Origin of the sequence: Escherichia sp. 94.0001 (genome assembly GCF_013369155.2) — a bacterium.
GTDB classification, from domain to species: Bacteria; Pseudomonadota; Gammaproteobacteria; order Enterobacterales; family Enterobacteriaceae; genus Escherichia; species Escherichia coli_F.
The window spans coordinates 1-56485 of record NZ_JABWMS020000009.1 but is presented as its reverse complement, the minus strand read 5'-3'; the positions used below and the strand labels follow the sequence as shown (position 1 = coordinate 56485).

Annotated in this window: 59 protein-coding genes and 1 tRNA gene (1 of these 60 cut by a window edge); 38 read left to right on the top strand and 22 right to left on the bottom strand. The window is 53.0% G+C overall.

Annotation, left to right across the window (positions count from 1 at the left end; all coding sequences use genetic code 11):
* From cysD to rpoS, 12 genes are all read left to right on the top strand, one after another.
* Positions 1–896: the 3' portion of a sulfate adenylyltransferase subunit CysD gene (gene cysD / locus HEN33_RS07120; protein ID WP_000372392.1), read on the top strand. The gene continues 13 nt to the left of window position 1, outside the view; the window shows 896 of its 909 coding nt (coding positions 14–909); its start codon lies off the left edge, out of view; its stop codon occupies positions 894–896.
* Between the two features lies 1 nt (position 897).
* The gene (gene cysN, locus HEN33_RS07115) at positions 898–2325 is read left to right on the top strand and encodes a sulfate adenylyltransferase subunit CysN (protein ID WP_176262893.1); all 1428 of its coding nucleotides are present in this window, start codon (positions 898–900) and stop codon (positions 2323–2325) included.
* A complete protein-coding gene (gene cysC / locus HEN33_RS07110) occupies positions 2325–2930 on the top strand; it encodes an adenylyl-sulfate kinase (protein WP_001173673.1) in 606 nt (201 codons plus the stop codon). Before cysN ends, cysC begins: the two co-directional genes overlap by 1 nt.
* Positions 2931–2979: 49 nt before the next feature.
* Positions 2980–3303, top strand: a complete 324-nt coding sequence (locus HEN33_RS07105) for a DUF3561 family protein (protein ID WP_001246104.1) — start codon at positions 2980–2982, stop codon at positions 3301–3303.
* 193 nt (positions 3304–3496) lie between these two features.
* The gene (gene ftsB, locus HEN33_RS07100) at positions 3497–3808 is read left to right on the top strand and encodes a cell division protein FtsB (protein WP_000517477.1); all 312 of its coding nucleotides are present in this window, start codon (positions 3497–3499) and stop codon (positions 3806–3808) included.
* A gap of 18 nt (positions 3809–3826) precedes the next feature.
* Positions 3827–4537 (top strand): 2-C-methyl-D-erythritol 4-phosphate cytidylyltransferase, encoded by a 711-nt coding sequence (gene ispD, locus HEN33_RS07095; protein WP_032185000.1) that lies wholly within the window; start codon positions 3827–3829, stop codon positions 4535–4537.
* Complete coding sequence (ispF, locus tag HEN33_RS07090; RefSeq protein ID WP_001219242.1) at positions 4537–5016, top strand: 2-C-methyl-D-erythritol 2,4-cyclodiphosphate synthase; 480 nt, start codon at positions 4537–4539, stop codon at positions 5014–5016. Before ispD ends, ispF begins: the two co-directional genes overlap by 1 nt.
* Entirely contained in the window at positions 5013–6062 is a 1050-nt protein-coding gene (gene truD / locus HEN33_RS07085) for a tRNA pseudouridine(13) synthase TruD (RefSeq protein WP_032184999.1), read from the top strand. The genes ispF and truD overlap by 4 nt, the downstream gene beginning before the upstream one ends.
* Entirely contained in the window at positions 6043–6804 is a 762-nt protein-coding gene (gene surE / locus HEN33_RS07080; RefSeq protein WP_001295182.1) for a 5'/3'-nucleotidase SurE, read from the top strand. Before truD ends, surE begins: the two co-directional genes overlap by 20 nt.
* Positions 6798–7424 carry a protein-L-isoaspartate O-methyltransferase gene (gene pcm, locus HEN33_RS07075; protein ID WP_000254708.1) on the top strand — a complete coding sequence of 209 codons (627 nt, stop codon included), beginning with the start codon at positions 6798–6800 and terminating at the stop codon, positions 7422–7424. The genes surE and pcm overlap by 7 nt, the downstream gene beginning before the upstream one ends.
* A 184-nt stretch (positions 7425–7608) precedes the next feature.
* Entirely contained in the window at positions 7609–8703 is a 1095-nt protein-coding gene (gene nlpD / locus HEN33_RS07070) for a murein hydrolase activator NlpD (RefSeq protein ID WP_311396150.1), read from the top strand.
* Between the two features lie 62 nt (positions 8704–8765).
* A complete protein-coding gene (gene rpoS / locus HEN33_RS07065; protein WP_000081550.1) occupies positions 8766–9758 on the top strand; it encodes an RNA polymerase sigma factor RpoS in 993 nt (330 codons plus the stop codon).
* 58 nt (positions 9759–9816) lie between these two features.
* Here the strand turns inward: rpoS and HEN33_RS07060 are convergent, their stop codons facing one another.
* Both HEN33_RS07060 and HEN33_RS07055 read right to left on the bottom strand, forming a co-directional pair.
* Complete coding sequence (locus HEN33_RS07060; RefSeq protein ID WP_157945111.1) at positions 9817–10566, bottom strand: hypothetical protein; 750 nt, start codon at positions 10564–10566, stop codon at positions 9817–9819.
* 260 nt (positions 10567–10826) lie between these two features.
* On the bottom strand, positions 10827–11231 hold the full coding sequence (locus HEN33_RS07055) for a MarR family winged helix-turn-helix transcriptional regulator (RefSeq protein ID WP_105278412.1): 405 nt from the start codon (positions 11229–11231) through the stop codon (positions 10827–10829).
* A gap of 146 nt (positions 11232–11377) precedes the next feature.
* Between HEN33_RS07055 and HEN33_RS07050 the strand changes: the two genes are divergently transcribed.
* The 3 genes from HEN33_RS07050 to HEN33_RS07040 are packed head-to-tail and all read left to right on the top strand — an operon-like array spanning position 11378 to position 13645.
* Entirely contained in the window at positions 11378–11971 is a 594-nt protein-coding gene (locus HEN33_RS07050) for a non-oxidative hydroxyarylic acid decarboxylases subunit B (RefSeq protein ID WP_176262892.1), read from the top strand.
* The gene (locus tag HEN33_RS07045) at positions 11971–13398 is read left to right on the top strand and encodes a non-oxidative hydroxyarylic acid decarboxylases subunit C (RefSeq protein WP_176262891.1); all 1428 of its coding nucleotides are present in this window, start codon (positions 11971–11973) and stop codon (positions 13396–13398) included. The genes HEN33_RS07050 and HEN33_RS07045 overlap by 1 nt, the downstream gene beginning before the upstream one ends.
* Positions 13399–13408: 10 nt before the next feature.
* Positions 13409–13645 carry a non-oxidative hydroxyarylic acid decarboxylases subunit D gene (locus HEN33_RS07040; protein ID WP_176262890.1) on the top strand — a complete coding sequence of 79 codons (237 nt, stop codon included), beginning with the start codon at positions 13409–13411 and terminating at the stop codon, positions 13643–13645.
* 41 nt (positions 13646–13686) lie between these two features.
* On the opposite strand, the gene pphB is transcribed toward HEN33_RS07040, so the two are convergent.
* A complete protein-coding gene (gene pphB, locus HEN33_RS07035) occupies positions 13687–14343 on the bottom strand; it encodes a protein-serine/threonine phosphatase (protein WP_115738172.1) in 657 nt (218 codons plus the stop codon).
* Between the two features lie 92 nt (positions 14344–14435).
* Here pphB and HEN33_RS07030 point away from each other — a divergent pair, with 92 nt between their 5' ends.
* Positions 14436–14969: a hypothetical protein gene (locus HEN33_RS07030; RefSeq protein ID WP_176262668.1), complete on the top strand. Its 534-nt coding sequence runs from the start codon at positions 14436–14438 to the stop codon at positions 14967–14969.
* Positions 14970–15010: 41 nt separating this feature from the next.
* On the opposite strand, the gene mutS is transcribed toward HEN33_RS07030, so the two are convergent.
* Positions 15011–17572 (bottom strand): DNA mismatch repair protein MutS, encoded by a 2562-nt coding sequence (gene mutS, locus HEN33_RS07025; RefSeq protein ID WP_176262667.1) that lies wholly within the window; start codon positions 17570–17572, stop codon positions 15011–15013.
* Positions 17573–17647: 75 nt separating this feature from the next.
* On the opposite strand from mutS, the gene HEN33_RS07020 reads away from it, so the two are divergent.
* Both HEN33_RS07020 and HEN33_RS07015 read left to right on the top strand, forming a co-directional pair.
* Complete coding sequence (locus HEN33_RS07020) at positions 17648–17782, top strand: hypothetical protein (RefSeq protein WP_000611938.1); 135 nt, start codon at positions 17648–17650, stop codon at positions 17780–17782.
* A gap of 76 nt (positions 17783–17858) precedes the next feature.
* On the top strand, positions 17859–18212 hold the full coding sequence (locus tag HEN33_RS07015) for a nitrous oxide-stimulated promoter family protein (RefSeq protein ID WP_000015483.1): 354 nt from the start codon (positions 17859–17861) through the stop codon (positions 18210–18212).
* A gap of 38 nt (positions 18213–18250) precedes the next feature.
* Here HEN33_RS07015 and flhA read toward each other — a convergent pair whose 3' ends face one another.
* The 6 genes from flhA to hypA all read right to left on the bottom strand — a co-directional run bounded on the left by flhA (position 18251) and on the right by hypA (position 24020).
* Positions 18251–20329 (bottom strand): formate hydrogenlyase transcriptional activator FlhA, encoded by a 2079-nt coding sequence (flhA, locus tag HEN33_RS07010; protein ID WP_032184993.1) that lies wholly within the window; start codon positions 20327–20329, stop codon positions 18251–18253.
* A gap of 73 nt (positions 20330–20402) precedes the next feature.
* A complete protein-coding gene (hypE, locus tag HEN33_RS07005; RefSeq protein ID WP_001059968.1) occupies positions 20403–21413 on the bottom strand; it encodes a hydrogenase maturation carbamoyl dehydratase HypE in 1011 nt (336 codons plus the stop codon).
* On the bottom strand, positions 21410–22531 hold the full coding sequence (gene hypD, locus HEN33_RS07000; RefSeq protein WP_001212982.1) for a hydrogenase formation protein HypD: 1122 nt from the start codon (positions 22529–22531) through the stop codon (positions 21410–21412). The genes hypE and hypD overlap by 4 nt, the downstream gene beginning before the upstream one ends.
* Positions 22531–22803, bottom strand: a complete 273-nt coding sequence (hypC, locus tag HEN33_RS06995) for a hydrogenase 3 maturation protein HypC (protein ID WP_000334881.1) — start codon at positions 22801–22803, stop codon at positions 22531–22533. The genes hypD and hypC overlap by 1 nt, the downstream gene beginning before the upstream one ends.
* Positions 22794–23666, bottom strand: a complete 873-nt coding sequence (hypB, locus tag HEN33_RS06990; RefSeq protein WP_057109887.1) for a hydrogenase nickel incorporation protein HypB — start codon at positions 23664–23666, stop codon at positions 22794–22796. Before hypB ends, hypC begins: the two co-directional genes overlap by 10 nt.
* 3 nt (positions 23667–23669) lie before the next feature.
* A complete protein-coding gene (gene hypA, locus HEN33_RS06985; RefSeq protein ID WP_001299100.1) occupies positions 23670–24020 on the bottom strand; it encodes a hydrogenase maturation nickel metallochaperone HypA in 351 nt (116 codons plus the stop codon).
* 211 nt (positions 24021–24231) lie between these two features.
* Here hypA and hycA point away from each other — a divergent pair, with 211 nt between their 5' ends.
* The 9 genes from hycA (at position 24232) to hycI (ending at position 32094) form a co-directional block, all read left to right on the top strand.
* Positions 24232–24693 (top strand): formate hydrogenlyase regulator HycA, encoded by a 462-nt coding sequence (hycA, locus tag HEN33_RS06980; protein ID WP_000158081.1) that lies wholly within the window; start codon positions 24232–24234, stop codon positions 24691–24693.
* A gap of 124 nt (positions 24694–24817) precedes the next feature.
* The gene (gene hycB / locus HEN33_RS06975) at positions 24818–25429 is read left to right on the top strand and encodes a formate hydrogenlyase subunit HycB (RefSeq protein ID WP_001079186.1); all 612 of its coding nucleotides are present in this window, start codon (positions 24818–24820) and stop codon (positions 25427–25429) included.
* The gene (hycC, locus tag HEN33_RS06970) at positions 25426–27252 is read left to right on the top strand and encodes a formate hydrogenlyase subunit 3 (RefSeq protein ID WP_001274427.1); all 1827 of its coding nucleotides are present in this window, start codon (positions 25426–25428) and stop codon (positions 27250–27252) included. The genes hycB and hycC overlap by 4 nt, the downstream gene beginning before the upstream one ends.
* Positions 27253–27254: 2 nt before the next feature.
* Positions 27255–28178 carry a formate hydrogenlyase subunit HycD gene (gene hycD, locus HEN33_RS06965; RefSeq protein WP_000115224.1) on the top strand — a complete coding sequence of 308 codons (924 nt, stop codon included), beginning with the start codon at positions 27255–27257 and terminating at the stop codon, positions 28176–28178.
* Between the two features lie 17 nt (positions 28179–28195).
* On the top strand, positions 28196–29905 hold the full coding sequence (gene hycE, locus HEN33_RS06960; RefSeq protein ID WP_001288122.1) for a formate hydrogenlyase subunit HycE: 1710 nt from the start codon (positions 28196–28198) through the stop codon (positions 29903–29905).
* Between the two features lie 9 nt (positions 29906–29914).
* A complete protein-coding gene (gene hycF / locus HEN33_RS06955; RefSeq protein ID WP_000493785.1) occupies positions 29915–30457 on the top strand; it encodes a formate hydrogenlyase subunit HycF in 543 nt (180 codons plus the stop codon).
* Entirely contained in the window at positions 30457–31224 is a 768-nt protein-coding gene (hycG, locus tag HEN33_RS06950) for a formate hydrogenlyase subunit HycG (RefSeq protein ID WP_000067390.1), read from the top strand. The genes hycF and hycG overlap by 1 nt, the downstream gene beginning before the upstream one ends.
* On the top strand, positions 31221–31631 hold the full coding sequence (hycH, locus tag HEN33_RS06945; RefSeq protein ID WP_104920129.1) for a formate hydrogenlyase assembly protein HycH: 411 nt from the start codon (positions 31221–31223) through the stop codon (positions 31629–31631). The genes hycG and hycH overlap by 4 nt, the downstream gene beginning before the upstream one ends.
* Positions 31624–32094 carry a hydrogenase maturation peptidase HycI gene (gene hycI, locus HEN33_RS06940; RefSeq protein WP_000132961.1) on the top strand — a complete coding sequence of 157 codons (471 nt, stop codon included), beginning with the start codon at positions 31624–31626 and terminating at the stop codon, positions 32092–32094. Before hycH ends, hycI begins: the two co-directional genes overlap by 8 nt.
* 158 nt (positions 32095–32252) lie before the next feature.
* On the opposite strand, the gene ascB is transcribed toward hycI, so the two are convergent.
* Together ascB and ascF are read right to left on the bottom strand one after the other, a co-directional pair.
* On the bottom strand, positions 32253–33677 hold the full coding sequence (gene ascB, locus HEN33_RS06935; RefSeq protein WP_176262666.1) for a 6-phospho-beta-glucosidase AscB: 1425 nt from the start codon (positions 33675–33677) through the stop codon (positions 32253–32255).
* An 8-nt stretch (positions 33678–33685) separates the two neighbouring features.
* On the bottom strand, positions 33686–35143 hold the full coding sequence (gene ascF, locus HEN33_RS06930; protein ID WP_176262665.1) for a PTS cellobiose/arbutin/salicin transporter subunit IIBC: 1458 nt from the start codon (positions 35141–35143) through the stop codon (positions 33686–33688).
* Positions 35144–35402: 259 nt separating this feature from the next.
* On the opposite strand from ascF, the gene ascG reads away from it, so the two are divergent.
* The 3 genes from ascG to hypF all read left to right on the top strand — a co-directional run bounded on the left by ascG (position 35403) and on the right by hypF (position 39494).
* Positions 35403–36413: a LacI family DNA-binding transcriptional regulator gene (ascG, locus tag HEN33_RS06925; RefSeq protein WP_203219655.1), complete on the top strand. Its 1011-nt coding sequence runs from the start codon at positions 35403–35405 to the stop codon at positions 36411–36413.
* A gap of 148 nt (positions 36414–36561) precedes the next feature.
* The gene (gene hydN / locus HEN33_RS06920) at positions 36562–37089 is read left to right on the top strand and encodes an electron transport protein HydN (RefSeq protein ID WP_001078777.1); all 528 of its coding nucleotides are present in this window, start codon (positions 36562–36564) and stop codon (positions 37087–37089) included.
* A gap of 152 nt (positions 37090–37241) precedes the next feature.
* Complete coding sequence (gene hypF / locus HEN33_RS06915; protein ID WP_176262663.1) at positions 37242–39494, top strand: carbamoyltransferase HypF; 2253 nt, start codon at positions 37242–37244, stop codon at positions 39492–39494.
* Between the two features lie 126 nt (positions 39495–39620).
* On the opposite strand, the gene norW is transcribed toward hypF, so the two are convergent.
* Together norW and norV are read right to left on the bottom strand one after the other, a co-directional pair.
* Positions 39621–40754 (bottom strand): NADH:flavorubredoxin reductase NorW, encoded by a 1134-nt coding sequence (gene norW, locus HEN33_RS06910; RefSeq protein ID WP_176262662.1) that lies wholly within the window; start codon positions 40752–40754, stop codon positions 39621–39623.
* The gene (gene norV / locus HEN33_RS06905; RefSeq protein WP_000029615.1) at positions 40751–42190 is read right to left on the bottom strand and encodes an anaerobic nitric oxide reductase flavorubredoxin; all 1440 of its coding nucleotides are present in this window, start codon (positions 42188–42190) and stop codon (positions 40751–40753) included. Before norV ends, norW begins: the two co-directional genes overlap by 4 nt.
* Positions 42191–42376: 186 nt before the next feature.
* On the opposite strand from norV, the gene norR reads away from it, so the two are divergent.
* Entirely contained in the window at positions 42377–43891 is a 1515-nt protein-coding gene (gene norR, locus HEN33_RS06900) for a nitric oxide reductase transcriptional regulator NorR (protein ID WP_176262661.1), read from the top strand.
* On the opposite strand, the gene gutQ is transcribed toward norR, so the two are convergent.
* The 7 genes from gutQ to srlA all read right to left on the bottom strand — a co-directional run bounded on the left by gutQ (position 43888) and on the right by srlA (position 48835).
* Complete coding sequence (gene gutQ / locus HEN33_RS06895; RefSeq protein WP_176262660.1) at positions 43888–44853, bottom strand: arabinose-5-phosphate isomerase GutQ; 966 nt, start codon at positions 44851–44853, stop codon at positions 43888–43890. The two genes, norR and gutQ, sit on opposite strands and share 4 nt — an antisense overlap.
* Entirely contained in the window at positions 44846–45619 is a 774-nt protein-coding gene (gene srlR / locus HEN33_RS06890; protein WP_000804546.1) for a glucitol operon DNA-binding transcriptional repressor SrlR, read from the bottom strand. The genes gutQ and srlR overlap by 8 nt, the downstream gene beginning before the upstream one ends.
* Before the next feature lie 66 nt (positions 45620–45685).
* A complete protein-coding gene (gutM, locus tag HEN33_RS06885) occupies positions 45686–46045 on the bottom strand; it encodes a transcriptional regulator GutM (protein WP_086217630.1) in 360 nt (119 codons plus the stop codon).
* Positions 46046–46150: 105 nt separating this feature from the next.
* Positions 46151–46930 (bottom strand): sorbitol-6-phosphate dehydrogenase, encoded by a 780-nt coding sequence (gene srlD / locus HEN33_RS06880; RefSeq protein WP_001077351.1) that lies wholly within the window; start codon positions 46928–46930, stop codon positions 46151–46153.
* A gap of 3 nt (positions 46931–46933) precedes the next feature.
* The gene (gene srlB / locus HEN33_RS06875; RefSeq protein ID WP_000216201.1) at positions 46934–47305 is read right to left on the bottom strand and encodes a PTS glucitol/sorbitol transporter subunit IIA; all 372 of its coding nucleotides are present in this window, start codon (positions 47303–47305) and stop codon (positions 46934–46936) included.
* 10 nt (positions 47306–47315) lie between these two features.
* Complete coding sequence (srlE, locus tag HEN33_RS06870; protein ID WP_105276638.1) at positions 47316–48275, bottom strand: PTS glucitol/sorbitol transporter subunit IIB; 960 nt, start codon at positions 48273–48275, stop codon at positions 47316–47318.
* Positions 48272–48835 carry a PTS glucitol/sorbitol transporter subunit IIC gene (gene srlA / locus HEN33_RS06865; protein WP_000573321.1) on the bottom strand — a complete coding sequence of 188 codons (564 nt, stop codon included), beginning with the start codon at positions 48833–48835 and terminating at the stop codon, positions 48272–48274. Before srlA ends, srlE begins: the two co-directional genes overlap by 4 nt.
* A gap of 255 nt (positions 48836–49090) precedes the next feature.
* Between srlA and mltB the strand changes: the two genes are divergently transcribed.
* Complete coding sequence (gene mltB, locus HEN33_RS06860; protein ID WP_176262659.1) at positions 49091–50176, top strand: lytic murein transglycosylase B; 1086 nt, start codon at positions 49091–49093, stop codon at positions 50174–50176.
* A 38-nt stretch (positions 50177–50214) separates the two neighbouring features.
* Here the strand turns inward: mltB and HEN33_RS06855 are convergent, their stop codons facing one another.
* Entirely contained in the window at positions 50215–50454 is a 240-nt protein-coding gene (locus tag HEN33_RS06855) for a hypothetical protein (protein WP_176262658.1), read from the bottom strand.
* 182 nt (positions 50455–50636) lie between these two features.
* Here HEN33_RS06855 and pncC point away from each other — a divergent pair, with 182 nt between their 5' ends.
* From pncC to HEN33_RS06825, 6 genes are all read left to right on the top strand, one after another.
* Positions 50637–51134, top strand: a complete 498-nt coding sequence (gene pncC / locus HEN33_RS06850; protein WP_032184981.1) for a nicotinamide-nucleotide amidase — start codon at positions 50637–50639, stop codon at positions 51132–51134.
* Positions 51135–51213: 79 nt separating this feature from the next.
* Positions 51214–52275 carry a recombinase RecA gene (gene recA, locus HEN33_RS06845; protein ID WP_000963143.1) on the top strand — a complete coding sequence of 354 codons (1062 nt, stop codon included), beginning with the start codon at positions 51214–51216 and terminating at the stop codon, positions 52273–52275.
* A gap of 67 nt (positions 52276–52342) precedes the next feature.
* Positions 52343–52843 carry a recombination regulator RecX gene (recX, locus tag HEN33_RS06840; protein ID WP_000140517.1) on the top strand — a complete coding sequence of 167 codons (501 nt, stop codon included), beginning with the start codon at positions 52343–52345 and terminating at the stop codon, positions 52841–52843.
* Positions 52844–52970: 127 nt separating this feature from the next.
* Positions 52971–55601 (top strand): alanine--tRNA ligase, encoded by a 2631-nt coding sequence (gene alaS / locus HEN33_RS06835; protein ID WP_000047170.1) that lies wholly within the window; start codon positions 52971–52973, stop codon positions 55599–55601.
* A gap of 234 nt (positions 55602–55835) precedes the next feature.
* On the top strand, positions 55836–56021 hold the full coding sequence (gene csrA / locus HEN33_RS06830) for a carbon storage regulator CsrA (protein ID WP_000906486.1): 186 nt from the start codon (positions 55836–55838) through the stop codon (positions 56019–56021).
* 314 nt (positions 56022–56335) lie between these two features.
* Positions 56336–56428 (top strand) — tRNA-Ser (locus HEN33_RS06825).
* The last annotated feature ends 57 nt before the right edge of the window (positions 56429–56485 follow it).

Genomic DNA, 56485 nt, shown 5'->3' with positions numbered 1-56485 from the left:
GACTTACTCACCTGCGGCAACTGGAGGCGGAAAGCATCCACATTATTCGTGAGGTGGCGGCAGAATTCTCAAATCCGGTGATGCTCTACTCTATCGGTAAAGATTCCAGCGTCATGCTGCATCTGGCGCGCAAGGCGTTTTATCCGGGTACGCTGCCTTTCCCTCTGCTGCATGTTGATACTGGCTGGAAATTCCGCGAGATGTATGAGTTTCGCGATCGTACGGCTAAAGCCTATGGCTGCGAGTTGCTGGTGCATAAAAACCCGGAAGGCGTGGCGATGGGGATTAATCCATTCGTACACGGCAGCGCAAAACATACCGATATTATGAAAACCGAAGGTTTGAAGCAGGCGTTGAACAAGTACGGTTTTGATGCCGCCTTCGGTGGCGCACGTCGTGACGAAGAGAAATCCCGCGCTAAGGAGCGAATCTACTCTTTCCGTGACCGCTTCCATCGCTGGGACCCGAAAAATCAGCGCCCGGAGCTGTGGCACAACTACAACGGGCAAATTAACAAAGGCGAAAGCATCCGCGTCTTCCCGCTCTCTAACTGGACCGAGCAGGATATCTGGCAATACATCTGGCTGGAAAATATCGACATTGTTCCGCTGTATCTCGCCGCTGAACGTCCGGTTCTGGAACGCGACGGTATGTTGATGATGATTGATGACAACCGTATCGACCTGCAACCGGGCGAAGTGATTAAAAAACGGATGGTGCGTTTCCGTACGCTGGGCTGCTGGCCGCTGACCGGCGCGGTGGAGTCAAATGCGCAAACACTGCCGGAAATCATCGAAGAGATGCTGGTTTCCACCACCAGTGAACGTCAGGGGCGCGTGATTGACCGCGACCAGGCGGGATCCATGGAGCTGAAAAAACGTCAGGGGTATTTTTAAGATGAACACCGTACTTGCACAACAAATCGCCAACGAAGGCGGCGTCGAAGCCTGGATGATTGCGCAACAACATAAAAGCCTGCTGCGTTTTCTGACCTGTGGTAGCGTCGATGACGGCAAAAGTACCCTGATTGGTCGCCTGCTGCACGATACCCGCCAAATCTACGAAGATCAGCTCTCATCACTGCATAACGACAGTAAACGTCACGGCACCCAGGGCGAAAAACTGGATCTGGCCCTGCTGGTGGACGGCCTGCAAGCTGAGCGTGAACAGGGCATCACCATTGATGTGGCTTACCGCTATTTCTCCACCGAGAAGCGTAAATTTATCATTGCCGACACTCCCGGGCACGAGCAGTACACCCGCAATATGGCGACTGGCGCATCGACATGCGAACTGGCGATCTTACTGATCGATGCCCGTAAAGGCGTGCTCGATCAAACCCGTCGTCACAGTTTTATCTCCACGCTGTTGGGTATCAAACATCTGGTCGTGGCGATCAACAAAATGGATCTGGTGGGTTACAGCGAAGAGACGTTCACCCGCATTCGTGAAGATTATCTGACCTTTGCCGGGCAGCTGCCGGGTAATCTGGATATCCGCTTTGTGCCGCTCTCCGCACTGGAAGGCGACAACGTGGCTTCGCAAAGTGAAAGTATGCCGTGGTACAGCGGTCCGACACTGCTCGAAGTGCTGGAAACCGTGGAAATCCAGCGAGTGGTGGATGCTCAGCCAATGCGCTTTCCGGTGCAGTACGTTAACCGCCCGAATCTCGATTTTCGTGGCTACGCCGGAACGCTGGCATCCGGTCGCGTGGAAGTCGGGCAACGTGTCAAAGTGCTGCCCTCTGGTGTGGAATCAAACGTCGCGCGGATCGTGACCTTTGATGGCGATCGCGAAGAAGCCTTTGCCGGAGAAGCGATCACCCTGGTGCTGACGGATGAGATCGACATCAGCCGTGGCGATCTGCTGCTGGCGGCAGACGAAGCGTTACCGGCAGTGCAGAGCGCGTCGGTGGATGTGGTGTGGATGGCGGAACAGCCGCTTTCCCCTGGACAAAGCTACGACATCAAAATTGCCGGTAAGAAGACGCGTGCCCGTGTTGATAGTATTCGCTATCAGGTTGATATTAATAACCTTACTCAACACGAAGTTGAAAATCTGCCGCTAAACGGCATTGGTTTGGTGGATCTCACTTTTGACGAGCCGCTGGTGTTAGATCGTTATCAGCAAAACCCGGTTACTGGTGGTCTGATTTTTATCGATCGCCTGAGCAATGTGACCGTGGGTGCCGGTATGGTGCACGAGCCAGTTAGCCAGGCTACTGCTGTGCCATCTGAATTCAGTGCATTCGAACTGGAATTGAATGCCCTGGTTCGCCGCCATTTTCCACACTGGGGCGCGCGCGATTTACTGGGGGATAAATAATGGCGCTGCATGACGAAAACGTCGTCTGGCATAGCCATCCAGTCACTGTACAACAACGCGAGCTACACCACGGTCATCGTGGTGTAGTGCTGTGGTTTACCGGCCTCTCCGGGTCCGGTAAATCAACGGTCGCCGGGGCGCTGGAGGAGGCGTTACATAAACTCGGCGTCAGTACGTATCTGCTGGATGGCGACAATGTTCGCCACGGATTATGCAGCGATCTCGGTTTTAGCGATGCCGATCGTAAAGAGAATATCCGTCGCGTCGGTGAAGTGGCGAATTTAATGGTTGAAGCTGGACTGGTGGTGCTGACCGCGTTTATCTCGCCACACCGCGCCGAACGCCAGATGGTTCGCGAACGTGTAGGAGAAGGGCGTTTTATCGAAGTGTTTGTCGATACGCCGCTGGCGATTTGCGAGGCCCGCGATCCAAAAGGCTTATATAAGAAAGCGCGTGCCGGTGAACTGCGCAACTTTACGGGAATAGATTCCGTTTACGAAGCGCCTGAATCGGCAGAAATTCATCTCAATGGTGAACAATTAGTAACAAATTTGGTACAGCAATTATTAGATCTGTTGAGACAGAACGATATTATCAGATCCTGAGACACCACCGGGTTTCCATGCCCGGTTCGTCAAAGTAACAGGATCAAATATGCGTAATAGCCATAACATTACACTAACAAATAACGACAGCCTAACTGAGGATGAAGAAACCACATGGTCACTGCCTGGTGCCGTGGTCGGTTTTATCTCTTGGTTATTTGCGCTGGCGATGCCGATGTTGATTTATGGCTCTAACACGCTGTTCTTCTTTATCTACACCTGGCCTTTCTTTCTGGCACTGATGCCTGTCGCGGTAGTGGTGGGGATTGCGCTGCATTCATTGATGGACGGAAAGCTACGCTACAGTATTGTTTTCACCCTGGTGACAGTAGGCATTATGTTTGGCGCACTGTTTATGTGGCTACTGGGCTAATTTGTACTTTCTTGTCTCCTCTGTTCATAATTCAAACCGTAACGAATAATGAGATTATGTTCTGCACGCCCTGGGTATACGTAACAATGGACAAATGTGGTACATTTGCCCGCGTTGTCGCGGTATCCCCAACAGAGGATGTAGAGTCGTCTTCGGATGCATGGGATGATGATGCCGTTTTTCAGGGGGCAGGATGGGTAAACTAACGCTGCTGTTGCTGGCTATTCTGGTCTGGCTACAGTATTCGCTGTGGTTCGGTAAGAACGGTATACATGACTATACCCGCGTCAATGATGATGTGGCGGCACAGCAAGCTACAAACGCGAAACTTAAAGCGCGAAACGATCAACTTTTTGCCGAAATTGACGATCTCAATGGCGGCCAGGAGGCGCTCGAAGAGCGTGCGCGTAATGAACTCAGCATGACCAGGCCGGGCGAAACTTTTTATCGTCTGGTGCCTGACGCGTCGAAACGCGCACAGTCTGCGGGGCAAAACACTCGATAAATCAGCCCGGGAATTAACATGGCAACCACTCATTTGGATGTTTGCGCCGTGGTTCCGGCGGCCGGATTTGGCCGTCGAATGCAAACGGAATGTCCTAAGCAATATCTCTCAATCGGTAATCAAACCATTCTTGAACACTCGGTGCATGCGCTGCTGGCGCATCCCCGGGTGACTCGTGTCGTCATTGCCATAAGTCCTGGCGATAGCCGCTTTGCACAACTTCCTCTGGCGAATCATCCGCAAATCACCGTTGTAGATGGCGGTAATGAGCGTGCCGATTCGGTACTGGCAGGTCTGAAAGTCGCTGGCGATGCGCAGTGGGTATTGGTGCATGACGCCGCTCGTCCTTGTCTGCATCAGGATGACCTCGCGCGATTGTTGGCGTTGAGCGAAACCAGCCGCACGGGGGGGATCCTCGCCGCACCAGTGCGCGATACGATGAAACGTGCCGAACCGGGCAAAAATGCCATTGCTCATACCGTTGATCGCAACGGCTTATGGCACGCGCTGACGCCGCAATTTTTCCCTCGTGAGCTGTTACATGACTGCCTGACGCGCGCTCTAAATGAAGGCGCTACCATTACCGACGAAGCCTCGGCGCTGGAATATTGCGGATTTCATCCGCAGTTGGTCGAAGGCCGCGCGGATAACATTAAAGTCACGCGCCCGGAAGATTTGGCACTGGCCGAGTTTTACCTCACCCGAACCATCCATCAGGAGAATACATAATGCGAATTGGACACGGTTTTGACGTACACGCCTTTGGCGGTGAAGGCCCAATTATCATTGGTGGCGTACGCATTCCTTACGAAAAAGGATTGCTGGCGCATTCTGATGGCGACGTGGCGCTCCATGCGTTGACCGATGCATTGCTTGGCGCGGCGGCGCTGGGGGATATCGGCAAACTGTTCCCGGATACCGATCCGGCATTTAAAGGTGCCGATAGCCGCGAGCTGCTACGCGAAGCCTGGCGTCGTATTCAGGCGAAGGGTTATACCCTTGGCAACGTCGATGTCACTATCATCGCTCAGGCACCGAAGATGTTGCCGCACATTCCACAAATGCGCGTGTTTATTGCCGAAGATCTCGGCTGCCATATGGATGATGTTAACGTGAAAGCCACTACTACGGAAAAACTGGGATTTACCGGACGTGGGGAAGGGATTGCCTGTGAAGCGGTGGCGCTACTCATTAAGGCAACAAAATGATTGAGTTTGATAATCTCACTTACCTCCACGGTAAACCGCAAGGCACCGGGCTGCTGAAAGCCAATCCGGAAGACTTTGTGGTGGTGGAAGATTTGGGCTTTGAGCCTGATGGTGAAGGTGAGCATATTCTGGTTAGAATCCTCAAAAACGGCTGTAATACCCGTTTTGTGGCGGATGCACTGGCGAAATTCCTGAAAATTCATGCCCGTGAAGTCAGCTTCGCTGGGCAAAAAGACAAACATGCTGTTACGGAACAGTGGTTATGCGCTCGCGTCCCAGGTAAAGAGATGCCCGATCTCAGTGCTTTTCAACTGGAAGGCTGCCAGGTGCTGGAGTATGCGCGGCACAAGCGCAAGCTGCGTTTAGGCGCGCTGAAAGGTAACGCCTTTACCCTGGTTCTGCGCGAAGTGAGCAATCGCGATGACGTTGAACAACGTCTGATCGATATTTGCGTAAAAGGTGTACCGAACTACTTCGGTGCCCAACGTTTTGGGATTGGCGGTAGCAACTTGCAGGGCGCGCTGCGCTGGGCGCAAACCAATACTTCGGTGCGCGATCGCAATAAACGGAGTTTTTGGTTGTCGGCAGCCCGCAGTGCGTTGTTTAATCAGATTGTTGCTGAGCGCCTCAAAAAAGCAGACGTTAATCAAGTTGTTGACGGCGATGCGCTACAATTAGCCGGACGTGGCAGCTGGTTTGTTGCCTCCAATGAAGAACTGGCGGAATTACAGCGTCGCGTCAACGATAAAGAGCTGATGATTACTGCTGCATTGCCGGGCAGTGGCGAATGGGGAACTCAGCGTGAAGCGCTGGCATTCGAACAAGCAGCTGTCGCCGAAGAAACTGAATTGCAAGCCTTACTGGTGCGAGAAAAAGTTGAAGCCTCGCGCAGAGCGATACTGCTGTATCCGCAACAATTAAGCTGGAACTGGTGGGATGACGTCACCGTAGAAATCCGTTTCTGGCTTCCGGCAGGCAGTTTTGCGACCAGCGTTGTCAGGGAACTTATCAACACAACAGGTGATTATGCGCATATTGCTGAGTAATGATGACGGGGTACATGCACCCGGTATACAAACGCTGGCGAAAGCCTTGCGTGAGTTTGCTGACGTTCAGGTGGTCGCCCCCGATCGTAACCGCAGCGGCGCTTCAAATTCTCTGACACTGGAATCCTCCTTGCGCACGTTTACCTTTGAAAATGGTGATATTGCTGTGCAAATGGGAACCCCGACCGATTGCGTCTATCTTGGCGTGAATGCTCTGATGCGTCCGCGCCCGGACATTGTTGTGTCGGGGATTAACGCCGGGCCGAATCTGGGGGATGATGTTATCTATTCCGGTACGGTAGCCGCCGCGATGGAGGGCCGTCATTTAGGCTTTCCGGCGCTTGCTGTCTCGCTTGACGGGCATAAACATTACGACACTGCCGCGGCGGTAACCTGTTCCATTTTGCGAGCTCTGTGTAAAGAGCCGCTGCGCACCGGGCGTATTCTCAATATTAACGTACCGGATTTACCGTTGGATCAAATCAAAGGTATTCGCGTGACGCGCTGCGGTACCCGACATCCGGCAGATCAGGTGATCCCGCAGCAAGATCCGCGCGGCAATACGCTGTACTGGATTGGCCCGCCGGGTGGTAAGTGCGATGCCGGTCCGGGGACCGATTTTGCTGCGGTAGATGAGGGCTATGTCTCTATCACGCCGCTGCATGTGGATTTAACTGCGCATAGCGCGCAAGATGTGGTTTCAGACTGGTTAAACAGCGTGGGAGTTGGCACGCAATGGTAAGCAGACGCGTACAAGCACTTCTGGATCAATTACGTGCGCAAGGTATTCAGGATGAGCAGGTGCTGAATGCACTTGCCGCCGTGCCGCGTGAAAAATTCGTTGATGAAGCGTTTGAACAAAAAGCCTGGGACAATATCGCCTTGCCGATAGGTCAGGGGCAGACAATTTCGCAGCCGTATATGGTGGCGCGAATGACCGAATTACTCGAGCTGACGCCGCAGTCGCGGGTGCTGGAAATTGGCACCGGTTCGGGATATCAAACGGCAATTCTGGCGCATCTTGTTCAGCATGTTTGCTCGGTTGAACGTATTAAAGGCTTGCAGTGGCAGGCGCGTCGCCGCCTGAAAAACCTTGATTTACATAATGTTTCAACCCGTCATGGCGATGGATGGCAAGGTTGGCAGGCACGTGCGCCGTTTGACGCTATCATTGTTACGGCGGCACCGCCGGAAATTCCAACTGCGCTAATGACGCAGCTGGACGAAGGCGGGATTCTCGTCTTACCCGTAGGGGAGGAGCACCAGTATTTGAAACGGGTGCGTCGTCGGGGAGGCGAATTTATTATCGATACCGTGGAGGCCGTGCGCTTTGTCCCTTTAGTGAAGGGTGAGCTGGCTTAAAACGTGAGGAAATACCTGGATTTTTCCTGGTTATTTTGCCGCAGGTCAGCGTATCGTGAACATCTTTTCCAGTGTTCAGTATGGTGCCTTGCACGGTAATTATGTCACTGGTTATTAACCAATTTTTCTTGGGGGATAAATGAGCGCGGGAAGCCCAAAATTCACCGTTCGCCGCATTGCGGCATTGTCACTGGTTTCGCTATGGCTGGCAGGCTGTTCTGACACTTCAAATCCACCGGCACCGGTCAGCTCCGTTAATGGCAATGCGCCTGCAAATACCAATTCTGGTATGTTGATTACGCCGCCGCCGAAAATGGGGACGACGTCTACAGCGCAGCAACCGCAAATTCAGCCGGTACAGCAGCCACAAATTCAATCTGCACAACAACCGCAAATCCAGCCTGTGCAGCCAGTAGCTCAGCAGCCGGTACAGATGGAAAACGGACGAATCGTCTACAACCGTCAGTATGGGAACATTCCGAAAGGCAGTTATAGCGGCAGTACATACACCGTGAAAAAAGGCGACACGCTTTTCTATATCGCCTGGATTACTGGCAATGATTTCCGTGACCTTGCTCAGCGCAACAATATTCAGGCACCATACGCGCTGAATGTAGGTCAGACCTTACAGGTGGGTAATGCTTCCGGTACGCCAATCACTGGTGGAAATGCCATTACCCAGGCCGATGCAGCAGAGCAAGGAGTTGTGATCAAGCCTGCACAAAATTCCACCGTTGCTGTTGCGTCGCAACCGACAATTACGTATTCTGAGTCTTCGGGTGAACAGAGTGCTAACAAAATGTTGCCGAACAACAAGCCAACTGGGACCACGGTCACAGCGCCTGTAACGGTACCAACAGCAAGCACAACCGAGCCGACTGTCAGCAGTACATCAACCAGTGCGCCTATCTCCACCTGGCGCTGGCCGACTGAGGGCAAAGTGATCGAAACCTTTGGTGCTTCTGAGGGGGGCAACAAGGGGATTGATATCGCAGGCAGCAAAGGACAGGCAATTATCGCGACCGCAGATGGCCGCGTTGTTTATGCCGGTAACGCGCTGCGCGGCTACGGTAATCTGATTATCATCAAACATAATGATGATTACCTGAGTGCCTACGCCCATAACGACACAATGCTGGTCCGGGAACAACAAGAAGTGAAGGCGGGGCAAAAAATAGCGACTATGGGTAGCACCGGAACCAGTTCAACACGCTTGCATTTTGAAATTCGTTACAAGGGGAAATCCGTAAACCCGCTGCGCTATTTGCCGCAGCGATAAATCGGCGGAACCAGGCTTTTGCTTGAATGTTCCGTCAAGGGATCACGGGTAGGAGCCACCTTATGAGTCAGAATACGCTGAAAGTTCATGATTTAAATGAAGATGCGGAATTTGATGAGAACGGAGTTGAGGTTTTTGACGAAAAGGCCTTAGTAGAAGAGGAACCCAGTGATAACGATTTGGCCGAAGAGGAACTGTTATCGCAAGGGGCCACACAGCGTGTGTTGGACGCGACTCAGCTTTACCTTGGTGAGATTGGTTATTCACCACTGTTAACGGCCGAAGAAGAAGTTTATTTTGCGCGTCGCGCACTGCGAGGAGATGTTGCCTCCCGCCGCCGGATGATCGAGAGTAACTTGCGTCTGGTGGTAAAAATTGCCCGCCGTTATGGCAATCGTGGTCTGGCTTTGCTGGATCTTATCGAAGAGGGCAACCTGGGGCTGATCCGCGCGGTAGAGAAGTTTGACCCGGAACGTGGTTTCCGCTTCTCAACATACGCAACCTGGTGGATTCGCCAGACGATCGAACGGGCGATTATGAACCAAACCCGTACTATTCGTTTGCCGATTCACATCGTAAAGGAGCTGAACGTTTACCTGCGAACCGCACGTGAGTTGTCCCATAAGCTGGACCACGAACCAAGTGCGGAAGAGATCGCAGAGCAGCTGGATAAGCCAGTTGATGACGTCAGCCGTATGCTTCGTCTTAACGAGCGCATTACCTCGGTAGACACCCCGCTGGGTGGAGATTCCGAAAAAGCGTTGCTGGACATCCTGGCCGATGAAAAAGAAAACGGCCCGGAAGATACCACGCAAGATGACGATATGAAACAAAGCATCGTCAAATGGCTGTTCGAACTGAACGCCAAACAGCGTGAAGTACTGGCACGTCGATTCGGTTTGCTGGGGTACGAAGCGGCAACACTGGAAGATGTAGGTCGTGAAATTGGCCTCACCCGTGAACGTGTTCGCCAGATTCAGGTTGAAGGCCTGCGCCGTTTGCGCGAAATCCTGCAAACGCAGGGGCTGAATATCGAAGCGCTGTTCCGCGAATAAGTAAGCATTTGTCAGAAAGGCCAGTCTCAAGCGAGGCTGGCCTTTTTCTTTTGTCAGCTTAATCTACACGTTGATGGTAACGTCCATCTCTGACGGTAAATTTTTCCCGGCATAGATGACTACTATCGTATTGTCCCGCGTCCATTGGCGTGACACATCGTACAGTCTGATGTAGTCCGTAGTTTTTAATAAACATCACCATATTGCGATTTGGTTTTTTGTGAGTGGTTTCCGTTGTTCTCCAGAGATGGCAGTGAGTTTCGCCTGGTGCAATAAGTTTTACCGGCCATGGCGTTGTGCCACTGCGCCATATTATCCCCGCATCATCAACATCCAATATCGGGCCGAAGAATCCCCAGGGAAGAATTTCATGCAAATTAACGTAACGAAAACAGTCTTCTTTTCCGCAATAGTGATGTGTCACAACCTCATCTGGTGTGCGAAACCAGGTATTTTCATGAAGAAATTCATGGCCAATATTGGCAATTACGGCAATATCGGGTTTGAACCAGAGCTGATCCTTGCCCTGGTCTACTGTTAAGGTGGAAATTACGGGGCGTTCATCAATAAAAGAGAGTAAGCGCGGTATTGATGTCAGGTGTTTTTTTTGCCAACGGTTGATACCCATTTGCTGTGCAGCATGACTGTTTTGCTGCCAATAAAGATAAGACGTTGCTTTTGATTCGCCAGTATAGAAAAACGCATCAGCGGGCAGTGTTGTACGAACAGTTCCTTTGCCTTGAAAACTGACTTCCCGAACAAAAAAATCAAGAAATAACACAGGGCGAGGAAGTTGAATAGGAGTCATTAAATATACCAAACCAATGTCGTAAGGTTGAAAATGATTTCGTTTTTATTCTATTAGTTTGGTAAGTATAAATATGCACCTCAATGTTTACCATGGTTATTCCTGGTGTTGGCTGGAAAAGGTCACAAGTTTGATTAATTACCAGAGCCAGAAGGGATAGTGCCCTTATGGCGTGGGGAACGTCGTCAAGCCCATCCAGGCTTCGTAATCCGGCTCTGTGCTGATAGGTGGGGAATCCTCGGTATTTACTGCGGGAACTTTCACACCATCATCTTGCGCACCAGCTGCATAAACAGCTCCTGCTCTTCTGCACTCAAACGCCCCAAAAATTCCTCATCCACACTGTCGCCAATCGGTATCGCCGCAGCAAGTACCTTTTCTCCTTCGGCAGTCAGCCAGACAAAGCGTCGCCGCTTATCAGCGGTGTCATGTTCACGTCTGACTAAGCCACGATTTTCCATTCTTGCCAACATTTCTGCCAGCGTTGCTTTGGTGCTGACGGCTGCTTCCATCAGTGCCACCTGTTCGATACCAGGTTTATCAGCAATGGCGCGCATCACCGCGTACTGTGGTTTGGTCAGGTCAGGTAACTCGTGCTGCCAGCGGGCCGTATGCTGCTGAAAAAGCTGTCGTAACTGATGGAACGCTTTATTTCGTAACGCCATGTAAACTCCGGGCTAATTCTCTGTCGCTATCATAGCGGTTTTTCAGTGACGAAGAAGATGTTGTTACTTTTCAATCCTTGCCGCTGTGGAAATGAAGGAGTATGTTAATAATAACGTTCGTATACGAACAATTAAGAGAGTAAGCAATGAAACTGATCGTCGGGATGACAGGGGCTACCGGTGCGCCTCTTGGTGTGGCATTACTGCAAGCGCTGCGGGAGATGCCGAATATCGAGACTCATCTGGTGATGTCGAAGTGGGCGAAAACCACTATTGAACTGGAAACGCCTTACAGCGCTCGCGATGTTGCCGCCCTCGCTGACTTCAGCCATAACCCGGCGGATCAGGCTGCGACCATCTCTTCCGGCTCCTTTCGTACCGACGGCATGATCGTTATTCCATGCAGTATGAAAACGCTCGCCGGTATCCGCGCTGGTTACGCCGATGGTCTCGTAGGGCGCGCGGCGGACGTCGTGCTCAAAGAAGGCCGCAAACTGGTGCTGGTGCCGCGTGAAATGCCGCTTAGCACCATCCATCTCGAAAATATGCTCGCACTTTCGCGCATGGGCGTGGCGATGGTGCCGCCGATGCCTGCCTTTTATAACCATCCCGAAACGGTAGATGACATTGTCCACCACGTGGTAGCCCGCGTGCTGGATCAATTTGGCCTCGAACATCCTCACGCCAGGCGCTGGCAAGGGTTGCCGCAGGCCCGGAATTTTTCTCAGGAGAATGAATAATGGCATTTGATGATTTACGCAGCTTCTTACAGGCGCTTGATGACCACGGCCAGTTACTGAAAATCAGCGAAGAGGTGAACGCGGAACCGGATCTGGCTGCCGCTGCCAACGCCACCGGGCGCATCGGTGACGGTGCACCGGCGCTGTGGTTTGATAATATTCGCGGCTTTACCGATGCGCGCGTGGCGATGAACACCATCGGCTCCTGGCAGAACCACGCGATTTCCCTCGGGCTGCCACCGAACACACCGGTTAAAAAACAGATTGATGAGTTTATCCGCCGCTGGGATAACTTCCCGATAGCCCCGGAGCGCCGTGCGAATCCTGCCTGGGCGCAGAACACCGTCGATGGCGACGAGATCAATTTGTTCAATATCCTGCCGCTGTTTCGTTTAAACGATGGCGATGGCGGTTTCTATCTCGACAAAGCGTGCGTGGTTTCCCGCGATCCGCTCGATCCGGATAACTTCGGCAAGCAGAACGTCGGCATCTATCGCATGGAAGTGAAGGGTAAGCGTAAGCTCGGCCTGCAACCGGTGCCGATGCACGATATCGCCCTGCATCTGCATAAAGCGGAAGAACGTGGTGAAGATTTGCCAATTGCCATCACGCTGGGTAACGATCCGATCATCACCCTGATGGGCGCCACCCCGCTGAAATATGATCAATCGGAGTACGAAATGGCGGGCGCGCTACGCGAAAGCCCGTACCCGATCGCCACCGCCCCGCTGACCGGTTTTGATGTGCCGTGGGGTTCAGAAGTGATCCTGGAAGGGGTTATCGAAAGCCGCAAACGTGAAATCGAAGGGCCGTTCGGTGAGTTTACCGGGCACTACTCCGGTGGGCGCAACATGACCGTAGTGCGCATCGATAAAGTCTCTTACCGCACCAAACCGATTTTTGAATCGCTCTATCTCGGTATGCCGTGGACCGAAATCGACTACCTGATGGGCCCAGCCACCTGTGTGCCGCTGTATCAGCAACTGAAAGCCGAGTTCCCGGAAGTGCAGGCGGTGAACGCCATGTACACCCACGGCCTGCTGGCGATTATCTCCACCAAAAAACGCTACGGCGGCTTTGCCCGCGCGGTGGGCCTGCGTGCGATGACCACGCCGCACGGTCTGGGCTACGTGAAGATGGTGATTATGGTCGATGAAGACGTAGATCCGTTCAACCTGCCGCAGGTGATGTGGGCGCTCTCTTCGAAAGTGAACCCGGCAGGGGATTTGGTGCAGTTGCCGAATATGTCCGTGCTGGAACTCGACCCCGGCTCAAGCCCGGCCGGTATCACCGACAAGCTGATTATCGACGCCACCACGCCTGTCGCCCCGGACAACCGTGGTCACTACAGCCAGCCTGTGGTGGATTTGCCGGAAACCAAAACCTGGGCTGAAAAACTGACCGCTATGCTGGCCGCACGTAAATAAGGAGAACAAGATGATTTGTCCACGTTGTGCTGATGAACAGATTGAAGTGATGGCGAAATCGCCGGTAAAAGATGTTTGGACAGTCTATCAGTGCCAGCATTGCCTCTATACCTGGCGCGATACCGAACCGCTTCGCCGCACCAGCCGCGAACATTACCCGGAAGCGTTTCGTATGACGCAGAAAGATATTGATGACGCGCCGCTGGTGCCGAGCATTCCGCCGCTGCTGGCGGCAGATAAGCGCTAATAAAAAAGGGCCGGGTAGAGGCTTTGCTTTACCCGGCCACGTTATTTGATTTTATAAAACGACAGCCGCCCGCTTTCCGGCGATCCGGTATCAATATATACCTGGTTGGCGAACGTCTGGATGTTATCAAACATCATATGACCGAAGATAAAGCAGTCGGCGCCGTTTATTTCCTGTAACTCGCCTTTGAGCGATTTCAGTACGCGATCAACAGGCCAGAGTAATTCGCTTTCTGCTATTTCTTTGCCAAACTGATATTCATCACCTGGATAATCCGCATGTGCGATGACATATTTTATTATGTCGTTAGTGATTTCAATAATATGTGGGAGGTGATGAAATTTCAGCAACAGATCTATAGCTTCTTTTTGCTCTGAATCATTTAAATCGAAAAACCAGTTACCACCGCTGGCTAACCACATATTACCATCGCCAGTCGCGAATGCATCAAGCGCCATCGCTTCGTGGTTGCCTTTGACGGAGATAAACCAGGGCTGGTTTAACAGGCGTAGCACGTTAAGACTCTCCGGCCCCCGATCAATGTTATCGCCGACAGAAATAAGCAAGTCAGTTTCGGGACAAAAAGATAATTGGTGGAGGCGGGATTGTAATAATTGATAGTCACCATGAATATCACCAACGGCCCATATATGTCGATAGTTATGAGCATCAATTATTTGATAGCGAGTGGTAGACATTTGCATAGACTCAAATTTATATGAATGTATTATTATACCAAACCAGGGTGTTGAAGTCTCTGGAGTAATAAATTACAAAAGGATGTTTTAAGATGCTGAGATATTTCTATGCTTTCCTGTTAGTTTTCTGTTTTTTTACCTCTAATATACAAGCTGCTTCTATAGAAGAAATAAATCGTTTAGAAAAACTTATAACCGAAGGTGATGTAATTGAGTGTACAGCGAATTTCAGTCAGACGGAGAATAACGAAACATACCAACTTAACCTTTTGGGAATAATGAAAGTTACTTACTCTGGGGAAAGTGAAAAACGCTACCACTCGACACAATATTATCGTTTAAAAGGCTCCAAAATTCCCTTTATCCGTTATGAGATAGATATCATCGCTACTTATGAAAAATCGAAGTTAAAAGAAGAGATTGTGCCTGACAGCGTACAGGTATTTTATCCTTCAGCACCAGAGCAAGAAGCGGTATTAGCAGAAGCTGTACGGAAAACCGCACCAATGTCTATTGATTATGACGATATCACCTTTACGACATTTCCTGATTATCAGGTGAAAGTGAAATCCCCCTCTATGCCAGAAGCGATGACTCAGTATTGCCGGGTGCAAACGAAAAAGTAGTGAATAAACCCGACGGCATTGTGCCGTCGGGCATGTCAGGTTTACACCAAACTCTTTAAGCGGTAAATCCACTCCAGCGCCTGACGCGGGGTAAGTGAATCCGGGTCGAGATTTTCCAGTGCTTCGACCGCTGGCGAGGTTTCTTCCGGTACTGACAGCAAAGACATTTGCGTACCATCCACTTGCGTAGCGGCGGCGTTCGGCGAAATGCTTTCCAGCTCACGCAGTTTTTGCCGTGCGCGCTTAATCACCTCTTTTGGCACGCCCGCCAGAGCAGCAACCGCCAGGCCGTAGCTTTTGCTCGCTGCGCCATCCTGCACGCTGTGCATAAATGCGATGGTGTCGCCGTGCTCCAGTGCATCGAGATGCACGTTGGCGACGCCTTCCATTTTCTCCGGCAGTTGAGTCAGTTCAAAGTAGTGGGTAGCAAACAACGTCAACGCTTTAATCTTATTCGCCAGATTTTCAGCGCACGCCCATGCCAGCGACAGACCATCGTAAGTGGACGTTCCGCGCCCAATCTCATCCATCAACACCAGGCTGTACTCCGTGGCGTTATGCAGAATATTAGCGGTTTCGGTCATCTCCACCATAAAGGTTGAACGCCCGGATGCCAGATCGTCAGCCGCGCCCACACGGGTAAAGATACGGTCAATCGGGCCAATCTCGACTTTTTGCGCCGGTACGTAGCTACCGATGTAGGCCATCAGCGCAATCAGTGCGGTCTGGCGCATATAGGTACTTTTACCGCCCATGTTCGGACCGGTGATGATCAACATGCGACGCTGCGGCGACAGGTTCAGCGGGTTAGCGATAAACGGCTCATTCAGTACCTGTTCAACTACCGGATGGCGACCTTCGGTAATGCGAATACCCGGTTTATCAATGAAGGTCGGGCAGGTGTAGTTCAGGGTATAGGCCCGTTCCGCCAGGTTCACCAGTACGTCGAGTTCTGCCAGTGCGCTCGCGCTCTGTTGCAACGCCTCCAGATGCGGCAACAGCAGGTCGAACAACTCTTCATAAAGCTGTTTTTCCAGTGCCAGCGCTTTACCTTTCGAGGTGAGTACTTTGTCTTCATACTCTTTTAGCTCTGGAATAATGTAGCGTTCGGCGTTTTTCAGCGTCTGACGACGCATATAGTTGATGGGTGCCAGATGGCTTTGCCCACGGCTGATTTGAATGTAGTAGCCGTGCACCGCATTAAAGCCAACTTTCAGCGTGTCCAGGCCGGTACGTTCACGCTCGCGGACTTCCAGACGCTCCAGATAATCGGTCGCGCCGTCAGCCAGCGCGCGCCACTCATCCAGCTCTTCGTTATAGCCCGATGCGATAACACCACCGTCGCGTACCAGCACCGGTGGTGTGTCGATGATTGCTCGCTCCAGCAGATCGCGCAGCTCGGCAAACTCGCCCATTTTCTCACGCAGCGCCTGTACCGGTGCACTATCGACACCTTCTAACTGCGCGCGTAGTTCTGGCAGTTGCTGGAAAGCGTGACGCATACGGGCCAGATCGCGTGGGCGAGCAGTCCGTAAAGCCAGACGTGCCAGAATACGTTCCAGGTCGCCGACCTGACGCAGTACCGGTTGCAGCTCAGCGGTGAAATCCTGCAATGCGCCAATAGTTTGCTGGCGCTCAAGCAACACGCGGGTATCGCGCACTGGCATATGCAGCCAGCGTTTCAGCATTCGACTCCCCATCGGCGTTACAGTGCAGTCGAGCACGGAAGCCAGCGTGTTTTCCGCACCGCCCCCCAGGTTCTGGGTAATTTCCAGGTTACGACGCGTCGCGGCATCCATAATGATACTGTCCTGCTCACGTTCCATAGTGATAGAACGAATATGCGGCAGAGTCGTACGTTGCGTATCTTTCGCATACTGCAACAGACAACCGGCGGCACAAAGTCCGCGCGGCGCGTTCTCGACGCCAAAACCGACCAGATCGCGAGTGCCAAATTGTAGATTCAACTGCTGGCGCGCGGTGTCGATTTCAAACTCCCACAGCGGACGACGACGCAAGCCGCGACGACCTTCAATTAACGACATTTCAGCAAAATCTTCTGCATACAGCAGTTCCGCCGGATTAGTGCGTTGCAGTTCTGCCGCCATCGTTTCGCGGTCAGCCGGTTCACTCAGGCGAAAACGACCGGAACTGATATCCAGCGTCGCGTAGCCGAAACCTTTACTGTCCTGCCAGATAGCCGCCAGCAGGTTGTCCTGACGCTCCTGCAACAGCGCTTCATCGCTGATGGTGCCCGGCGTAACGATACGCACAACTTTGCGCTCAACCGGACCTTTGCTGGTCGCCGGATCGCCAATTTGTTCGCAGATGGCAACGGACTCGCCCTGATTCACCAGTTTGGCGAGGTAGTTTTCCACCGCATGGTAGGGAATCCCCGCCATCGGGATCGGCTCTCCCGCTGAAGCGCCGCGTTTGGTCAGTGAAATATCCAGCAGTTGTGACGCACGTTTTGCGTCGTCATAAAACAGTTCGTAAAAGTCACCCATCCGGTAGAACAGCAGGATCTCGGGATGCTGGGCTTTCAGCTTGAGATACTGCTGCATCATTGGCGTGTGGGCGTCGAAATTTTCTATTGCACTCATGGGGTTATGTCCGGTTCCCTGATATTAAATGGGGTGTGATGGTTTTTATTTTCGTTGTAATCACATAAGGCGCACATGATACCGGAGTTAATCATTTCAGGGGAAGAAGCGAACGGCGAGTTCTTGATGGTGATTCCGGGAAAGATGCTGTTTTGCAGCTTTTGCGTGATGCTTATGAAGCAAGTACGCAAAATTGTGTCGGTTGGATAATCCTTCTTCTTCAGAGCCATAGTCCCCTTTCAAATTAAGTTGTAATATAAATACATCTTAAGAGTATGGAGGCAGCATGTCTGGCAAGCGTATCTCTCGTGAAAAACTGACGATTAAAAAAATGATCGATCTTTATCAAGCGAAATGCCCGCAGGCGTCAGCGGAGCCGGAGCATTACGAAGCGTTGTTTGCCTACGCGCAAAAACGGCTGGATAAATGTGTGTTCGGCGAAGAGAAACCCGCCTGTAAGCAGTGTCCGGTGCACTGTTACCAGCCTGCAAAGCGTGAAGAGATGAAACAGATTATGCGTTGGGCCGGGCCGAGAATGCTGTGGCGTCATCCGATCCTAACCGTACGCCATCTCATTGATGACAAGCGTCCGGTGCCGGAGTTGCCAGAAAAATATCGCCCGAAAAAACCTCGTGAATAGTATACCGGACAGGCAGATCTGTCCGGCACCTCATGCAGTTAAACCAATGCCGATTTATCAATCCCCAGTCGTTTCATCCGTGATAGCAGTGTGGTGCGTTTTAGTCCCAGACGTTGCGCCGCGCCTTTCGGCCCGGCAACCACGCCGTTAGTCTCTTTTAATACACGCACAATTAGCTGATATTCATCTTCGCCCTCCTGAGCGACGACCGTTGCAGTCGGCGGCGTTTTAGGTTCCGGTAAAGCAATATCAGGCAATGACAGCTGCAGCACGTTGCCACGTGTCAGCAATACCGCGCGCTCAATGACGTTTTCCAGCTCGCGTACGTTACCCGGCCACTCCATATTGCTCAACGCGCGCAACGTTTCGGCAGGAATGCTGTCGATATTACGCCCCAGACGGCGGGCAATTTTAAAAGTAAAGGCTTTTGCCAGCAGCGGAATATCTTCCGGACGCTCGCGTAGTGGCGGCAGGTGGATCGGGAATACGTTCAGGCGATAATAGAGATCGCTACGGAACTCGCGGTCGGCAACCATTTTTTTCAGATCGCGGTTAGTCGCGGCAATTAAACGCACGTCCGTCTGTATAATTTTATTACTGCCGAGACGTTCAAACTCCTGTTCCTGTAATACACGCAGCAACTTCGGTTGTAACTCCAGCGGCATATCACCCACTTCATCGAGGAACAGGGAGCTTTTATCCGCCAGTTCAAAACGACCGATACGCTGGGCGCTGGCTCCGGTAAACGCACCACGCTCATGGCCAAACAGATCGCTCTCCAACAATCCGGCAGGCATCGCCGCGCAGTTCATTTTTACCATGCGGCGATTATTACGCCCACTGAGATTATGGATCGCGCGGGCAATCAGCTCTTTACCAGTGCCAGTTTCACCGAGGATCAGAACTGTACTGTCACTTTGTGCCACCATTTCAACTTGTTTAAGCACGCTGTACATGGCTTCACTGCGACCAATAATCTCGCCAAATTCACTATCAACATTGTTGAGCTGCTCGGTCAGGGCGAGATTTTCATCAACCAGTCGTTCTTTCAGACGATGAATTTCCTGATAGGCAAGGGCGTTATCGACAGCGATTGCCACACGTTCAGCAATCTGGCGCAGTAAATTCAGATTGGTCGTGGTAAACACTTTCTCTTCGCATTGCGCCAGTTTCAGCACGCCCAGCATGGTGTCGCCAGACATCAGCGGTAACAGGCACAAGGTTTGAATCTGGTTGCCCCAGGTGTCGAACAACATGCGTTCGTAGGGGGCTAAATTATCTCGCTCGTGGAGATTAATCAGCAGCATCTCTTTGCTTTTAAACACGCGTTCGGTGAGGGTTCCTGCTTCATCGACTTCGCTCTGTTCGTGAGCGGGATGCTGTTTATCAAGATAGTGAGTGGAGTAGATGTTGAGTTTGTTTTTACGGTGGCTGCGTAAGACGATGCTGATATCGTCAATGTCGAAATAGTAATGGATTTCTTTGGCGACTTCGCTGACCAGTTCGTCCATATCCAGGCGAGAAAGCACCGCGTTGGTGATGGCAACCAGGATGCGGAAGTTATCGCGTTCCCGGCATAACAACTCATAGTCGACATTATTGACGACGCGGCTCTGGATTTGTTCGGTGACGACAGAAATGATCTGCGTAAAAGTTTGCAGGCGATTGAACTCTTTTTCACTCCACGGGCGATCGTCATAACGAATAAATTCACAGCCACCAAAAATATGCCCTTCCGCCGCCAGTGGCATCAGGCAATAGTGACCAAATTTGGGGTATAGCCCACCAGCGGCCAGCTGCGGCCAGGTTTCACAAAATTCTTCGTAACTGCAATGCAGTGTATCAGGGCGCGACAAAATGCTGCGCACCGGACCGTGTGCCAGAACAGTTTCGTCTTCATAATTTATGGGGGTGTCTTTTTCACGCGACGCGTAATAAGACGCACGTTGAGTCTGCGCTTGCCACAACACAATAGCTGCATTGTCGGCGAGCGCAGAACGCTTTACCAATTGCGAAAGAGCCTCACACAGCGAGGCCAGATCGGGCTGCTGCAATAGTGTCCGAGTGATGTCGAACAACCCTTGTTGTCCGAGATCACTCATCGGTGTATATGACATTTTGTTCTTCCAGGAAAGCACCGCAAAGCGGTGCAAAAGGTCATTGACTAAATATAGGAGATTTAGAATTTTATTAGCATATACGCGGAAGCGGTTCGGCGTGTGGTAAATCGAGGGTTCGTTTCACGCCATACAGACCGGCAAGACGAACACCTTTACGTTCCACCACTTCACCAATCAGCGCCGCGTCTTTCCCCAGTGGATGGGAATGTAACGCCGCCAGCACTTGCTCTGCTGCGTTGCGTTCAACGGCGATCACCAGTTTGCCTTCGTTGGCAAAGTTAAGGGCGTCCAGCCCCAGCAGTTCGCAAACGCCGCGCACGGCAGGTTTAACCGGCAGTGCCGCTTCTGAAATTTCAATACCACAACCGCAGGCTGCCGCGAACTCATGAACTACCGCGTTCACTCCACCACGGGTGGCGTCACGCAGTGCCTTCACACCGGGAATATCACGCAGCGTCTGGATGAGCGGCGTCAGCACTGCGCAGTCGCTGACCAGTTCGCCATCCAGCCCCAGCTGCTCACGCAGGTTAAGGATAGTCGCCCCGTGGTCGCCGAGTGTACCGCTAACCAGCAATACATCGCCTGCGGTTAGCGTCTGTGCGCCCCAGTGAATATTCGCCGGGATCGCGCCCATGCCAGCGGTGTTGATAAACAGTTTATCTGCCGCGCCGCGTTGCACCACTTTAGTGTCGCCAGTAACGATGGCAATGCCTGCCGCGCGGGCGGTTTCTGCCATGCTGGTCACCACGGCTTTTAGCGTCTCCATCGGCAATCCCTCTTCGAGGATAAAGCCACAAGAGAGATAGCGCGGAATAGCACCACTGACCGCAACGTCATTCGCGGTGCCACAAATCGCCAGCTTGCCAATATTGCCACCAGGAAAGAACAGCGGGTCGATGACGTAGCTGTCGGTGGAGAACGCCAGACGGTCGCCTTCTGCCACCAGCTGCGCCAGCTCAAGGCGCGCCTGGTCTTCCTGTTCTGCCAGCCACGGATTGGCAAAAGCTTCCATAAACAGGCTGTTGATTAATTGCTGCATCGCCTGGCCGCCGCTGCCGTGGGCGAGTTGGATATTATTCACGCTTCACTCTCCTGCTGACGATACTGATACCACGCGGCGCATGCTCCTTCGGAGGAAACCATCAGCGCGCCAAACGCGGTTTGAGGATTACAGGTGTTACCAAACAGCGGGCATTGATGCGGCTTACATTTGCCCGTCAATACTTCGCCACAACGTGCGCGCGGGTCATCGCAAACCTGCTGCGGTGCCGGGCGGAAATGCGCTTCGGCGTCAAATCGTTGATAGTCTGGCGTCAGGTGTACACCAGAAGATTCAATCACGCCTAAGCCGCGCCATTCGCTGTCGCCGTTGACGCAGAAGACATCCGCAATCGCCTGTTGCGCCAGCAGGTTACCGGCATCCGGCACCACGCGCCGATACTGATTTTCTACCTTGCTGTGGGCCGCTATTTTCTGCTCCACCAGCATGACCACACCTTGTAGTAGATCAAGCGGTTCGAATCCAGCAACCACCAGAGGACGATGAAAATCACTGGCGATAAAATTATAGGCGTCGGTGCCGATAACCATACTGACGTGGCCCGGCGCGAGGAACGCATCGATACCGTTATCCGGCTGTTCCAGCAAACTGCGTAGCGTTGGGATCAGCGTAATATGCTGGCAGAAAAAGTAAAAATTTTGCACATCGCGGGCTTTCGCCTGTTGCAGAGTGATGGCCGTCGTCGGCATGGTGGTTTCAAACCCTAAGCCGAAGAACACCACTTTACGAGTTGGATTCTCCTGCGCCAGTTTCAACGCATCCATTGGCGAGTAAACGATGCGAACATCGGCACCGCGCGCTTTTGCCTGTAACAGCGACCCCTGTTTCCCCGGCACGCGCATGGCGTCTCCAAAGGTACAGAAGATGACTTCCGGATGGCTGGCAATCTCCACGCAGGTGTCGATTCTTCCCATCGGCAGTACACATACCGGGCAACCCGGACCGTGGATAAACTCAACGTTTTCCGGCAGTAACTGGTCGAGGCCGAATTTAAAAATGGCGTGGGTATGACCGCCGCACACTTCCATAATCCGCAGAGGGCGTTCAGCGGTGTAAGAGAGATGTGAAGCACGTTCGCGCAGATGCTCAATTAACTGCATCACCTGTTCCGGCGCGCGATATTCATCAACAAAACGCATTATTTTTCCTCGCCATACAACAGCGCACCGACATCCGGCTCAACGTCAAACATGTTTTGTAAGGCGTCGAGAGTGTCGCGCGCTTCGGCTTCATTAATTACGCTCATGGCAAAGCCAACGTGAACCAGTACCCACTGGCCCACGCGTGGCTGACCGTTTTCATCGCAGCTGCCGACTAACGTTAGGTCGACGTCGCGCTGAATGCCGCAGACGTCGACTTTCGCCTGGTTGCCGTCAATGGTGCGGATCTGGCCGGGAACGCCTATGCACATCGCTGTGTCTCCAGCCAGTTCAGCCACTGGTCCATCCCTTCGCCGCTGGTGGCGGAAATAAGGATGATTTCAATTTCTGGATTGACTTCGCGGGCGCAGGCGATGCACTTCTCAACGTCGAAATTGAGATACGGTAGCAGGTCAACTTTGTTGAGCAGCATCAGTGAGGCGGCGGCAAACATATGTGGATATTTCAGCGGTTTGTCTTCACCTTCGGTAACGGAAAGCACCGCCACTTTGTGTTTTTCACCGAGATCGAAGCTCGCCGGACATACGAGGTTGCCAACGTTTTCGATAAACAGAATACCGTTATCGTCCAGTGGCAGGCGCGGCGCGGCGTCGGCAATCATCTGTGCGTCAAGATGGCAGCCTTTACCGGTATTCACCTGAATCGCTGGTGTGCCGGTAGCGCGAATGCGCGCGGCATCGTTCACGGTTTGCTGGTCACCTTCAATAACTGCGCACGGAATGCTGTCTTTCAGGCGCATTAAGGTTTCCGTCAGCAGGGTGGTTTTACCGGAACCAGGGCTGGAAACCAGGTTGAGCACCAGTTGCTTACGGGCAGCAAAGCGCGCGCGGTTGCGTTCAGCCAGACGGTTGTTTTTGTCCAGCACGTCAATTTCGACTTCCAGCATCCGGCGCTGGCTCATACCCGGCGCGTGAGTGCCCGCTTCGCCATGACCGTAATGCAGGTCGCCTTCTTCAGTCTGGCTGGGGGTAAATTCAGGCGCTTTAATGCCGGTGATTTTCATCTTCGGGCGTGCCGCCGGGGCAAATGGCGCGCTACGAAACGCGGAATGAGGGTTATGTTCATCACCCTCGATATACAGGTTGCCTTCACCGCAACCGCATGTTGTACACATCGCTCACTCCTGGTCTATTTCTATCCGCCGAATCTGTAAACCGTCGTCTGCCACAATTTGTAGCATGTCGCCATGACACTGTGGACAGCGCCGGACGCGCTGGGTCAGTAGCGTCACATACTGTTGGCATGTTTCACACCAGCATTCGGCCTCTTGTTCTTCGAGGTGCAGTTTACAACCTTCTGCCACGCTGCCGCGGCAAACCAGATCAAAACAAAAGGCAAGAGAGCTGGTTTCGACACAAGAAAATGCGCCAATTTTGAGCCAGACCCCAGTTACGCGTTTTGCGCCGTGTTTTGCGGCCTGCTGTTCGATCAATTCCAGTGCCCGTTGGCAGAGGGTTATTTCGTGCATATCGCCTCCCATTAACTATTGCCAGCTACAAGCAATAATTGTGCCAGTGTTGATTATCCCTAAAGTGAATAATGTCGATGATGTCGAAATGACACGTCGACACGGCGACGAAATTCACCATAATCCTAAAAATCTCTTTTATAACAATAAATTAAAAGTTGGCACAAAAAATGCTTAAAGCTGGCATCTCTGTTAAACGGGTAACCTGACAATGACTATTTGGGAAATAAGCGAGAAAGCCGATTACATCGCACAGCGGCATCGTCGCCTACAGGACCAGTGGCATCTCTACTGCAATTCGCTGGTTCAGGGGATCACGTTATCGAAAGCGCGCCTGCATCACGCCATGAGCTGTGCGCCAGACAAAGAACTCTGTTTCGTCCTTTTTGAACATTTTCGCATTTACGTCACCCTGGCGGATGGCTTTAACAGCCACACCATCGAGTATTACGTCGAAACGAAAGAGGGTGAAGAAAAACAGCGGATTGCGCAGGCACAATTGAGCATTGACGGAATGATAGATGGCAAGGTCAACATCCGCGATCGCGAACAGGTACTGGAACACTATCTCGAAAAAATCGCTGGCGTTTACGACAGCTTATACACCGCCATTGAAAACAATGTACCGGTGAATTTAAGCCAACTGGTAAAGGGACAAAGCCCGGCGGCATGAGCTGAGGCTTTGCCCGTTTTGCAGGCGTTACGCCTGTTTGGGGATGGGCGTGTCGATGAGTGTCGAAAATGACATTTCATCGGCATGTTTTCGTCAAAAATGACAATCACCTGAGGAATGCCTGGTGAATCGTTTTGTAATTGCTGACTCCACGCTCTGTATCGGCTGCCACACCTGTGAGGCCGCCTGTTCAGAGACGCATCGCCAGCACGGCCTGCAATCAATGCCGCGCCTGCGAGTGATGCTAAATGAAAAAGAATCTGCGCCGCAGCTCTGTCACCACTGTGAAGATGCGCCCTGTGCGGTGGTCTGCCCGGTTAACGCTATCACCCGCGTTGATGGGGCAGTGCAGCTGAATGAAAGCCTGTGCGTAAGCTGCAAACTGTGCGGCATCGCCTGCCCGTTTGGCGCAATCGAATTTTCCGGCAGCCGTCCGCTGGATATTCCGGCAAACGCCAATACTCCGAAAGCACCACCGGCACCGCCTGCTCCGGCGCGTGTCAGCACGTTGCTTGACTGGGTGCCGGGTATTCGCGCGATCGCCGTCAAATGTGACCTCTGTAGCTTTGATGAACAAGGTCCAGCCTGCGTGCGGATGTGCCCAACCAAAGCCCTGCATCTGGTGGATAACACCGATATCGCCCGCGTCAGCAAGCGTAAGCGTGAGCTGACCTTTAACACGGACTTTGGCGATCTCACCTTGTTTCAGCAGGCTCAAAGTGGAGAGGCTAAATGAGCGCAATTTCCCTGATCAATAGCGGCGTGGCGTGGTTTGTTGCCGCCGCTGTTCTGGCATTTCTCTTTTCTTTTCAAAAGGCGTTAAGCGGCTGGATTGCCGGAATTGGCGGCGCGGTGGGTAGCCTGTATACGGCAGCCGCAGGCTTCACTGTGCTGACTGGCGCGGTTGGCGTGAGCGGCGCGTTGTCGCTGGTAAGCTACAATGTGCAAATCTCTCCGCTTAATGCGATTTGGCTGATAACCCTCGGACTGTGCGGTCTGTTTGTCAGCCTTTACAACATTGACTGGCATCGCCATGCGCAGGTGAAATGCAACGGTTTGCAAATCAATATGTTGATGGCTGCTGCCGTCTGTGCCGTCATTGCCAGCAATCTGGGCATGTTCGTAGTAATGGCAGAAATCATGGCCCTGTGTGCGGTGTTCCTCACCAGCAACAGCAAAGAGGGCAAACTGTGGTTTGCGCTGGGGCGTCTTGGCACTTTGCTGCTGGCGATTGCTTGCTGGCTGCTGTGGCAACGTTACGGCACGCTGGATCTGCGCCTGCTGGATATGCGCATGCAACAGCTGCCGCTTGGTTCCGATATCTGGCTGCTCGGTGTGATTGGTTTTGGCCTGCTGGCCGGGATTATCCCGCTGCACGGCTGGGTGCCACAGGCTCATGCTAACGCCTCTGCGCCAGCTGCCGCGCTGTTTTCCACGGTGGTGATGAAAATTGGCCTGCTGGGTATTTTAACCCTGTCACTGCTGGGCGGTAATGCACCGCTGTGGTGGGGAATTGCACTTCTGGTACTCGGCATGATCACCGCGTTCGTCGGCGGTCTGTATGCGCTGATGGAGCACAACATCCAGCGCCTGCTGGCTTACCACACCCTGGAGAATATCGGCATCATTCTGCTGGGGCTGGGCGCTGGCGTAACGGGTATCGCGCTAGAACAACCGGCGCTGATTGCCCTTGGTCTGGTCGGTGGTTTGTACCATCTGCTTAACCATAGCCTGTTTAAAAGCGTACTGTTCCTTGGTGCGGGGAGCGTCTGGTTCCGTACCGGGCATCGCGATATCGAAAAACTCGGCGGTATTGGCAAAAAAATGCCGGTTATCTCCATCGCCATGTTGGTCGGTCTGATGGCAATGGCTGCGCTGCCACCGCTGAACGGTTTTGCCGGGGAATGGGTTATCTATCAATCCTTCTTCAAACTGAGCAATAGTGGCGCGTTTGTTGCCCGTCTTCTCGGGCCGCTGCTCGCCGTGGGGCTGGCAATTACCGGTGCACTGGCAGTGATGTGTATGGCGAAAGTTTATGGCGTAACTTTCCTTGGCGCGCCGCGTACCAAAGAAGCCGAAAACGCCACCTGTGCGCCGCTCCTGATGAGCGTAAGCGTAGTGGCACTGGCGATTTGCTGCGTGATTGGCGGTGTTGCTGCGCCGTGGCTGCTGCCGATGTTGTCTGCTGCCGTACCTCTGCCGCTGGAGCCTGCTAATACAACCGTTTCTCAACCAATGATCACGTTGCTGCTGATTGCCTGCCCGCTGCTGCCATTCATCATTATGGCGATTTGCAAAGGCGATCGTTTGCCGTCGCGTTCCCGCGGCGCGGCCTGGGTGTGCGGCTACGACCATGAAAAATCAATGGTGATTACCGCTCACGGTTTTGCCATGCCGGTGAAACAGGCATTTGCGCCAGTGTTGAAACTGCGCAAATGGCTGAATCCGGTGTCGCTGGTACCAGGCTGGCAGTGCGAGGGGAGTGCGTTGCTGTTCCGCCGGATGGCGCTGGTTGAACTGGCGGTGCTGGTGGTGATTATTGTTTCACGAGGAGCCTGAGAATGAGTGTTTTATATCCGTTAATTCAGGCGCTGGTGTTATTTGCCGTTGCGCCGCTGCTCTCCGGTATTACCCGCGTGGCGCGCGCCCGCTTGCATAACCGTCGCGGGCCGGGCGTGTTGCAGGAGTATCGCGACATTATCAAACTGCTGGGTCGTCAGAGCGTTGGTCCCGATGCCTCCGGCTGGGTGTTCCGCCTGACACCGTACGTAATGGTTGGCGTCATGTTGACTATCGCTACCGCGCTGCCGGTAGTGACTGTCGGTTCTCCGCTGCCGCAACTGGGGGATTTGATCACTTTACTGTATCTCTTCGCCATTGCGCGTTTCTTCTTTGCCATTTCTGGTCTGGATACCGGTAGTCCGTTTACTGCTATTGGCGCGAGCCGTGAAGCGATGCTGGGCGTGCTGGTTGAACCGATGTTGCTGCTTGGTCTGTGGGTCGCCGCGCAGGTGGCCGGTTCCACCAACATCAGCAACATCACCGACACCGTTTATCACTGGCCGCTGAGCCAGAGCATTCCGCTGGTGCTGGCGCTCTGTGCCTGCGCATTCGCCACCTTTATCGAAATGGGCAAACTGCCGTTCGACCTGGCGGAAGCCGAGCAGGAGCTGCAGGAAGGTCCGCTCTCTGAGTACAGCGGCAGCGGCTTTGGCGTCATGAAATGGGGTATCAGCCTGAAACAGCTGGTGGTGTTACAGATGTTCGTCGGGGTGTTTATTCCGTGGGGACAAATGGAAACCTTCACTGCCGGTGGGCTGCTGCTGGCGCTGGTGATTGCCATCGTCAAACTGGTGGTCGGCGTACTGGTTATCGCGCTGTTCGAAAACAGCATGGCCCGTCTGCGTCTTGATATTACACCACGCATTACCTGGGCTGGTTTTGGCTTTGCATTTTTAGCGTTCGTCTCCTTGCTGGCGGCGTGATTAAAGAGAGTTTGAGCATGTCTGAAGAAAAATTAGGTCAACATTATCTCGCCGCGCTGAATGAGGCATTTCCGGGCGTCGTGCTGGACCACGCCTGGCAGACCAAAGATCAGCTGACTGTCACCGTGAAGGTGAACTATCTGCCGGAAGTGGTGGAGTTCCTCTACTACAAGCAGGGGGGCTGGCTGTCGGTGCTTTTTGGTAACGACGAACGCAAACTGAATGGTCATTACGCCGTTTATTACGTGCTGTCGATGGAGAAGGGCACCAAGTGTTGGATTACGGTTCGCGTCGAAGTTGACGCCAACAAACCAGAATATCCGTCCGTAACGCCGCGCGTTCCGGCGGCGGTGTGGGGCGAGCGTGAAGTGCGCGATATGTACGGTTTGATTCCGGTAGGGCTTCCGGATGAACGCCGTCTGGTGCTGCCGGATGACTGGCCGGATGAACTCTACCCGCTGCGTAAAGACAGCATGGATTATCGTCAACGTCCGGCACCAACTACTGATGCTGAAACCTACGAGTTCATCAACGAACTGGGCGACAAGAAAAACAACGTCGTGCCGATTGGTCCACTGCACGTCACTTCTGACGAACCGGGCCACTTCCGTCTGTTCGTTGATGGCGAAAACATTATCGACGCCGACTACCGCCTGTTCTATGTCCATCGCGGCATGGAAAAACTGGCGGAAACCCGCATGGGTTACAACGAAGTGACCTTCCTCTCTGACCGTGTGTGCGGGATCTGCGGCTTTGCCCACAGCACCGCTTACACCACATCGGTGGAAAACGCGATGGGTATTCAGGTGCCAGAACGTGCGCAGATGATTCGCGCCATTTTGCTGGAAGTGGAACGCCTGCACTCGCATCTGCTCAACCTTGGCCTTGCTTGCCACTTCACTGGCTTTGACTCCGGTTTTATGCAGTTCTTCCGTGTGCGTGAAACCTCCATGAAAATGGCGGAGATCCTTACCGGTGCGCGTAAAACTTACGGCCTGAACCTGATCGGCGGGATTCGTCGCGATCTGCTGAAAGATGACATGATCCAGACCCGTCAACTGGCGCAGCAGATGCGTCGTGAAGTGCAGGAACTGGTGGATGTGCTGCTGAGCACACCGAACATGGAACAGCGCACCGTTGGCATTGGTCGTCTGGACCCGGAAATTGCCCGCGACTTCAGTAACGTTGGCCCGATGGTCCGTGCCAGCGGTCACGCCCGCGATACCCGTGCCGATCACCCGTTTGTTGGTTATGGCCTGCTGCCAATGGAAGTCCACAGCGAGCAGGGCTGCGACGTGATTTCCCGTCTGAAAGTGCGTATCAACGAAGTCTATACCGCGCTGAACATGATCGACTACGGTCTGGATAACCTGCCGGGTGGCCCACTGATGGTGGAAGGCTTTACCTACATTCCACACCGTTTTGCGCTGGGCTTTGCCGAAGCGCCGCGTGGCGATGATATCCACTGGAGCATGACCGGCGACAACCAGAAGCTGTACCGCTGGCGCTGCCGTGCCGCGACCTACGCGAACTGGCCGACCCTGCGCTACATGCTGCGCGGCAACACCGTTTCTGATGCGCCGCTGATTATTGGTAGCCTGGACCCTTGCTACTCCTGTACCGACCGCATGACCGTGGTCGATGTGCGTAAGAAGAAGAGCAAAGTGGTGCCGTACAAAGAACTTGAGCGCTACAGCATTGAGCGTAAAAACTCGCCGCTGAAATAAGGAATCGCCATGTTTACCTTTATCAAAAAAGTCATCAAAACCGGCACGGCGACCTCGTCTTACCCGCTGGAGCCGATTGCGGTTGATAAAAACTTCCGTGGTAAGCCAGAGCAGAACCCGCAGCAGTGCATCGGCTGTGCAGCCTGCGTCAATGCCTGCCCGTCAAACGCCTTAACGGTTGAAACTGACCTCGCCACCGGTGAGCTGGCGTGGGAGTTCAATCTTGGACGCTGCATCTTCTGTGGACGCTGCGAAGAAGTCTGCCCGACGGCGGCGATCAAACTGTCGCAAGAGTACGAACTGGCGGTGTGGAAGAAAGAAGATTTCCTGCAACAGTCCCGCTTCGCGCTGTGCAACTGCCGCGTCTGTAATCGTCCTTTCGCCGTCCAGAAAGAGATCGACTACGCCATTGCGCTGCTTAAGCACAATGGCGACAGCCGCGCGGAAAACCACCGCGAAAGCTTTGAGACTTGCCCGGAATGTAAGCGCCAGAAATGCCTGGTGCCGTCCGACCGTATTGAACTGACTCGCCATATGAAAGAGGCCATCTGATGAGCAATTTATTAGGCCCCCGTGACGCCAACGGCATTCCGGTCCCGATGACGGTGGATGAATCCATCGCCAGTATGAAGGCGTCGTTACTGAAAAAAATCAAACGTTCTGCCTACGTTTACCGCGTGGACTGCGGCGGCTGCAACGGCTGCGAAATTGAAATTTTCGCAACCTTATCGCCGCTGTTCGATGCAGAACGCTTCGGCATTAAAGTCGTTCCGTCTCCGCGTCATGCGGATATTTTACTGTTTACCGGCGCGGTCACCCGTGCAATGCGATCCCCTGCGCTGCGTGCGTGGCAGTCCGCGCCGGACCCGAAAATCTGTATCTCCTACGGTGCCTGCGGTAACAGCGGCGGGATCTTCCACGATCTCTACTGCGTGTGGGGGGGTACGGATAAAATCGTCCCGGTGGATGTCTACATTCCGGGGTGCCCGCCAACGCCAGCCGCCACGCTGTACGGCTTTGCAATGGCGCTCGGCCTGCTGGAGCAGAAAATTCACGCCCGTGGGCCGGGTGAACTGGATGAACAACCGGCAGAGATCCTGCATGGCGATATGGTGCAGCCGCTGCGTGTAAAAGTAGATCGCGAAGCACGCCGCCTGGCGGGTTATCGTTACGGTCGCCAGATTGCCGATGATTTCCTGACGCAGTTAGGGCAGGGTGAAGAGCAGGTTGCACGCTGGCTGGAAGCGGAAAACGATCCGCGTCTGAACGAGATTGTCAGCCATCTGAATCATGTTGTTGAAGAGGCGCGTATTCGATGAGTGAAAAGGTGGTGTTCAGTCAACTGAGCCGTAAATTTATTGATGAGAACGATGCCACGCCCGCCGAGGCGCAGCAGGTGGTCTATTACAGCCTGGCGATTGGTCACCACCTTGGGGTTATCGATTGCCTGGAAGCCGCGCTCACCTGCCCGTGGGATGAATATCTGGCATGGATTGCCACTCTGGAGGCGGGCAGTGAAGCCCGCCGTAAAATGGAAGGCGTGCCGAAATATGGTGAGATCGTTATCGACATTAACCATGTGCCGATGCTGGCCAACGCATTCGATAAAGCCCGGGCAACGCAAACTTTGCAGCAGAAAGAATGGAGTACCATGCTGTTAAGTATGCTGCATGATATTTATCAGGAAAATGCCATCTATTTGATGGTGAGGAGACTGCGTGACTGACGTTTTACTCTGTGTTGGCAATAGCATGATGGGCGATGATGGCGCAGGTCCGCTGCTGGCGGAAAAGTGCGCCGCCGCGCCGAAAGGTAACTGGGTGGTGATTGACGGCGGTAGCGCACCGGAAAACGACATTGTCGCCATCCGCGAACTGCGCCCGACGCGACTGCTGATTGTCGACGCCACGGATATGGGGCTAAACCCCGGCGAGATCCGCATCATCGATCCGGATGACATCGCCGAGATGTTTATGATGACTACCCATAACATGCCGCTGAACTACCTTATCGACCAGTTAAAAGAAGACATTGGCGAAGTGATTTTCCTCGGCATCCAGCCGGATATCGTCGGCTTTTACTACCCGATGACCCAGCCGATTAAAGATGCGGTAGAAACCGTTTATCAGCGACTGGAAGGCTGGGAAGGGAATGGTGGATTTGCGCAGCTAGCGGTGGAAGAAGAGTAGTTTTTCAATAAGGAATCAGGACAGGGATGTTCTTGATGGGGTGAACCAGCTCTGATGCCAAATGCTAAATTGCCCGATGCACTGCGCTTATCGGGCTTTCCTGGTTCGTGCGACACGTAGGCCGGATAAGGCGTTCACGCCGCATCCGGCACGGTTACTTACTCTAAATCTTCCCCATTACTGGCAATTACTTTTTTATACCACCAGAACGATTTCTTACGCGTGCGCGTCAGCGTACCGTTGCCTGCGTCGTCACGGTCTACATAGACAAAACCGTAGCGTTTGCTCATTTCACCCGTTGACGCGGAAACTAAATCAATACAGCCCCAGGTGGTGTAGCCCATCAGCGGAATGCCGTCTGCAATCGCTTCGCCCATTGCGCGGATATGTTCGCGTAAATAGCTGATGCGATAGTCGTCGTTAATCTCGCCATTGGCAGCAAATTCATCTTTTGCGCCCAGGCCGTTTTCCACCAGAAACAGCGGCTTCTGATAACGGTCATACATCATGTTCATAGTGATACGCAGACCGAGTGGATCAATACCCCAGCCCCAGTCGCTCACCTGTAGATACGGGTTACGCAGCGATTTCACCACGTTCGCCGCACTGCTGTTGTTGGCGTTCATCTCCGCCGAGGCGCAGCGCGAGGCGTAATAGCTGAAAGAGACAAAATCGACGGTGTTTTTCAGGATTTCATCATCGCCCGGTGCTTTGTCGATGGTTACCCCTTTTTCGCGGAATACGCGGGCAGAGTAAGCCGGATACGCGCCCCGCGCCTGCACATCGATAAAAAACAGGTTTTCCCGATCTTTCTCCAGCGCCGCCCAGACATCTTCCGGCTTGCAACTGTAAGGGTAGAAGTTACCGCCCGCCAGCATACAGCCCACCTGATTTTGCGGGTTAACCTCATGAGCGATTTTGGTGGCTAGCGCACTGGCAATCAGTTGGTGATGCGCAGCCTGATATTTCACCTGCTCCTGATTTTCCCCTTCTTCAAAAACCAGACCCGCGCCGGAGAACGGGCTATGCAACATAATGTTGATTTCATTGAAGGTGAGCCAGTATTTCACCAGGCCATCAAATGCTTCAAAGCAGGTCCGGGCGTAGCGGCTGAAAAACTCCACCAGCTTGCGGTTACGCCAGGAGCCATATTCAGTGACCAGATGCATCGGCACGTCGAAGTGACACAACGTGACCAGCGGTTCGATACCGTACTTTTTACACTCTTCAAATACCGCGCGGTAAAAAGCAATGCCCTGCTGGTTGGGCGTCAGTTCATCGCCCTGCGGAAAGAGGCGGCTCCAGGCAATCGAGGTGCGAAAAACCTTGAATCCCATCTCTGCCATCAGGGCGATATCTTCTTTATAACGATGATAAAAATCCGTCGCCTCATGGCTGGGATAAAACTCGTCATCGCGCAACTGAAACCGTTTTTCCAGCCCCAGTTTCACCGCCATTCGATGCTCGCCGTGTGGGATCATATCGACCGTGGTCAGCCCTTTGCCACCTTCACGGTACGCACCTTCAGATTGGTTGGCGGCAAGCGCGCCGCCCCATAAAAAACCTTGCGGAAATACTGACATTTTCATCCTCAATTAAGACTTACTTCTTTGGCGACGGTCGGTTGTACGCTCTGATGCTTTCGCGCCTGGGCAGCCGCTTCCTCAACAGGAATATCCTCAAAGCCGAGCAACAGTGTGAGGATAAACGACAGCACGACCGCCAGCGCCATGACGGCGAACACCCAGACGATGCTCATTGGATTCACCGGGTCGAAGAACTGCACGCTGGTAAATAATCCCGGCGCTGCCATTGAGTGGCTGGCAAGCCCCGCCATACCGGCAACCGCGCCGCAAATAAAACCGCTGATAAGACTGGCGATAAGCGGACGTTTCAGGCGGATCGCCACGCCGTATAATGCCGGTTCGGAAATCCCCGCCATAATGGCCGATGCCGCCGCCGCCAGCGCCGTCTGGCGCAGTTCCGGGTTTTTCGTTTTCCACGCCACCGCCAGCGATGAACCGCCCAGCGACAGGTTAGCGCCGATTTCTGACGGCATGACCATCCCTTCTTTGCCGGTTTCGGCAATAGTTTGAATGATGGTTGGCGTAAAGACGCGGTGCATCCCGGTCATTACCAGCAGAGGCCACAGCGCGCCCATAATGGCGACTGAAAGCCAGCCCAGATAACCATGAATGGTGTAAACCAGCGCCGAAATGGCGCTACCGATCCAGATACCAATCGGGCCAATCAGCAGGATTGCCAGCGGTGCGGCAATCAACACAATCAGCATCGGCTTGAGGAAGTTTTTCGTCACCGCTGGCGTAATGCTGTCCACCCAGCGTTCGATATATGACAGGCACCAGGTCATCACCAGCGCCGGGATCACTGTGTAGGTGTATTTCACCGCGGTGACCGGAATCAGGGCAAATTCAACATGTTCACCCTGGGCCGCTTTCGCCATCAGCTCAATAAAACTCGGATGTACCAGCACACCCGCAATGGCAATCGCCAGCGACATATTGGTTTTAAATTTGATGGCGGCAGAAGCAGCGACCATCAGCGGCAGGAAGAAGAAAGCACCATCACCAATCACATTGAGAATAGTTAAGGTCGGCGATCCTTTTGTCAGCACGCCGCTCATCTCGAGGATCATCGCCAGCAGTTTGACCATCGATCCGCCGATGATCGCCGGGATCAGCGGTGACATGGTGCCGATCAGCGCATCCAGGATCCCCGCACCAATGCGACGTAGCGTGAGTTTGGGTTTCCCCACGGGCTGCGTGGGCTGCATATCTCCAGGTAACAAGCTGACAACTTCCTGAAAAGCCTGCGAAACCGTATTACCGATAATCACCTGACACTGGTTGTCACTACGTACCACACCGAGCACGCCGGAGATAGTTTTTAACGTTGGGCTGTCGATCAGTGCATCATCTTTGATAACAAAGCGCAAACGCGTCATACAGTGCGTGACTGCCGAGATGTTATCAACGCCGCCCAGTGCCGCTATCACCGAGCGTGCCAGCGCCGCATAATTTTTGGCCATCGGATTTTATCCTGTTATCAGTAGGGTAGAGGTAGTTGTTATCAGTCGACGTGACGGGAAATTGCCGATGCTGAAACGGAATTAAGAAACCGGTTTCACAAAATCATGAATAGTTGATACTGATTAAGCAAGAGAGTTAATTGCTCATTTTTTATATTTGTGAAACCGGTCACCTGAATATTTTTCCCGCTGCTTGCGCAAGGACAATCAGCCAACGGTGCAGTACACTGCGTTGATTGCGTGTAAAGGGATGAAAATGATGACGACGATGCTGGAAGTGGCGAAGCGCGCCGGGGTTTCAAAAGCGACCGTTTCCCGCGTGCTTTCAGGTAATGGCTACGTCAGCCAGGAGACTAAAGATCGCGTGTTTCAGGCGGTAGAAGAGAGCGGTTACCGCCCAAATTTGCTGGCGCGCAATCTGTCAGCGAAGAGTACCCAGACGCTGGGGCTGGTAGTGACCAACACGCTTTACCACGGCATTTATTTTAGTGAATTACTGTTTCATACCGCGAGAATGGCGGAAGAGAAAGGGCGTCAGCTGCTATTGGCAGATGGCAAACATAGCGCCGAAGAAGAACGCCAGGCGATTCAGTATCTGCTGGATCTGCGCTGCGACGCCATTATGATTTACCCGCGCTTTTTAAGCGTGGATGAGATTGATGACATCATTGACGCACACAATCAGCCGATAATGGTGCTCAATCGCCGCCTGCGCAAAAACAGCAGCCATAGCGTCTGGTGCGATCATAAACAGACCAGCTTTAACGCCGTGGCAGAGTTGATAAACGCCGGACATCAGGAGATTGCTTTCCTTACCGGTTCGATGGATTCCCCCACCAGCATTGAACGCCTTGCCGGATATAAAGACGCGCTGGCGCAGCATGGTATTGCACTCAATGAAAAACTTATCGCTAACGGTAAATGGACGCCTGCCAGCGGGGCCGAAGGGGTAGAAACGTTGCTCGAACGTGGGGCTAAATTTAGCGCGTTAGTTGCCAGTAACGACGATATGGCGATAGGTGCGATGAAAGCGTTGCATGACCGTGGTGTAGCGGTGCCGGGGCAAGTATCGGTTATTGGATTTGATGATATCGCAATTGCCCCCTACACCGTTCCGGCGCTCTCCAGCGTAAAAATTCCGGTGACTGAGATGATTCAGGAAATAATTGGGCGGCTGATATTTATGCTCGATGGTGGTGCTTACACACCGCCGAAAACCTTCAGCGGAAAACTGATCCGCCGCGACTCACTCATTGCTCTTTCGCGATAAACATTGTCATCACATGTCATCGTCACTAGTGTCGATGACATCGTTTTTTCTGCATTGCAGAATTTAATTTCTTTAAATAACAATAAATTAAAAATTGGCATGATTTGTGAATGTATCGGCGCATTAACTGTCATTGCTGGAGAATTTGATGAACCGTTTCATCATTGCTGACGCAAGTAAATGTATTGGTTGTCGTACCTGTGAAGTGGCGTGCGTGGTTTCTCATCAGGAGAATCAGGACTGTGCATCGCTGACCCCGGAAACTTTTTTACCGCGAATCCATGTCATTAAAGGTGTGAACATTTCCACGGCGACAGTCTGCCGTCAGTGTGAAGATGCACCGTGCGCTAACGTCTGCCCGAATGGTGCTATCAGCCGTGATAAAGGGTTTGTTCATGTCATGCAGGAACGTTGCATTGGTTGCAAAACCTGCGTTGTGGCTTGCCCGTATGGTGCGATGGAAGTGGTAGTGCGTCCGGTGATTCGCAACAGCGGCGCAGGGCTTAACGTACGCGCTGACAAAGCCGAAGCCAATAAATGCGACCTCTGTAACCATCGTGAAGATGGCCCGGCCTGTATGGCTGCTTGCCCGACCCATGCGCTGATTTGTGTCGATCGAAATAAACTTGAACAACTGAGCGCAGAAAAACGCCGCCGCACGGCGCTGATGTTCTAAAAATCTTACAGAACTGTTCTGGCATCAAAGGAATTCCCGGAAATATTCGTAGAATACGGAGCGGGCGGTATCGCCAACCTGTGACTACCGGATGCGACGCGGTCGTGTCCGGCTGGGCGGGTTACGCAATTCATGATGGCGGGAATAACTCAATGGCAAAAAACACATCTTGCGGTGTCCAACTGCGTATTCGTGGCAAAGTGCAGGGCGTCGGTTTTCGTCCCTTTGTCTGGCAACTGGCACAGCAATTAAATCTTCACGGCGATGTCTGTAATGACGGCGATGGCGTAGAAGTCCGGCTGCTGGAAGACCCGGAAACGTTTCTTGTTCAATTGCATCAGCACTGCCCGCCGCTGGCGCGTATTGATAGCGTCGAATGTGAGCCGTTTATCTGGATGCAGCCGCCCACTGAGTTCACCATCCGCCAGAGCGCGGGCGGCGTCATGAATACGCAAATTGTTCCCGATGCCGCTACTTGTCCTGCCTGTCTTGCCGAAATGAATACCCCAGGCGAACGGCGTTATCGTTATCCGTTTATCAACTGTACTCACTGCGGCCCGCGTTTCACCATTATTCGCGCGATGCCTTACGACCGTCCATTTACCGTGATGGCGGCGTTTCCGCTATGTCCGGCCTGCGATAAAGAATATCGCGACCCGCTCGATCGTCGCTTCCACGCCCAGCCGGTGGCCTGCCCGGAGTGTGGCCCACATCTTGAATGGCTAAGTCATGGTGAACATGCGAAACAAGAGGCGGCATTACAGGCGGCTATCGCTCAGTTAAAAATGGGCAACATTGTCGCTATCAAAGGGATTGGCGGATTTCATCTCGCCTGCGATGCGCGTAACAGTAACGCGGTGGCGACACTACGGGCGCGCAAACATCGCCCGGCGAAACCGCTGGCGGTTATGTTGCCAACGGCAGAAGGTTTGCCCGACGCTGCCCGTCAGTTGCTCACCACGCCCGCCGCGCCGATTGTACTGGTGGATAAAATATATGTTCCGGAACTTTGTGACGATATCGCCCCTGGCCTTAACGAAGTCGGGGTGATGTTGCCTGCGAATCCGCTCCAGCATTTGCTGTTACAGGAACTGCAATGCCCACTGGTGATGACCTCCGGCAACCTGAGCGGTAAACCACCGGCTATCAGCAACGAACAGGCGCTGGAGGACTTGCAGGACATTGCCGACGGATTCTTGATTCATAACCGCGACATCGTGCAGCGGATGGATGATTCAGTGGTGCGCGAAAGTGGCGAAATGTTGCGCCGCTCGCGGGGGTATGTACCGGATGCGCTGGCTTTGCCTCCGGGCTTTAAAAATATTCCTCCTGTGCTGTGTCTCGGTGCGGATCTGAAAAATACCTTCTGTCTGGTGCGTGGTGAACAGTCGGTGTTGAGTCAACATTTGGGCGATTTAAGTGACGATGGCATTCAGATGCAGTGGCGCGAAGCGTTGCGCCTGATGCAAAACATCTACGATTTTACTCCACAGTTTGTGGTGCATGATGCGCATCCGGGCTATGTCTCCAGCCAGTGGGCGCGTGAGATGAATCTGCCGACGCAAACGGTGCTGCATCACCATGCCCACGCGGCGGCGTGTCTGGCAGAACATCACTGGCCGCTGGATGGCGGTGATGTCATTGCTTTGACGCTCGACGGTATTGGTATGGGCGAGAACGGCGCTTTGTGGGGCGGCGAGTGCTTGCGGGTGAACTATCGCGAATGCCAGCACCTGGGCGGCTTGCCTGCGGTGGCGCTTCCGGGGGGCGATTTGGCTGCAAAGCAGCCGTGGCGAAACCTGCTGGCGCAGTGCCTGCGCTTTGTGCCGGAGTGGCAGAATTACCCTGAAACGGCAAGTGTGCAACAGCAAAACTGGAGCGTGCTGGCGCGGGCCATTGAGCGTGGAATCAATGCGCCGCTGGCATCATCGTGTGGGCGGTTGTTCGATGCCGTAGCGGCTGCGCTGGGCTGTGCGCCAGCCACGTTAAGTTATGAAGGTGAAGCGGCTTGCGGCCTCGAGGCGCTGGCGGCTTCGTGCCAGGGAGTGACGCATCCGGTGACGATGCCGCTGGTGGACAATCAACTGGATCTCGCCACTTTCTGGCAGCAGTGGCTGAACTGGCAGGCACCGGTTAATCAACGCGCGTGGGCATTTCATGATGCGCTGGCGCAGGGTTTTGCCGCGTTGATGCGTGAGCAGGCCACAATGTGCGGTATCACTACGCTGGTATTTAGCGGTGGGGTTATTCATAACCGTTTGCTGCGTGCACGTCTGGCGCATTATCTTGCTGATTTCACATTGCTCTTTCCACAGAGTTTACCGGCGGGGGATGGCGGGTTGTCTCTGGGGCAGGGGGTTATTGCTGCGGCCCGTTGGGTGGCGGGTGAAGCCCAGAACGGATAAACGTGTTGCATTTGGGCGCAGTGCCGGATGCGGCGTGAACGCCTTATCCGGCCTACACATGCGCTCCCCGTAGGTCGGATAAGACGCGCCAGCGTCGCATCCGACATTTTGGGCACACTAGCCTGCCTACATCGGCAAGGTTTTCAACAATCCAAACGCCTCTTTCATCCGATCCTCACTGACTACAAAGGCGCGAAGCTGGTCGGCATCGTCAACGCCGCGCGCCACCATTCCCTGGCTTTCGGTACAAATCTGCCAGCGCAAATCCCGACGCTGGGTTTCCCCTGCCAGATGCAGCGGTAATTCCGGCGTTTTGATTTTTACCAGCATGGCGGGAAGTTTCAGCGGTGCGTTTCCACCGAGCAAGTTCTTCGCCAGCACCATCGCGCTAAGTTGAATCGGCTGCAGGAACGGCAATACCTGACCGTTAATTTCCGCGCAATCGCCCAGCGCATAAATATCGGCATTACTGGTTTGCAGATAACTATCGACGCAAACGCCGCGATTAATCGTCAGCCCGGCGCGTCGTGCCAGGGCGGTTTCCGGGCGCAGTCCGGTGGCGGCAATTACCGCATCCACTTCGATGCTGCGCTGGCGGTCCAGCGTTGCCAGAATGCCAGAATCCGTTTTTTCCAGCCCCTGCAACTGAGATTTCAACAGCAGATAAACGCCCATCTCCGTCAACCGATGCTGCAAGCGGCTGCTTACTTCCGGTGGCATTAACGACGCCAGAATACTGGCAGCGTTGTCGATTAGCGTGACCGCTTTGCCTGCCCGACAAAAATCCATCGCCAGTTCGCTACCAATCAAACCACCGCCTACAATCAACACCCGTCGGGCATCCCGCAGTTGTGTTTCACAGGCGCGATACTCTTGCTGACTATTTAACGTCAGCATTAACTCACGCCCAGGAACCGGCGGGACAAAGGCGTTGGCACCGGTTGCCAGCACTAGCTTGTCGTATTGCCACTGATTATTCTGGCTTTTCACCACATGGGCTTCGGCATCGATATCCGTCACCCAGGTGTGCGGAAACAGGCGCAGATTAAACTGCTCGGCAAATTCACCCGCCGTCTGGCGGGTAAGGTCGTCGGCACGTTGCCCCTGACTGATCACATGGCTAAGATCAGGTTTGTTGTACTCATCCATGCTGTCGGCGGCAATCAGGGTCAATGGAATACCGGTATCCTGTTTACGAATATTTTTCACCAGTTGGCGGGCGGCGAAGCCTGAACCAATGATCACAATGCCGTTGCTCATTTTGCCTCCGATGCCAGTTCGTCAAAGACGTCTTTGCCGAGGGAGCATTCCGGGCACAGGAAGTTATCCGGGACTTCACTCCACGGCGTTCCTGGCGCAACGTCCTGCATTGGCTCGCCTTTTGCCGGATCGTAAATCCACTGGCAGACACTGCACTGCATCCGCGGACCGAGATCAGCCGTCGTGGTGGCACAGGTTTCTTCTTTAACCACTGTATTCACCGTGCTTTGCGGCAGCGGTGCGAGCGCCCACTGACGGGCGATTTCACGACCGTGTTCACGGCATAATTCCAGTGCATCCTGGTCCGGTCGCCATTTGGCTTTCAGGCTAAGCGACATTTCGAAACCCGCATCTTGCAGGCGCGTGGAAAGACGATCCACGGCACCGCCGCTCCAGCCGTGAGAGCCGAAAGCACTGGCGCGTTTGTTACGGAAGCGTAATCCGGTCATCTCCTCCACCAGCCCGGCGATTTTCGGCATCATCACGTTATTCATCGTCGAAGTGCCAACCAGCACGCCTTTTGAGCGGAAGACATTGGTCAGGATTTCGTTTTTATCGCTTCGGGCGACGTTGAAAATTTTCACCGCCACGCGCGGGTCGGTTTCCGCAATCCCCTGGGCGATAGCGTCAGCCATCATGCGGGTGTTATTCGACATGGTGTCGTAGAAAATGGTGATTCTGTCTTCCTGATAATCCGCCGCCCATTTCAGGTACAGCTCGACAATTTGCGTCGGGTTATCGCGCCATACCACGCCGTGAGAGGTGGCAATCATATCGACCGGCAAGTTAAAGCCCAGGATCTCGGTGATTTTCGGCGTTACCAGGCGGCTGAATGGTGTCAGGATATTGGCGTAGTAACGCTGACACTGCTCGAAAAGCTCGGTCTGATCCACTTCATCGTTGAAGAGATGCTCGTCGCAGTAGTGCTGACCGAAAGCATCGTTACTGAACAGCACCGCGTCGCCCGTCAGGTAAGTCATCATGCTGTCCGGCCAGTGCAGCATTGGCGTTTCGACAAAAATGAGTTGTTTGCCGTTGCCGATATCCAGCGTGTCGCCGGTTTTCACCACGTTGAAATTCCACTCTGGATGATGGTGATGACCATTTATTGAGTCGATAGCGTTGGCAGTACAGTAGATCGGCGTATCGGGAATTTGCGCCATCAGTTCGGTCAGCGCCCCGGCGTGATCCTCTTCAGCATGGTTAATCACGATGTAATCGATATCCGCCAGATCGATTTCATTACGCAGGTTCTGCACAAATTCGCGGCTGAATTTATGGTCGACGGTGTCGATCAGCACGTTTTTTTCTTCGCGAATGAGGTAGCTGTTGTAGCTGCTGCCGCGCAGCGTTTTATATTCCGTGCCGTGAAAATCACGCACTTCCCAGTCACGTTGACCAACCCAATGAATGTTATTTTTCACCACAATAGACATAGCAACCTCAATTTATTCAGCGTGTTCTAAAAAGATGTCTTGCTAATTGCAGATTGCGTGCCAGTTTTTTATCTAATTGTTTTTAATATATAAATTAATTTATGCTCATTAATGAGTAGTCAAAATGACTATCAATCAAATGGTCGATATGACAATATCTATAGTCAAATTGACAGTGAGGCAAAGATGAGTTTTTCCGTTGATGTGCTGGCGAATATCGCCATCGAATTGCAGCGTGGGATTGGTCATCAGGATCGTTTTCAGCGCCTGATCACCACGTTGCGTCAGGTGCTGGAGTGCGATGCGTCTGCGTTGCTACGTTACGACTCGCGGCAGTTTATTCCGCTTGCCATCGACGGACTGGCGAAGGATGTTCTCGGTAGACGCTTTGCGCTGGAAGGGCATCCACGGCTGGAAGCGATTGCCCGCGCCGGGGACGTGGTGCGCTTTCCCGCAGACAGTGAATTGCCCGATCCCTATGACGGTTTGATTCCAGGGCAGGAGAGTCTGAAGGTTCACGCCTGTGTTGGTCTGCCCTTATTTGCCGGGCAAAACCTGATCGGCGCACTGACGCTCGATGGGATGCAGCCCGATCAGTTCGATGTTTTCAGCGACGAAGAGTTACGGCTGATTGCCGCGCTGGCGGCGGGAGCGTTAAGCAATGCGTTGCTGATTGAACAACTGGAAAGTCAGAATATGCTGCCGGGCGATGCCGCGCCGTTTGAAGCGCTGAAAGAGACGCAGATGATCGGCCTGTCGCCAGGCATGACGCAATTGAAAAAAGAGATTGAGATTGTGGCGGCGTCCGATCTCAACGTCCTAATTAGCGGTGAGACGGGAACCGGTAAGGAGCTGGTGGCGAAAGCGATTCATGAAGCCTCGCCACGGGCGGTGAATCCGCTGGTCTATCTCAACTGTGCCGCACTGCCGGAAAGTGTGGCGGAAAGTGAACTGTTCGGGCATGTGAAAGGGGCGTTTACTGGCGCTATCAGTAACCGCAGTGGGAAGTTTGAAATGGCGGATAACGGCACGCTGTTTCTGGATGAGATCGGCGAGTTGTCGTTGGCATTGCAAGCCAAGCTGCTGCGGGTGTTGCAGTATGGCGATATTCAGCGCGTTGGCGATGACCGCAGTTTGCGGGTCGATGTGCGCGTGCTGGCGGCGACTAACCGCGACTTGCGCGAAGAGGTGCTGGCAGGGCGATTTCGTGCTGACTTGTTTCATCGCCTGAGTGTGTTTCCGCTTTTGGTGCCGCCGCTGCGTGAGCGGGGTGATGACGTCATTCTTCTGGCGGGGTATTTCTGTGAGCAGTGTCGTTTGCGGCTGGGGCTCTCCCGCGTGGTATTAAGTGCCGGGGCGCGGAATTTATTGCAACACTATAGTTTTCCGGGGAACGTGCGCGAACTGGAACATGCTATTCATCGGGCGGTGGTGCTGGCGAGAGCGACCCGCAGCGGCGATGAAGTGATTCTTGAGGCGCAACATTTTGCTTTTCCTGAGGTGACATTGCCGCCGCCAGAAGTGACGGCGGTGCCCGTCGTTAAGCAAAACCTGCGTGAAGCAACAGAAGCGTTCCAGCGTGAAACCATTCGCCAGGCACTGGCAAAAAATCATCACAACTGGGCCGCCTGTGCGCGAATGCTGGAAACTGACGTCGCCAACCTGCATCGGTTGGCGAAACGTCTGGGGCTGAAGGATTAAATAATCCCGGCCTGATAGAAATCCTGCAGGTTAATCGCGCCGACGAGTTTGCCGTTTTCATCCACCACTGGTGCGGCGGTGATTTTGCGCTTCATCAGAACTTCTTTGGCGTCGATGGCGCGACTTTGCGATAGCAACGTCGTGCCGCCTGCCGTCATCGCTTCATTAACTGGCGTGGTGAGTGCACCGCCGCCAACCAGCCAGCGACGTAAATCCCCGTCGGTAAAGACGCCTTTCACCAGCCGTTGATCGTCGCACACGGCTACCAGTCCCAGACCGGTGCGACTAAGTTCCAGCATCGCATCCATCACGCTGGCGGTTAACGCCACCTGCGGGATGGTGTCATCACGGCGCATCAGATGATGCACTTTGTTCAGCAAGCGAGCGCCCAGAGCCCCAGCTGGGTGGGAGCGGGCAAAATCTTCTTCATTAAATCCGCGCGCCTGCATGACCGCCATCGCCAGCGCGTCGCCCATCATCAGGGTATTGACGGTGCTGGAGGTCGGCGCAAGATGCATCGGGCAGGCTTCGCGTTCTACAGAGATATCCAGCACCGCTTTCGCCGCCAGGCCCAGCGGTGATGTCGGTTTACCGGTCATCGCCAGCAGCGCGATAGATTTGTCTTCCAGACGCGGAATAATCAGATCCAGCTCCTTTGCGCCACCAGAGTAAGAGATAAACAGCATCACATCGCGGCTTTCAATCATCCCCAGGTCGCCGTGCAGTGCCTCTGCCGGATGAACAAAAAAAGCAGGCGTGCCGGTACTGGCAAGCGTTGCGGCGATTTTCTTACCAATGTGGCCCGATTTGCCAATTCCCGAAACCACCACTTTGCCTTCGCAGTGCAGGATGATATTGGCGGCGCGAACAAAATCATCGCCCAGACGTTCTGGTAAACGGCTTGCTTCCTGTAACTCCAGCATTAACGTCTGACGTCCCGCGTTCAGTAGTGCTTCACTCATTGCTCTCTCCGGTTATGATCACGTCGATCCCTTTTTCTTCCAGCGCCTGACGAAACGCTGGATCGATACCTGCGTCGGTAATCAGCTTATCGACGCTTTCAAGACTGCAAACTACGTTGGGGCTTTTACGGCCAAACTTTGATGAGTCCGCCATCAAAATCACTTCGCGCGCGGCATTACACATCGCTTTACTGACGGTATAGACCTCGTTGAAGGTAGTTACGCCTGCATTGAGATCGATGCCATCGGTGCCCATAAACAATTTATCGAAGCTGAAATGTTCGAAGGCGTTCTCTGCCAGCTGCCCGTGAAATGAGGCCGATTTTTTACGAAACGTTCCGCCTGGCATCAGGATAGTTTGTTCGTTATCCAGTTCGGATAGCGCATTGACGATATGCAGGCTGTTGGTCATTACTGTGATGTTATTAAAGCGCGAGAGCAGGGGGACCATCTGCAAAACTGTACTGCCAGCATCAAGAATGATCGAATCGCCATCATGGATAAAACTAACGGCAGCTTCTGCAATCAGCTCTTTCTTGTGGGTGTTGATGAGTGTTTTATGATCGATAGGCGGATCGGATTCCTCTTTATTCAACACCACTCCGCCATAAGTACGAATGACGGTTCCTGCATGTTCCAGAATGACCAGATCTTTGCGAATGGTTGTGCCTGTGGTGTCAAAGTATTGCGCCAATTCTTCAACCGAGCATTTACCCTGCTTTTGCAGATACTCCAGAATGGCGGCCTGACGCTGACGAGGTTTCATGGGCGTGATTACCTGATTTAGGTTTCAAAATGATAACTTCGCAAGCAAGTAACATTCACAACGAAATTATCCACGTTTCAGTTTAAGCGCCAATGATAGAGCATTCTGTGATAGTGGATCATGGGGAAAGATCACATCGGGCCGTAAATCACCAGGATACATACCCGTAATTGCGGGAATTTTTTGCGGTTTAGCGAAAACGGTCAGTCCTTTCATAAACAAGGTATCGACGATGCGCTGCTGATCGTCCAGGGCGATGGCGACCACGACCCGCGGTTTAAAGCGTCCGCTGGAACGGCCCACGCCAACCCGCCCTTGCTGGCATAGTGTGTCGAAGGCACGGTTAAAACGAGAAATTTGCCAGCCGCCTAAGGCCAGTTGCGCACACCAGGCGATAACGGCGACGGTGATGAGTGCGGATACCATAACTTTTCCTTAATGTAGTGGCGGAAGTCCTGTATGCCTGATGCGCGTAGCGCATCAGGCATTCTATTAGTCTCGCGGAGATCCTTAACGGATCTCCGCTGTTGATCAGAACATCACCTGACCGCCGGTGACATTAATCGACTGTCCAGTGCAGTACGATGCCTTTGGACTGGCGTAGAACAGCAGCATATTCAGCACATCCTGATAATCGCAGCCACGTTTGAGCGGTACTTTATCGATGTAATACTGCTCGACTTGATCCGGTTTGATACCTAGCTTGGTCGCGTATTGTGGCAACAGTGACTGGAACATCGGCGATTTCAGCAGATTACCGAGCATTAGTGAATGCACCGTAATGCCGTACTCCGCCAGATCCAGAGCCAGTGATTGAGTCAGTCCGACGCCACCAAATTTCGCTGCGCTGTAGCCAGAGTTGTGTTTGCTGCCCACTTTGCCGGATTTCGAGTTGATCTGAATAATGCGCCCCTGAATCCCGTCGCGGATCATCAAACGCGAAAATTCACGCGCACACAGGAAATAACCCACCAGATTCACTTGTAGCGAACGATCAAAATCGCCGAGCTGGAAGTCGCTGATAAAGGCTGCTTTTGCTATTCCGGCGCTGTAGACCAGTAAATCCACGCGACCAAAGATTTCATCTACCCCACGAGAGAGCGCCAGAACGCTTTGCTCGCTGGTGGCGTCAGCACCAAAACCGTACGCTGTTCCTTCACCATATTCGGCGTTAATTTCTTGTGCCACATTTGCGGCTTTGTCGCTCTGAATATCGACAACCGCGACGCGATACCCCTCGGCAGCCAGACCGTGGCACAGGAACGCGCCTAAGGTTTGCCCACCACCGATAACAACGGCAACCTGATTCATTTTTTACTCCTTAACAGATTCAAACTTCAAAACCGATCCCGGCGCGATATCGTCGGGTACAGGGCCTGCCACATGGACAGTGCCCGGAAATTCCGCTTCGTTTAAACCATCGAAGCGCAGGGTGACATGACCCAGTTCGCGAAGGTTGTCTTCCGCCACGCTGCCAACGGCGGTCACCGGATAGCGATGCTGCCCGAGCGAAAATTGCAAACCGGGATGGAGTGCACCTTTCAACTCGCCGTGGCAATGAATGAAGCAATACTCTTCGAGATCCGCAGGAGCGCCTTCACGAAAGGTGATGAGCATCTGGTCGCTGAGGGCGTCAGTGGCACTCGCGCCGATACGGGTGATGGTGGTCTGATAAATAACGGTCATGTTTCAGCCTCTATTGATAGATAAAACCGGAGACAAACCAGGCGATCAGTACAGTCGGCGCGCCGGTTAAAAAGCGGCTCACCAGTACAGAAGGGACACCGACGCGAACCGTGTCCTGACGGGCTTCCGCCAGCGACAAACCGACCGGGATGAAGTCGCAGGCCGCCTGCGCGTTGATGGCAAACAGTGCAGGTAAAGCCAGATGCGGCGGAATATTGCCGAGACCAATCTGCACGCCAATCAATACGCCGATAACCTGTGCGATAACTGCGCCTGGGCCGAGGAAAGGTGAAAGCAGCGGGAAGGAGCAGATGAGCGCCAGCATGACCAGACCCAGTGGATGGCTCGCCAGCGGAGCAAGACCGTGGGCAATCCAGTCACCAAGGCCAGAAGCCATAATGATGCCAATGAGCGCCGAGACGAACGCCATAAACGGCAGAATGGTTTTTAATACAGTGTCGATGGTGTCACGGCCAGATTGAAACAGCACGGCAACGGCAGAACCCATACCCATTCCCACCTTCGCCAGTAAACCATCGCTTTGTTCGGTGATTTTCTTGCTGGTGTCATAGTCACGGCCCACGGAAGAGGGTTGTGGTGTCGCATCACCCACTACAGTGATGTTTTCTTCTTTCACGCCAGAGACATAAATATCTTCCACAATGTACTGCGCCAGTGGACCGGACTTGCCCGTCGAGTGGATATTAATGGTGGGAATACGCCGTTTCGGATAGATGCCGCAGCGTAATGTGCCGCCACAGTCGATTACCGCGACACCAATTTCTTCCTCCGCAGGTTCACCTTCTTTAAATCCGTCGATAGCCTGCCAGCCAGTAAGCTGTGCCAGTTTGTCGACAAATGCAGGACGTGTACCGGCGGTGATATAGACGATTTTTTTGCCCGGTGTGGCTTCCAGCTCAAGCGGGCCGCCCCAGCCACCCGTTCCTTTTTCGATCCGAATACGCGTCATGATGTTGCTCCTGCCAGGTGAACTTTTTGTTCAAGTTGAATGCCCATCTTTTTCTCAAAAATAGCGGTGGTTAGATCGGTCACCCAGCCGCGGAAGAAGTTAGTGACCAGACCAACCAACAGATAGCTCACCGCCAGTGGGCCAAGTGGCAGGTTCAGCGTTGTCAGACCGCTGGCAATGCCAAGATAAACAAACAGTTCGCCAGGGTTGATATGGGGGAAGAGGCCATTCATTGAGTGACAGCTATAAGAGGCCGCCGCGTAATAGCTGGGTTTGTACTTTTCCGGCATAAAGCGACCCAGGCTTAAGGTCATCGGATTGCAAAAGACAAACGTGCCAATGCACGGTAACAGCAGGTAACGGGAAACAGGGTTACCGGCGCAACGTTGAGCAAAACGTTCAATACGATGCTGACCGATAAAATTAATCAGTGCGTTCATGATAACCAGCAGGCTAATCAACAGCGGAAGAATGCCGGTCACCATCCCGGTAAACACCTCTCCGCCCTTTTGGAACAGCCCGATAAACCACTCTGCACCATGAGTAATGGTTTCTATCATTGTTCTCTCCTTCAGGATTTATTGTTTTATTACCAAACGGCAACCTAATCTAATCAGATTGAAAGATTTAAAAGTGTTATTTTGATCGCAAAATGAAAGATAAATATTTTAATTTGAAAGTTTGTATAAAAGGATAGTGAGGCGGATGAGTTGAGTTATGTAAAGTCTGTATCGGGCAGTGACTACCGCTTCCTTGTGCAGGGCGGGATGCTTTACCATACTTGCCCCTGGTTGAATTTGTTAAATGGACCCCTCATGTTCAAGCGTCGTTATGTAACATTGCTTCCCCTTTTTGTGTTGCTTGCCGCCTGTAGCAGCAAGCCAAAACCTACTGAGACTGAAACGACCACCGGAACGCCGTCTGGCGGCTTCCTGCTTGAGCCGCAGCACAATGTGATGCAGATGGGCGGCGATTTCGCTAACAACCCGAATGCGCAGCAGTTCATCGATAAAATGGTGAACAAACACGGCTTCGATCGTCAGCAATTGCAGGAAATCCTCTCCCAGGCGAAACGTCTGGATTCGGTACTGCGGCTGATGGATAACCAGGCACCAACCACATCGGTGAAGCCGCCATCAGGTCCGAACGGCGCATGGCTGCGTTATCGCAAAAAATTTATTACGCCGGACAACGTGCAAAACGGCGTGGTTTTCTGGAATCAGTATGAAGACGCGTTGAATCGTGCGTGGCAGGTGTATGGCGTACCGCCGGAAATTATCGTCGGGATTATCGGCGTTGAAACCCGTTGGGGGCGCGTGATGGGGAAAACCCGTATCCTCGATGCGCTGGCAACGCTGTCATTTAACTACCCACGCCGCGCGGAGTATTTCTCTGGCGAGCTGGAAACCTTCTTGCTGATGGCGCGCGATGAGCAGGACGATCCGCTCAATCTGAAAGGTTCCTTTGCCGGGGCGATGGGCTACGGTCAGTTTATGCCATCGTCTTATAAACAATATGCAGTGGATTTTAGCGGCGACGGGCATATCAACCTGTGGGATCCGGTTGATGCCATCGGTAGCGTGGCGAACTATTTCAAAGCGCACGGCTGGGTGAAAGGCGATCAGGTCGCAGTGATGGCAAACGGTCAGGCACCAGGCTTACCGAATGGCTTCAAAACCATGTACAGCATTTCACAACTTGCTGCAGCTGGACTAACGCCACAGCAGCCGCTGGGCAACCATCAGCAGGCCAGCTTACTGCGCCTGGATGTTGGCACCGGTTACCAGTACTGGTACGGTTTGCCGAACTTCTACACTATCACCCGTTACAATCACAGCACCCATTACGCAATGGCCGTCTGGCAGTTAGGACAAGCCGTGGCACTGGCGCGCGTTCAGTAACTCTTTGCAAGAGGGAGGTTAAACTTCCCTCTGTTTTCTTACTGTTTATTCGAATGACGTAATTGCTTGATTTTTTTCGACAGCGATATCGCATATCCCAGGCAGACAACGCCTAACGCAGCCTGACCGAAGTCGAAAGGTTCAAGGTAGCCAGAAGATAAAATTTTACATATCACTAAAACCAGTGCGCCGATGCCACCAATGATGACCCAAATACGCATTTGCGTGGTTTGTTTAAGCACGTTTTGTGGCGTGTTATCCGTTTTCTTTGTTGCCATTGCTATTCTCTCCCTGTGAATACATATCAATGTGAACGCGGCATGGTAGCGCTTTTTCTTTACCGACTGGTCGCAACAGTCTTTTTCCGGAACGCAACTCGTAAAATCAATCGCTCGTCCCCATCTTCTGCGGGAAAGTGCTATCTTGTCCGGCATATATTTTTTGACTGACTGAGGTTGTGATGATTGACAGTGAACTGATGCAGTTAAGCGAACAGGTAGGGCAGGCGCTGAAAGCCCGTGGCGCAACCGTAACAACTGCCGAGTCTTGTACCGGCGGTTGGGTAGCGAAAGTGATTACCGATATTGCCGGTAGCTCCGCCTGGTTTGAACGCGGATTTGTCACCTACAGTAACGAAGCCAAAGCGCAGATGATCGGCGTACGCGAAGAGACGCTGGCGCAGCACGGCGCGGTGAGCGAACCCGTCGTGGTGGAAATGGCGATAGGCGCACTGAAAGCGGCTCGTGCTGATTATGCCGTGTCTATCAGCGGTATCGCTGGGCCGGATGGCGGCAGTGAAGAGAAACCTGTCGGCACTGTCTGGTTTGCTTTTGCCACTGCCCGCGGCGAAGGCATTACCCGCCGGGAATGCTTCAGCGGTGATCGTGATGCGGTGCGTCGTCAGGCTACTGCGTATGCATTGCAAACCTTGTGGCAACAATTTCTACAAAACACTTGATACTGTATGAGCATACAGTATAATTGCTTCAACAGAACATATTGACTATCCGGTATTACCCGGCATGACAGGAGTAAAAATGGCTATCGACGAAAACAAACAGAAAGCGTTGGCGGCAGCACTGGGCCAGATTGAGAAACAATTTGGTAAAGGCTCCATCATGCGCCTGGGTGAAGACCGTTCCATGGATGTGGAAACCATCTCTACCGGTTCGCTTTCACTGGATATCGCGCTTGGGGCAGGTGGTCTGCCGATGGGCCGTATCGTCGAAATCTACGGACCGGAATCTTCCGGTAAAACCACGCTGACGTTACAGGTGATCGCCGCAGCCCAGCGTGAAGGTAAAACCTGTGCGTTTATCGATGCTGAACACGCGCTGGACCCAATCTATGCACGTAAACTGGGCGTCGATATCGACAACTTGCTGTGCTCCCAGCCGGACACCGGCGAGCAGGCACTGGAAATCTGTGACGCTCTGGCGCGTTCTGGCGCAGTAGACGTTATCGTCGTTGACTCCGTGGCGGCACTGACACCGAAAGCGGAAATCGAAGGCGAAATCGGCGATTCTCACATGGGCCTTGCGGCACGTATGATGAGCCAGGCGATGCGTAAGCTGGCGGGTAACCTGAAGCAGTCCAACACGCTGCTGATCTTCATCAACCAGATCCGTATGAAAATTGGTGTGATGTTCGGTAACCCGGAAACGACTACCGGTGGTAACGCGCTGAAATTCTACGCTTCTGTTCGTCTCGACATCCGTCGCATCGGCGCGGTGAAAGAGGGCGAAAACGTGGTGGGTAGCGAAACCCGCGTGAAAGTGGTGAAGAACAAAATCGCTGCGCCGTTTAAACAGGCTGAATTCCAGATCCTCTACGGCGAAGGTATCAACTTCTACGGCGAACTGGTTGACCTGGGCGTGAAAGAGAAGCTGATCGAGAAAGCAGGCGCGTGGTACAGCTACAAAGGTGAGAAGATCGGTCAGGGTAAAGCGAATGCGACTGCCTGGCTGAAAGACAACCCGGAAACTGCGAAAGAGATCGAGAAGAAAGTACGTGAGTTGCTGCTGAGCAACCCGAACTCAACGCCGGATTTCTCTGTAGATGACAGCGAAGGCGTAGCAGAAACTAACGAAGATTTTTAATCGTCTTGTTTGATACACAAGGGTCGCATCTGCGGCCCTTTTGCTTTTTAAGTTGTAAGGGTATGCCATGACAGAATCAACATCCCGTCGCCCGGCATATGCTCGCCTGTTGGATCGTGCGGTACGCATTCTGGCGGTGCGCGATCACAGTGAGCAAGAACTGCGACGTAAACTTGCGGCACCGATCATGGGCAAAAATGGCCCGGAAGAGATTGATGCCACGGTAGAAGATTACGAGCGTGTTATTGCCTGGTGCCATGAACATGGCTATCTCGATGACAGCCGATTTGTTGCGCGCTTTATCGCCAGCCGGAGCCGCAAAGGTTACGGTCCGGCGCGTATCCGTCAGGAACTGAATCAGAAAGGTCTTTCCCGCGAGGCGACAGAAAAAGCGATGCGTGAATGTGACATCGACTGGTGTGCACTGGCGCGCGATCAGGCGACGCGAAAATATGGCGAACCTTTGCCAACTGTCTTTTCAGAAAAAGTTAAGATCCAGCGTTTTCTGCTCTATCGCGGCTATCTGATGGAGGATATCCAGGATATTTGGCGAAATTTTGCCGACTGAACGCATACGGTATTTTACTTCCCAGTCAAGAAAACTTATCTTATTCCCACTTTTCAGTTACCAGCCCGGCGGTTAAGACACGCTGTAGCTGGTGGCGATATTTCGTTAGCTTGATTTCAGGATAATTATGAGCAAGAGCACCGCTGAGATCCGTCAGGCGTTTCTCGACTTTTTCCATAGTAAGGGACATCAGGTAGTTGCCAGCAGCTCCCTGGTACCCCATAACGACCCAACTTTGTTGTTTACCAACGCCGGGATGAACCAGTTCAAGGATGTGTTCCTTGGGCTCGACAAGCGTAATTATTCCCGCGCTACCACTTCCCAACGCTGCGTGCGTGCGGGTGGTAAACACAACGACCTGGAAAACGTCGGTTACACTGCGCGTCACCATACCTTCTTTGAAATGCTGGGCAACTTCAGCTTCGGCGATTATTTCAAACATGATGCCATTCAGTTTGCATGGGAACTGCTGACCAGTGAAAAATGGTTTGCCCTGCCGAAAGAGCGTCTGTGGGTTACCGTCTATGAAAGCGACGACGAAGCCTACGAAATCTGGGAAAAAGAAGTAGGGATCCCGCGCGAACGTATTATTCGCATCGGCGATAACAAAGGTGCGCCATACGCATCTGACAACTTCTGGCAGATGGGTGACACTGGTCCGTGTGGCCCGTGCACCGAAATCTTCTACGATCATGGCGACCACATTTGGGGTGGCCCTCCGGGAAGTCCGGAAGAAGACGGCGACCGTTACATTGAGATTTGGAACATCGTCTTCATGCAGTTCAACCGCCAGGCAGATGGCACGATGGAACCGCTGCCGAAGCCGTCTGTAGATACCGGTATGGGTCTGGAGCGTATTGCTGCGGTGCTGCAACACGTTAACTCTAACTATGACATTGACCTGTTCCGCACGCTGATCCAGGCAGTAGCGAAAGTCACTGGCGCGACCGATCTGAGCAATAAATCACTGCGCGTAATCGCTGACCACATTCGTTCTTGTGCGTTCCTGATCGCGGATGGCGTAATGCCGTCCAACGAAAACCGTGGTTATGTACTGCGTCGTATCATTCGTCGCGCAGTGCGTCACGGCAATATGCTCGGCGCGAAAGAAACCTTCTTCTACAAACTGGTTGGTCCGCTGATCGACGTTATGGGATCTGCAGGTGAAGACCTGAAACGCCAGCAGGCGCAGGTTGAGCAGGTGCTGAAGACTGAAGAAGAGCAGTTTGCCCGCACGCTGGAACGCGGTCTGGCGCTGCTGGACGAAGAGCTGGCGAAACTTTCTGGCGATACGCTGGATGGCGAAACTGCTTTCCGTCTGTACGACACCTACGGTTTCCCGGTTGACCTGACGGCTGATGTTTGTCGTGAACGCAACATCAAAGTTGACGAAGCTGGTTTTGAAGCAGCAATGGAAGAGCAGCGTCGTCGTGCGCGCGAAGCCAGTGGCTTTGGTGCCGATTACAACGCAATGATCCGTGTTGACAGTGCATCTGAATTTAAAGGCTATGACCATCTGGAACTGAACGGCAAAGTGACTGCGCTGTTTGTTGATGGTAAAGCGGTTGATGCCATCAATGCAGGCCAGGAAGCTGTGGTCGTGCTGGATCAAACGCCATTCTATGCGGAATCTGGCGGTCAGGTTGGCGATAAAGGTGAACTGAAAGGCGCTAACTTCTCCTTTGCGGTGGAAGATACGCAGAAATACGGCCAGGCGATTGGTCATATCGGTAAACTTGCTGCGGGTTCTCTGAAAGTGGGCGACGCGGTGCAGGCTGATGTTGATGAGGCTCGTCGCGCTCGTATTCGTCTGAATCACTCCGCAACGCACCTGATGCACGCTGCGCTGCGCCAGGTTTTGGGTACTCATGTATCGCAGAAAGGTTCACTGGTTAACGACAAAGTGCTGCGCTTCGACTTCTCACACAACGAAGCGATGAAACCAGAAGAGATTCGTGCGGTTGAAGACCTGGTGAACGCGCAGATTCGCCGTAACTTGCCGATCGAAACCAACATCATGGATCTCGAAGCGGCGAAAGCGAAAGGTGCGATGGCTCTGTTTGGCGAGAAGTATGATGAGCGCGTACGCGTGCTGAGCATGGGCGATTTCTCCACCGAGCTGTGTGGCGGTACTCACGCAAGCCGCACCGGTGATATTGGTCTGTTCCGCATCATCTCTGAATCGGGTACTGCTGCAGGTGTTCGTCGTATCGAAGCGGTAACCGGAGAAGGCGCTATCGCCACCGTCCATGCAGACAGCGATCGCTTAAGCGAAGTCGCACATCTGTTGAAAGGCGATAGCAATAATCTGGCTGATAAAGTGCGCTCAGTACTGGAACGTACGCGTCAGCTGGAAAAAGAGTTACAACAGCTTAAAGAACAAGCTGCCGCACAGGAGAGCGCAAATCTTTCCAGTAAGGCAATTGATGTTAATGGTGTTAAGCTGTTGGTTAGCGAGCTTAGCGGTGTTGAGCCGAAAATGTTGCGTACCATGGTTGACGATTTAAAAAATCAGCTGGGGTCGACAATTATCGTGCTGGCAACGGTAGCCGAAGGTAAGGTTTCTCTGATTGCAGGCGTATCTAAGGACGTCACAGATCGTGTGAAAGCAGGGGAACTGATTGGTATGGTCGCTCAGCAGGTGGGCGGCAAGGGTGGTGGACGTCCTGACATGGCGCAAGCCGGTGGTACGGATGCTGCGGCCTTACCTGCAGCGTTAGCCAGTGTGAAAGGCTGGGTCAGCGCGAAATTGCAATAATATAAGCGTCAGGCAATGCCGTGGACTCGCTTCACGGCATTCGCATTAACGCTATCGACAACGATAAAGTCAGGTTGAAGTTGTGTATATCGGCTAAACTTAGGTTTAACAGAATGTAATGCCATGACTGCTTACATGTAATGTGTTTGTCATTGCTTACTTTTTGGCGTTATATGATGGATAATGCCGGGATACAGAGAGACCCGACTCTTTTAATCTTTCAAGGAGCAAAGAATGCTGATTCTGACTCGTCGAGTTGGTGAGACCCTCATGATTGGGGATGAGGTCACCGTGACAGTTTTAGGGGTAAAGGGCAACCAGGTACGTATTGGCGTAAATGCCCCGAAGGAAGTTTCTGTTCACCGTGAAGAGATCTACCAGCGTATCCAGGCTGAAAAATCCCAGCAGTCCAGTTACTAATCTTTCCGCGTCTCATCTTTATCGGTGAGACGCACCCTCAAAATTCCTCCTTCACTCCATTGTTTTTTCGCTTTACTCCCGTTCATTCAACTTTAGTCTCCATTTTTTGCATTACTGCTATCTGTCAGACCTCCGTTTTTCTGTTGATAAAACACTCTTTTTGACGTTTTTACAGACTAATTGAGCGTGAAGTGTGCAAACGATAAAAGTGTGGGAAAAATTGTTTGACTTATAAGTCTCAGAAAGTAATATGTGCGCCACGCAGCGACGATGAGCGATAAACAAGTTCTTCGAAGCACTTGTAAGAGGCGTGTGGTGAGGTGGCCGAGAGGCTGAAGGCGCTCCCCTGCTAAGGGAGTATGCGGTCAAAAGCTGCATCCGGGGTTCGAATCCCCGCCTCACCGCCATTTGCATCCGTAGCTCAGCTGGATAGAGTACTCGGCTACGAACCGAGCGGTCGGAGG

Excerpts from the sequence above, each read along its gene's own strand:
- ascG (WP_203219655.1), top strand. The coding sequence starts at position 35,403 with ATGACGACGATGCTGGAAGTGGCGAAGCGCGCCGGGGTTTCAAAAGCG.
- cysC (WP_001173673.1), top strand. The coding sequence starts at position 2,325 with ATGGCGCTGCATGACGAAAACGTCGTCTGGCATAGCCATCCAGTCACT.
- HEN33_RS07050 (WP_176262892.1), top strand. The coding sequence starts at position 11,378 with ATGAAACTGATCGTCGGGATGACAGGGGCTACCGGTGCGCCTCTTGGT.
- HEN33_RS07020 (WP_000611938.1), top strand. The coding sequence starts at position 17,648 with ATGATACCGGAGTTAATCATTTCAGGGGAAGAAGCGAACGGCGAGTTC.
- pphB (WP_115738172.1), bottom strand. The coding sequence starts at position 14,343 with ATGTCTACCACTCGCTATCAAATAATTGATGCTCATAACTATCGACAT.
- mltB (WP_176262659.1), top strand. The coding sequence starts at position 49,091 with ATGTTCAAGCGTCGTTATGTAACATTGCTTCCCCTTTTTGTGTTGCTT.
- hypB (WP_057109887.1), bottom strand. The coding sequence starts at position 23,666 with ATGTGTACAACATGCGGTTGCGGTGAAGGCAACCTGTATATCGAGGGT.
- hydN (WP_001078777.1), top strand. The coding sequence starts at position 36,562 with ATGAACCGTTTCATCATTGCTGACGCAAGTAAATGTATTGGTTGTCGT.
- rpoS (WP_000081550.1), top strand. The coding sequence starts at position 8,766 with ATGAGTCAGAATACGCTGAAAGTTCATGATTTAAATGAAGATGCGGAA.
- norW (WP_176262662.1), bottom strand. The coding sequence starts at position 40,754 with ATGAGCAACGGCATTGTGATCATTGGTTCAGGCTTCGCCGCCCGCCAA.
- hycH (WP_104920129.1), top strand. The coding sequence starts at position 31,221 with ATGAGTGAAAAGGTGGTGTTCAGTCAACTGAGCCGTAAATTTATTGAT.
- hycE (WP_001288122.1), top strand. The coding sequence starts at position 28,196 with ATGTCTGAAGAAAAATTAGGTCAACATTATCTCGCCGCGCTGAATGAG.
- hypF (WP_176262663.1), top strand. The coding sequence starts at position 37,242 with ATGGCAAAAAACACATCTTGCGGTGTCCAACTGCGTATTCGTGGCAAA.
- pncC (WP_032184981.1), top strand. The coding sequence starts at position 50,637 with ATGATTGACAGTGAACTGATGCAGTTAAGCGAACAGGTAGGGCAGGCG.
- alaS (WP_000047170.1), top strand. The coding sequence starts at position 52,971 with ATGAGCAAGAGCACCGCTGAGATCCGTCAGGCGTTTCTCGACTTTTTC.
- HEN33_RS07045 (WP_176262891.1), top strand. The coding sequence starts at position 11,971 with ATGGCATTTGATGATTTACGCAGCTTCTTACAGGCGCTTGATGACCAC.
- srlE (WP_105276638.1), bottom strand. The coding sequence starts at position 48,275 with ATGACGCGTATTCGGATCGAAAAAGGAACGGGTGGCTGGGGCGGCCCG.
- gutM (WP_086217630.1), bottom strand. The coding sequence starts at position 46,045 with ATGGTATCCGCACTCATCACCGTCGCCGTTATCGCCTGGTGTGCGCAA.
- norR (WP_176262661.1), top strand. The coding sequence starts at position 42,377 with ATGAGTTTTTCCGTTGATGTGCTGGCGAATATCGCCATCGAATTGCAG.
- gutQ (WP_176262660.1), bottom strand. The coding sequence starts at position 44,853 with ATGAGTGAAGCACTACTGAACGCGGGACGTCAGACGTTAATGCTGGAG.
- ispD (WP_032185000.1), top strand. The coding sequence starts at position 3,827 with ATGGCAACCACTCATTTGGATGTTTGCGCCGTGGTTCCGGCGGCCGGA.
- recA (WP_000963143.1), top strand. The coding sequence starts at position 51,214 with ATGGCTATCGACGAAAACAAACAGAAAGCGTTGGCGGCAGCACTGGGC.
- csrA (WP_000906486.1), top strand. The coding sequence starts at position 55,836 with ATGCTGATTCTGACTCGTCGAGTTGGTGAGACCCTCATGATTGGGGAT.
- ascB (WP_176262666.1), bottom strand. The coding sequence starts at position 33,677 with ATGTCAGTATTTCCGCAAGGTTTTTTATGGGGCGGCGCGCTTGCCGCC.
- srlA (WP_000573321.1), bottom strand. The coding sequence starts at position 48,835 with ATGATAGAAACCATTACTCATGGTGCAGAGTGGTTTATCGGGCTGTTC.
- cysN (WP_176262893.1), top strand. The coding sequence starts at position 898 with ATGAACACCGTACTTGCACAACAAATCGCCAACGAAGGCGGCGTCGAA.
- recX (WP_000140517.1), top strand. The coding sequence starts at position 52,343 with ATGACAGAATCAACATCCCGTCGCCCGGCATATGCTCGCCTGTTGGAT.
- hypC (WP_000334881.1), bottom strand. The coding sequence starts at position 22,803 with ATGTGCATAGGCGTTCCCGGCCAGATCCGCACCATTGACGGCAACCAG.
- surE (WP_001295182.1), top strand. The coding sequence starts at position 6,043 with ATGCGCATATTGCTGAGTAATGATGACGGGGTACATGCACCCGGTATA.
- norV (WP_000029615.1), bottom strand. The coding sequence starts at position 42,190 with ATGTCTATTGTGGTGAAAAATAACATTCATTGGGTTGGTCAACGTGAC.
- ispF (WP_001219242.1), top strand. The coding sequence starts at position 4,537 with ATGCGAATTGGACACGGTTTTGACGTACACGCCTTTGGCGGTGAAGGC.
- HEN33_RS07105 (WP_001246104.1), top strand. The coding sequence starts at position 2,980 with ATGCGTAATAGCCATAACATTACACTAACAAATAACGACAGCCTAACT.
- hycC (WP_001274427.1), top strand. The coding sequence starts at position 25,426 with ATGAGCGCAATTTCCCTGATCAATAGCGGCGTGGCGTGGTTTGTTGCC.
- hycA (WP_000158081.1), top strand. The coding sequence starts at position 24,232 with ATGACTATTTGGGAAATAAGCGAGAAAGCCGATTACATCGCACAGCGG.
- HEN33_RS07040 (WP_176262890.1), top strand. The coding sequence starts at position 13,409 with ATGATTTGTCCACGTTGTGCTGATGAACAGATTGAAGTGATGGCGAAA.
- truD (WP_032184999.1), top strand. The coding sequence starts at position 5,013 with ATGATTGAGTTTGATAATCTCACTTACCTCCACGGTAAACCGCAAGGC.
- HEN33_RS07030 (WP_176262668.1), top strand. The coding sequence starts at position 14,436 with ATGCTGAGATATTTCTATGCTTTCCTGTTAGTTTTCTGTTTTTTTACC.
- pcm (WP_000254708.1), top strand. The coding sequence starts at position 6,798 with ATGGTAAGCAGACGCGTACAAGCACTTCTGGATCAATTACGTGCGCAA.
- ftsB (WP_000517477.1), top strand. The coding sequence starts at position 3,497 with ATGGGTAAACTAACGCTGCTGTTGCTGGCTATTCTGGTCTGGCTACAG.
- hycD (WP_000115224.1), top strand. The coding sequence starts at position 27,255 with ATGAGTGTTTTATATCCGTTAATTCAGGCGCTGGTGTTATTTGCCGTT.
- flhA (WP_032184993.1), bottom strand. The coding sequence starts at position 20,329 with ATGTCATATACACCGATGAGTGATCTCGGACAACAAGGGTTGTTCGAC.
- srlR (WP_000804546.1), bottom strand. The coding sequence starts at position 45,619 with ATGAAACCTCGTCAGCGTCAGGCCGCCATTCTGGAGTATCTGCAAAAG.
- srlB (WP_000216201.1), bottom strand. The coding sequence starts at position 47,305 with ATGACCGTTATTTATCAGACCACCATCACCCGTATCGGCGCGAGTGCC.
- mutS (WP_176262667.1), bottom strand. The coding sequence starts at position 17,572 with ATGAGTGCAATAGAAAATTTCGACGCCCACACGCCAATGATGCAGCAG.
- srlD (WP_001077351.1), bottom strand. The coding sequence starts at position 46,930 with ATGAATCAGGTTGCCGTTGTTATCGGTGGTGGGCAAACCTTAGGCGCG.
- HEN33_RS07055 (WP_105278412.1), bottom strand. The coding sequence starts at position 11,231 with ATGGCGTTACGAAATAAAGCGTTCCATCAGTTACGACAGCTTTTTCAG.
- HEN33_RS07060 (WP_157945111.1), bottom strand. The coding sequence starts at position 10,566 with ATGACTCCTATTCAACTTCCTCGCCCTGTGTTATTTCTTGATTTTTTT.
- HEN33_RS07015 (WP_000015483.1), top strand. The coding sequence starts at position 17,859 with ATGTCTGGCAAGCGTATCTCTCGTGAAAAACTGACGATTAAAAAAATG.
- ascF (WP_176262665.1), bottom strand. The coding sequence starts at position 35,143 with ATGGCCAAAAATTATGCGGCGCTGGCACGCTCGGTGATAGCGGCACTG.
- hypD (WP_001212982.1), bottom strand. The coding sequence starts at position 22,531 with ATGCGTTTTGTTGATGAATATCGCGCGCCGGAACAGGTGATGCAGTTA.
- hycG (WP_000067390.1), top strand. The coding sequence starts at position 30,457 with ATGAGCAATTTATTAGGCCCCCGTGACGCCAACGGCATTCCGGTCCCG.
- hycF (WP_000493785.1), top strand. The coding sequence starts at position 29,915 with ATGTTTACCTTTATCAAAAAAGTCATCAAAACCGGCACGGCGACCTCG.
- hypA (WP_001299100.1), bottom strand. The coding sequence starts at position 24,020 with ATGCACGAAATAACCCTCTGCCAACGGGCACTGGAATTGATCGAACAG.
- HEN33_RS06855 (WP_176262658.1), bottom strand. The coding sequence starts at position 50,454 with ATGGCAACAAAGAAAACGGATAACACGCCACAAAACGTGCTTAAACAA.